The 57,671-nt window shown below is 42.0% G+C and carries 39 protein-coding genes and 2 pseudogenes (1 of these 41 running past the window's edge); 24 read left to right on the top strand and 17 right to left on the bottom strand.

Annotated features, from left to right (window positions below):
- A protein-coding gene (locus L1D46_RS03700; RefSeq protein WP_239976820.1) for a sugar O-acetyltransferase crosses the window boundary here: on the bottom strand, positions 1–310 show its 5' portion. It extends 218 nt beyond the left edge of the window; 310 of the gene's 528 nt are visible here — the first part of the coding sequence; the start codon lies at positions 308–310; the stop codon falls past the left edge of the window.
- Between the two features lie 154 nt (positions 311–464).
- On the opposite strand from L1D46_RS03700, the gene L1D46_RS03695 reads away from it, so the two are divergent.
- The 6 genes and pseudogenes from L1D46_RS03695 to L1D46_RS03670 all read left to right on the top strand — a co-directional run bounded on the left by L1D46_RS03695 (position 465) and on the right by L1D46_RS03670 (position 10,133).
- On the top strand, positions 465–1,235 hold the full coding sequence (locus L1D46_RS03695; protein ID WP_054552250.1) for a DeoR family transcriptional regulator: 771 nt from the start codon (positions 465–467) through the stop codon (positions 1,233–1,235).
- A 95-nt stretch (positions 1,236–1,330) separates the two neighbouring features.
- The gene (glmS, locus tag L1D46_RS03690) at positions 1,331–3,151 is read left to right on the top strand and encodes a glutamine--fructose-6-phosphate transaminase (isomerizing) (protein WP_130050154.1); all 1,821 of its coding nucleotides are present in this window, start codon (positions 1,331–1,333) and stop codon (positions 3,149–3,151) included.
- Between the two features lie 129 nt (positions 3,152–3,280).
- Entirely contained in the window at positions 3,281–4,867 is a 1,587-nt protein-coding gene (locus L1D46_RS03685; RefSeq protein WP_239976819.1) for a D-aminoacylase, read from the top strand.
- A gap of 169 nt (positions 4,868–5,036) precedes the next feature.
- Positions 5,037–6,160, top strand: a pseudogene (locus tag L1D46_RS03680) (alpha/beta hydrolase-fold protein).
- Between the two features lie 120 nt (positions 6,161–6,280).
- On the top strand, positions 6,281–7,240 hold the full coding sequence (locus L1D46_RS03675) for a FecR domain-containing protein (RefSeq protein ID WP_239976818.1): 960 nt from the start codon (positions 6,281–6,283) through the stop codon (positions 7,238–7,240).
- Between the two features lies 1 nt (position 7,241).
- Positions 7,242–10,133 (top strand): TonB-dependent receptor plug domain-containing protein, encoded by a 2,892-nt coding sequence (locus L1D46_RS03670; protein ID WP_239976817.1) that lies wholly within the window; start codon positions 7,242–7,244, stop codon positions 10,131–10,133.
- A gap of 26 nt (positions 10,134–10,159) precedes the next feature.
- On the opposite strand, the gene L1D46_RS03665 is transcribed toward L1D46_RS03670, so the two are convergent.
- Both L1D46_RS03665 and L1D46_RS03660 read right to left on the bottom strand, forming a co-directional pair.
- Positions 10,160–10,948, bottom strand: coding sequence for an NPP1 family protein (locus L1D46_RS03665; protein WP_239976816.1), 789 nt, complete (start codon positions 10,946–10,948; stop codon positions 10,160–10,162).
- Between the two features lie 99 nt (positions 10,949–11,047).
- Complete coding sequence (locus L1D46_RS03660; protein WP_239976815.1) at positions 11,048–11,527, bottom strand: sigma-70 family RNA polymerase sigma factor; 480 nt, start codon at positions 11,525–11,527, stop codon at positions 11,048–11,050.
- 185 nt (positions 11,528–11,712) lie between these two features.
- Between L1D46_RS03660 and L1D46_RS03655 the strand changes: the two genes are divergently transcribed.
- The 3 genes from L1D46_RS03655 to L1D46_RS03645 all read left to right on the top strand — a co-directional run bounded on the left by L1D46_RS03655 (position 11,713) and on the right by L1D46_RS03645 (position 17,152).
- Positions 11,713–12,813 carry a Ca2+-dependent phosphoinositide-specific phospholipase C gene (locus tag L1D46_RS03655; protein ID WP_239976813.1) on the top strand — a complete coding sequence of 367 codons (1,101 nt, stop codon included), beginning with the start codon at positions 11,713–11,715 and terminating at the stop codon, positions 12,811–12,813.
- Between the two features lie 19 nt (positions 12,814–12,832).
- Positions 12,833–15,541: a TonB-dependent receptor gene (locus L1D46_RS03650; protein WP_239976811.1), complete on the top strand. Its 2,709-nt coding sequence runs from the start codon at positions 12,833–12,835 to the stop codon at positions 15,539–15,541.
- A gap of 309 nt (positions 15,542–15,850) precedes the next feature.
- Positions 15,851–17,152 carry a DEAD/DEAH box helicase gene (locus L1D46_RS03645; protein ID WP_239976810.1) on the top strand — a complete coding sequence of 434 codons (1,302 nt, stop codon included), beginning with the start codon at positions 15,851–15,853 and terminating at the stop codon, positions 17,150–17,152.
- Between the two features lie 59 nt (positions 17,153–17,211).
- Here L1D46_RS03645 and L1D46_RS03640 read toward each other — a convergent pair whose 3' ends face one another.
- The 3 genes from L1D46_RS03640 to L1D46_RS03630 all read right to left on the bottom strand — a co-directional run bounded on the left by L1D46_RS03640 (position 17,212) and on the right by L1D46_RS03630 (position 24,425).
- Entirely contained in the window at positions 17,212–20,427 is a 3,216-nt protein-coding gene (locus tag L1D46_RS03640; protein WP_239976809.1) for a S41 family peptidase, read from the bottom strand.
- Between the two features lie 157 nt (positions 20,428–20,584).
- On the bottom strand, positions 20,585–21,976 hold the full coding sequence (locus tag L1D46_RS03635; protein ID WP_239976808.1) for a 5-methyltetrahydrofolate--homocysteine methyltransferase: 1,392 nt from the start codon (positions 21,974–21,976) through the stop codon (positions 20,585–20,587).
- A 28-nt stretch (positions 21,977–22,004) separates the two neighbouring features.
- Complete coding sequence (locus L1D46_RS03630; RefSeq protein ID WP_239976807.1) at positions 22,005–24,425, bottom strand: TonB-dependent receptor; 2,421 nt, start codon at positions 24,423–24,425, stop codon at positions 22,005–22,007.
- A 139-nt stretch (positions 24,426–24,564) separates the two neighbouring features.
- On the opposite strand from L1D46_RS03630, the gene L1D46_RS03625 reads away from it, so the two are divergent.
- Genes L1D46_RS03625 through L1D46_RS03615 form a run of 3 tightly spaced genes read left to right on the top strand, consistent with a single transcriptional unit; the run spans position 24,565 to position 25,979 of the window.
- Positions 24,565–25,068 (top strand): DUF2796 domain-containing protein, encoded by a 504-nt coding sequence (locus tag L1D46_RS03625; RefSeq protein ID WP_167658292.1) that lies wholly within the window; start codon positions 24,565–24,567, stop codon positions 25,066–25,068.
- A complete protein-coding gene (locus L1D46_RS03620; protein ID WP_239976806.1) occupies positions 25,065–25,532 on the top strand; it encodes a transcriptional repressor in 468 nt (155 codons plus the stop codon). The genes L1D46_RS03625 and L1D46_RS03620 overlap by 4 nt, the downstream gene beginning before the upstream one ends.
- A gap of 45 nt (positions 25,533–25,577) precedes the next feature.
- Entirely contained in the window at positions 25,578–25,979 is a 402-nt protein-coding gene (locus tag L1D46_RS03615; RefSeq protein ID WP_130050164.1) for a MerC domain-containing protein, read from the top strand.
- Between the two features lie 60 nt (positions 25,980–26,039).
- Here L1D46_RS03615 and L1D46_RS03610 read toward each other — a convergent pair whose 3' ends face one another.
- Both L1D46_RS03610 and L1D46_RS03605 read right to left on the bottom strand, forming a co-directional pair.
- Positions 26,040–26,285, bottom strand: coding sequence for a DUF3297 family protein (locus tag L1D46_RS03610; RefSeq protein WP_175580416.1), 246 nt, complete (start codon positions 26,283–26,285; stop codon positions 26,040–26,042).
- A gap of 85 nt (positions 26,286–26,370) precedes the next feature.
- Positions 26,371–26,835: an energy transducer TonB gene (locus tag L1D46_RS03605; RefSeq protein ID WP_130050166.1), complete on the bottom strand. Its 465-nt coding sequence runs from the start codon at positions 26,833–26,835 to the stop codon at positions 26,371–26,373.
- A gap of 181 nt (positions 26,836–27,016) precedes the next feature.
- On the opposite strand from L1D46_RS03605, the gene L1D46_RS03600 reads away from it, so the two are divergent.
- The 3 genes from L1D46_RS03600 (at position 27,017) to tkt (ending at position 32,355) form a co-directional block, all read left to right on the top strand.
- The gene (locus tag L1D46_RS03600; protein WP_239976805.1) at positions 27,017–29,101 is read left to right on the top strand and encodes a TonB-dependent siderophore receptor; all 2,085 of its coding nucleotides are present in this window, start codon (positions 27,017–27,019) and stop codon (positions 29,099–29,101) included.
- A complete protein-coding gene (locus tag L1D46_RS03595) occupies positions 29,091–30,236 on the top strand; it encodes a heparan-alpha-glucosaminide N-acetyltransferase domain-containing protein (protein ID WP_239976803.1) in 1,146 nt (381 codons plus the stop codon). The genes L1D46_RS03600 and L1D46_RS03595 overlap by 11 nt, the downstream gene beginning before the upstream one ends.
- Positions 30,237–30,354: 118 nt before the next feature.
- Positions 30,355–32,355: a transketolase gene (tkt, locus tag L1D46_RS03590; protein WP_239976802.1), complete on the top strand. Its 2,001-nt coding sequence runs from the start codon at positions 30,355–30,357 to the stop codon at positions 32,353–32,355.
- 121 nt (positions 32,356–32,476) lie between these two features.
- Here tkt and tal read toward each other — a convergent pair whose 3' ends face one another.
- A complete protein-coding gene (tal, locus tag L1D46_RS03585; RefSeq protein ID WP_239976801.1) occupies positions 32,477–33,430 on the bottom strand; it encodes a transaldolase in 954 nt (317 codons plus the stop codon).
- Positions 33,431–33,661: 231 nt separating this feature from the next.
- On the opposite strand from tal, the gene L1D46_RS03580 reads away from it, so the two are divergent.
- From L1D46_RS03580 to L1D46_RS03550, 7 genes are all read left to right on the top strand, one after another.
- Positions 33,662–35,314, top strand: coding sequence for a ribulokinase (locus L1D46_RS03580; protein ID WP_239976800.1), 1,653 nt, complete (start codon positions 33,662–33,664; stop codon positions 35,312–35,314).
- Positions 35,311–36,006: an L-ribulose-5-phosphate 4-epimerase gene (locus L1D46_RS03575; protein WP_054552270.1), complete on the top strand. Its 696-nt coding sequence runs from the start codon at positions 35,311–35,313 to the stop codon at positions 36,004–36,006. Before L1D46_RS03580 ends, L1D46_RS03575 begins: the two co-directional genes overlap by 4 nt.
- A 23-nt stretch (positions 36,007–36,029) precedes the next feature.
- Positions 36,030–37,529, top strand: coding sequence for an L-arabinose isomerase (gene araA / locus L1D46_RS03570; protein WP_239976799.1), 1,500 nt, complete (start codon positions 36,030–36,032; stop codon positions 37,527–37,529).
- Between the two features lie 136 nt (positions 37,530–37,665).
- Positions 37,666–38,250 carry a beta-phosphoglucomutase family hydrolase gene (locus L1D46_RS03565; protein ID WP_239976798.1) on the top strand — a complete coding sequence of 195 codons (585 nt, stop codon included), beginning with the start codon at positions 37,666–37,668 and terminating at the stop codon, positions 38,248–38,250.
- A gap of 215 nt (positions 38,251–38,465) precedes the next feature.
- Positions 38,466–39,533 carry an aldose epimerase family protein gene (locus L1D46_RS03560; protein ID WP_239976797.1) on the top strand — a complete coding sequence of 356 codons (1,068 nt, stop codon included), beginning with the start codon at positions 38,466–38,468 and terminating at the stop codon, positions 39,531–39,533.
- A 12-nt stretch (positions 39,534–39,545) separates the two neighbouring features.
- Positions 39,546–41,492, top strand: a complete 1,947-nt coding sequence (locus L1D46_RS03555) for a family 43 glycosylhydrolase (protein WP_239976796.1) — start codon at positions 39,546–39,548, stop codon at positions 41,490–41,492.
- 81 nt (positions 41,493–41,573) lie between these two features.
- A complete protein-coding gene (locus L1D46_RS03550; RefSeq protein WP_239976795.1) occupies positions 41,574–42,524 on the top strand; it encodes a glycoside hydrolase family 43 protein in 951 nt (316 codons plus the stop codon).
- Positions 42,525–43,311: 787 nt separating this feature from the next.
- Here the strand turns inward: L1D46_RS03550 and L1D46_RS03545 are convergent.
- The 3 genes and pseudogenes from L1D46_RS03545 to L1D46_RS03535 form a co-directional block, all read right to left on the bottom strand.
- Positions 43,312–43,649, bottom strand: a pseudogene (locus L1D46_RS03545) (integrase core domain-containing protein); the annotation flags it as partial.
- An 87-nt stretch (positions 43,650–43,736) separates the two neighbouring features.
- Entirely contained in the window at positions 43,737–44,132 is a 396-nt protein-coding gene (locus L1D46_RS03540; protein ID WP_239976794.1) for a DUF4019 domain-containing protein, read from the bottom strand.
- A gap of 174 nt (positions 44,133–44,306) precedes the next feature.
- A complete protein-coding gene (locus L1D46_RS03535) occupies positions 44,307–44,741 on the bottom strand; it encodes a DUF4019 domain-containing protein (protein WP_239976792.1) in 435 nt (144 codons plus the stop codon).
- A gap of 502 nt (positions 44,742–45,243) precedes the next feature.
- On the opposite strand from L1D46_RS03535, the gene L1D46_RS03530 reads away from it, so the two are divergent.
- On the top strand, positions 45,244–46,194 hold the full coding sequence (locus L1D46_RS03530) for a diguanylate cyclase (RefSeq protein WP_239976791.1): 951 nt from the start codon (positions 45,244–45,246) through the stop codon (positions 46,192–46,194).
- 4 nt (positions 46,195–46,198) lie between these two features.
- Here L1D46_RS03530 and L1D46_RS03525 read toward each other — a convergent pair whose 3' ends face one another.
- The 5 genes from L1D46_RS03525 to L1D46_RS03505 form a co-directional block, all read right to left on the bottom strand.
- The gene (locus L1D46_RS03525; protein WP_239976790.1) at positions 46,199–46,618 is read right to left on the bottom strand and encodes a hypothetical protein; all 420 of its coding nucleotides are present in this window, start codon (positions 46,616–46,618) and stop codon (positions 46,199–46,201) included.
- 181 nt (positions 46,619–46,799) lie between these two features.
- The gene (locus L1D46_RS03520) at positions 46,800–48,389 is read right to left on the bottom strand and encodes a carboxylesterase family protein (RefSeq protein WP_239976789.1); all 1,590 of its coding nucleotides are present in this window, start codon (positions 48,387–48,389) and stop codon (positions 46,800–46,802) included.
- Positions 48,390–48,401: 12 nt separating this feature from the next.
- Positions 48,402–49,262, bottom strand: coding sequence for an alpha/beta fold hydrolase (locus L1D46_RS03515; protein WP_239976788.1), 861 nt, complete (start codon positions 49,260–49,262; stop codon positions 48,402–48,404).
- A 144-nt stretch (positions 49,263–49,406) separates the two neighbouring features.
- Entirely contained in the window at positions 49,407–52,823 is a 3,417-nt protein-coding gene (locus tag L1D46_RS03510) for a LamG-like jellyroll fold domain-containing protein (protein WP_239976787.1), read from the bottom strand.
- A 353-nt stretch (positions 52,824–53,176) separates the two neighbouring features.
- A complete protein-coding gene (locus tag L1D46_RS03505) occupies positions 53,177–54,139 on the bottom strand; it encodes a glycoside hydrolase family 43 protein (protein WP_239976786.1) in 963 nt (320 codons plus the stop codon).
- 599 nt (positions 54,140–54,738) lie between these two features.
- On the opposite strand from L1D46_RS03505, the gene L1D46_RS03500 reads away from it, so the two are divergent.
- A complete protein-coding gene (locus L1D46_RS03500; RefSeq protein ID WP_239976785.1) occupies positions 54,739–57,555 on the top strand; it encodes a TonB-dependent receptor in 2,817 nt (938 codons plus the stop codon).
- The last annotated feature ends 116 nt before the right edge of the window (positions 57,556–57,671 follow it).

Raw genomic sequence — 57,671 nt, 5'->3', positions numbered from 1 at the left:
ATACCGCGAGTATTTGCACATTAGGGCCTATTAAGCAGTCATCGCCTATTGTAATTTGCGCATCAGATAGCGGCGCATCAAGCATTGTACAGTTAATATTTATGAAGGTGCGATCACCTATTTTAATACCACTGCCATAATCACAATGAAAACCAGCTTCAATAACAACCTGTTCGCCACAGTGAGCAAACATGCCTTTTAGTCGTTTTAAATTGCCTTTACTTGGGCTTTTGGCAAATAAACGGCAAATTTCATGGGCATTTTTTCGTTGTTCAAATAAGGGCTTATCGAGGCTATTAAACTCTTTCATGGGGCTGTTCATGGTTATATTTGTTAATAGCTTAGCTTGTTAGCGGTGAAGATCAAAATTAAACCTGTGTAGGTTAACGATCATTCACTTGCCATTTATATTGTTTCGTTTAAAATCTCACAACTTTCGAAACGAAACTTATGTGATCATATAAATGACAAAACGAAACACTCAACAACGTCGCCATACTATCTTAAGCCAAGTGAATGAACTTGGTGAAGTTGCTGTTGAAGCGTTAGCTGAGCAGTTTCAAACTTCTGAAGTGACCATTCGTAAAGATCTGACAGCACTTGAAAAAAGTGGCTTATTACTGCGCCGGTACGGTGGTGCTATTGCACTGCCGCAAGAAATCGTTGCAAATAGCAATGAGAAAAGCGACTCGCTTCGCAAAATGGCAATCGCACAGGCCGCTGCAAAGCTGATTAAAGATCATAACCGCATCATCATTGATAGCGGTCGCACTACCGCGGCGATGATCCCAGAGCTTGCGAGTAAACGCGGTTTAGTGGTGATGACCAATGCTATTAATGTCGCTAACCGACTACTTTCATTAGAAAATGAGCCAACATTATTGATGACTGGGGGAACCTGGGATCCGCATTCAGAATCGTTTCAAGGCCAAGTTGCGGAGAATGTTCTACGCTCTTACGACTTTGACCAACTCTTTATTGGTGCCGATGGCATTGATATTGATAGAGGTACCACAACCTTCAATGAATTAGTGGGGCTTAGCCAAGTGATGGCTGAAGCTGCCCGAGAGGTAGTGGTGCTGGTAGAGTCAGAAAAAATTGGCCGAAGAATACCTAATTTAGAACTGCCTTGGCAGCGTGTTACCACTGTTATCACAGACAACAATCTAAGCGCAGATAAGCGTGAGGCGATAACAGCATGTGGAGTACAGCTGATCTGTGCAGAAATTGAATAACCCGTAATAAGACCGACAACACTTTATTACATTAAATTTATGACAACACATACCGCCCAAAGTAAAACGCTTTGGCATGTGCAAAAGGAGAAATTATGTGTGGAATCGTTGGGGCTGTTGCAGAACGCCCAGTAAACAAAATACTTGTTGAAGGCCTAAAGCGTCTTGAATACCGTGGCTATGATTCGGCTGGTGTGGCTTTACTTAAAGGTACTGAGCTAAACACTGTAAAGTCAGTGGGTAAGGTTGCTAATCTTGAAGCGGCACTGAATGATGCAGCAGTAAATGGTACTACAGGTATCGCACATACACGCTGGGCAACTCATGGTGGCGTAACTGAAGCGAATGCTCACCCACATGTTTCGAACAGCGAAATTGCCCTAGTTCATAACGGTATTATCGAAAACCATGCCAGTCTACGTGATGCGCTTAAAGGCGACGGTTATGAGTTTTTATCAGAAACAGACACTGAAGTAATGGTGCACCTTATTCACCAACTTCGCCAACAGCACGATACGCTTTTAGCAGCAGTACAAGCTGCTGTGAAGCAGTTTGAAGGTGCATTTGGTACCGTTGTTTTTGATAAAGCGAACGACAACGAAATCATCGTAGCGCGCTCTGGTAGCCCATTGGTGATTGGTTTGGGTCTTGGCGAAAACTTTATTGCCTCTGACCAACTTGCTCTATTACCTGTTACACGTAGCTTTATTTACCTTGAAGAAGGCGATGTTGCTCGTATTACTCGCGACAGTGTTGAAATCTTTGATGCAAACGGCGATGCAGTAGAGCGCGAAGTGATTGAATCAAACATTACGCAAGATGCATCAGGTAAAGGCGAATATCGTCACTACATGCTGAAAGAAATTTACGAGCAGCCACTTGCTGTACGTAACACGCTTGATGGCCGCCTAGTTAATGATACTGTAGCGATTGATGCCTTCGGCGATAGTGCTCAGCAAATCTTTAAAGACGTAAAACACGTACAAATTATTGCCTGTGGTACATCATATCACTCGGGCATGGTTGCTCGTTACTGGCTTGAGCAGTTTGCAGGCGTAAGCTGTAATGTCGAGATTGCTTCTGAGTTCCGTTACCGTGAATCATTTGTACATGAAAACAGCTTACTTGTGACAATTTCACAGTCTGGTGAAACAGCCGATACGCTTGCTGCACTTCGTCTTGCAAAACAGCAAGGTTACATGGCTTCAATGACCATTTGTAACGTACCGGGTTCATCGTTAGTACGTGAATCTGATTTAGCCTTTATGACAAAAGCAGGTGCTGAAATTGGTGTTGCATCAACTAAAGCTTTCACCACACAACTTGTTGGCTTATTAATGCTAACGGCATCTATTGCCCAAGAAAAAGGCCTAGATCAAAGTGCGATTGTGAATGCAATTAAAACACTTCCTAACAAGTTAGAAGAAGCATTACTACTTGCTGAAGGGATTGAAGATTTAGCTGAAGAATTTGCTGACAAGCACCATTCATTGTTCTTAGGTCGTGGCTCACAATACCCAATCGCGATGGAAGGTGCGCTCAAGCTGAAAGAGATTTCATACATTCACGCCGAAGCATACGCAGCGGGTGAGCTTAAGCATGGTCCTCTTGCGTTGATTGATGCCGACATGCCAATCATTGTTGTGGCACCAAACAACGAATTACTTGAAAAGCTTAAATCAAACGTAGAAGAAGTACGTGCTCGTGGCGGTATTATTTATGTATTCGCAGACAAAGACTCAGCGTTCAATTCTGACGAAACGATGCGTGTAATCAACGTAAATCATGTGGATGACGTGATTGCACCAGTTGTATATACAATTCCGTTGCAGTTACTTTCTTACTACGTTGCGGTGATTAAAGGTACCGACGTAGACCAACCTCGAAACCTAGCAAAATCGGTTACGGTTGAGTAAGTTAAAGTATCGAGGCCGGCTAATTAGCCGGCTTTTTTGTGTCTGTAATTTGTTTAATTACTGTTCACTGATGCAATTTGTGTTGCAATTGATTAGGATGGTTAAACACTCAGGCTAAGGATCATAACAATGAAAAAGCGCAGTGTTTTAAACTCAATAGGATTGTTCGTATTAGTGCTCAGCTCGGGGATTTCTTATGGGCAATCTTTTGATCTCATCATCAAAAACGCTATGTTGCTCGATGGTCTTGGCGGCAAAGCGGTTCGCGCTGATGTTGGTATTGAAAGTGGCAAGATCACTAAAATTGGTGACATGACGGCTGACAAAGCTCAACAAGTTATAGATGCCAAAGGCAAGATTGTTGCCCCTGGCTTTATTGATTTACATTCCCATGCTGAGCGCTCAATTGCAGAGCTGCCTCGGCTCGATAACTTAGTACAGCAAGGCATTACCACTATTTTGGGCGGTAACTGTGGTTTTTCACCTGTCGACTTTAAGCAATTTTTTGCGCAAACCGAGCGTTCACCTCTAGGACCTAATTTAGCCTTATTAATTGGCCATAATGATGTTCGTAAAGCTGTAATGGGTGAAGAGCAGCGGCTTGCCAGCGCTGATGAGCTAAAAGCAATGCAAGTGCTGGTAGATAAAGCGATGCAGCAGGGGGCGTTTGGTTTATCGACTGGGCTTAAATATGTTCCTGGTGTGTACTCAAACTTTGCTGAGGTAAAGGTGCTTGCCGAAACCGCTCATGCTAAGCATGGATTTTTTGCCTCTCATATGCGCGATGAAGGCGCAGAGATTGTCACGGCGATGAATGAAGTGCTTGATGTCGCAAAAGACACGGGGATTCCTGTGCATATCTCTCACCATAAGCTGATTGGTCATCCAAATTGGGGTGAGAGTAAGCAAACTATTCAAATGATCCGTGATGCTCGCAAAGCGGGTTTAGATGTCACTCTCGATCAGTATCCTTACACGGCTTCTTCTACGCGGTTTGCTATTTTATTTCCGGCGTGGTCATTGGCTGGTGGCCAAGCTGAAGTTGAAAAGCGTCTACAAGATCCAGAACTAAGGCAAAAAATAAAACAAGGTTTGATCAAAAATATCCGTGAAGATAGAGGCGGTGGTGACCCCGCAAGGCTGCAAATAGCGCATTATGCGGCAAACCCTACATGGGATGGGCTAACCTTTGCTGAAGTATTAAAGCGTGAAGGGCGAGCGCAAAGTATTGATGAAGCCGCTGAACTTGCCATTGAAATTCAAGCAAATGGCGGTGCTCAGGGGATCTTCCACGCTATTAATGAAGATGATGTTAAGTACATTATGGCTTACCCAATTACCGCAATCGCCACCGATGCGGGTGGTTCAGAACTTGGTAAAGGCAACCCGCATCCAAGAGGATACGGCACCTTTCCTAGAGTACTAGGTCATTATGTGCGTGAACAAGGGGTGATTTCATTACCTGATGCAATACGTAAAATGACCAGTTTACCCGCAGCAAGAATGGGCCTAACTGACCGAGGAGTGATAGTACAAGGCTATGCTGCTGACATTGTCATACTCGACCCTGCGACGGTTGCTGATAAATCAACGTTTAGCGCACCTCATCAGTACGCAGAAGGAATTGAATACGTCATTATTAATGGCCAAGTCATTAAATCACCAGATGGCATGACAGGTAAAAGTGCTGGGCAAATATTGCGTCATACGCTTTAGTTAAAGTAATGACTTACATATACTTTTTTACGAAAAAGTTCATAAGTTATCTTTGTTTGTACCTGCAATTCTGTTAGCTTAAAAAATTACCAATATTTCTTAAGGATAAGTCGTGCGACTATTTAAGTTACTCTATATTAGTGGTTTTTTATTCTGTACTAGCCATGTTATGGCTCAACCAGCCGCTGATGAGGCGGTTACAAATTACAGCCAACATACGCATACTATCGAATCAAGTAATCTTAGTGAGCAGCGCACAGTCGTTGTGCAATTACCAAAAAGCTACCAAACAGATCCAAACAAAAGATATCCCGTTATTTACCGTTTAGATGGGGCCGGTAATTTACCATTGATTAATGCTGTGCTTGAACGCTTACAACAAAATGATCAAGCGCCAGAGATGATTGTAGTTGCGATTGAAAGCACTAATCGACTTAGAGATTTTTATCCCACAGTGAACAAAGAACCACAAGGGCCTGTTGGTGAAGGCGGTGGTGCAGCAAAGTTTTTAGCTTTCGTAGAGCAAGAACGGATGCCTTTGGTTAATAAACAGTATCGTACTCATGATTATAGAGTTATCGCAGGCGCCTCAGCTGCGGGTGTATTTGCTCTTTACGCAATGCAGGCTGACCCTGAGCTATTTCAAGCGCATATTGCTTACAGCCCTGCGGTATGGTGGAACTATGGCGCCCCGGCTAAGAGCCTAAAAACCTTTGTTACTAAAGCCAAAACTATTAACAGCTATGTATATATGAATATCGGCGAAGAAGCTGGCATTATGCGCGAAAGATACGATGATATGCAGCAAACAATGCAAAATAGTAAGGTGCAAAATCTGCGCTTTAAGAGCGATGCCTTTGCAGGCGTTTCGCATAACCTAACCTCAGCTGCTGGGGCATTTAATGCGTACCATGGCTTATTTTTATCTAAACATATGCCTCTGAGTGCATTGGGCGATGATGTTTCATCAATTGATGCTTATTATCAACGTTTATCTCAGCAATGGGGTGAAAAAATAGCGCCACCAGACCGCGCTGTTAGGCTACTGGGTTACAGCTTAACGGATAACCAGCAATTTGAGCGGTGTTTAAGTACAATATTAAAAACTACCCTAAATCAGCGTATGCACTGTCAGCATTGTCATATGGCTATGAAATGCAAGGTAATACTCGCCAAGCATTAGTTCAAATCGAGGCTGCAATCGCTGTTGCAGATGACTCGTATCCCTACCCAGATTACTTAAAAGAGACAAAAACGAGGTTACAAAAGCAATTAAATGATAAGTTTCTTTAGTTCATAACGACAGCGGTCTAGTTTTTAGATTGCCGTTTTTATAGTTAAGAGAAAATGGCTGTCGTTTAACTGTCATATTAAGTTGCTAAACTGCCTTGAACTTTATTCAATAAATCACACATGATAGATAGAATCGCCATTTTCGAGCAAGCGGCTAATTGGGCTGAGTTATCTCAAAGCTTGTCAGATGAACAACAGAAACAACTTAGAATCTGGCTAGATGAGGCGCCTGAACATCGTGATGCATACCAAAAATGCCTTAAAATATGGCATTCTGATGAACTTGAAAGCGTGCTTGAAAAAGAGGCAGAGCAACTCACGGTAAGCAGTAAAAAACCGATAAATAAATGGCTATGGGCAAGTGCATTTTGTGCAGTTTTTTTGCTAATTACTGTTAACTTTTTAGTTTTACAGTCGCCCACTAAACCTGAAAGTATTATTGCAAAAACAAGCACCTCACAATCACGCTATTTAGATTTACCAGATGGCTCAGCCATGAAGGTTGGTCCGCAAAGTACCCTTAATTATTTATTTACTGAACAGTTACGTAAAGTTGAGCTAAGCCAAGGTGAGTCACTTTTTTCTGTGCAACACCTGAGTGATAACCAACCATTTATTGTTGAAGCTGGAGATACACAGGTAACGGTAACGGGCACTGAGTTCTCGGTAGATAAAAGTGACTTTGGAACTCAAGTAATTGTCGTTCATGGCAGCGTTCATGTTGCAAATCAGGTGGATAGCACCACTGTTGAGTTAACCGCAGGACAAAGTGTTGAAATCATTGATGGAAAAATGGGAGAGGTAAAAAATTTGCCTAAGTCATTTAATCATTACTTAGATTTAGATAACCCACAATCACAATGGTTAGATGCTTATCAAATGAGTTTGGGCTCTGTGCTTGCAAAGCTTGATCGACAAATGAGTGAAAAAATTAGTTTAGAAGATAGCACCCTCAAAGCAATGCTTGTTACTGGTCGGTTTAATTTAAACACGCCAAAACAAACGCTACAAATGCTTGCCTTAGCCAATAAACTAAGAGTATCGCAATACTCGGGGCAAATTATTATTCGTAATAACTAACATGCAAAGAGTAAGCGCTTTATTGCTGTTACTCTGCCTCTGCAACAGCCAGCATAGCTTTAGTCAACAGGCTATAGATGCCCATAACTCTAATGAAAATTTAGTCTTCATTCAGGCTAATGATTTATTTAGTTGTTTAAAATTACTCTCAGAGCAAACTGGTGAGGCTGTTTTTTTTGCTGCTGATCTGGCCAATATATCTGCCGATTTTTATTATTCAGGTGACAATGATTTAACGCGCATCATTGAGCTGATAGCAACTCACTATGAAGTTAATATTGAGCAATTAGAAGGTTCTTTAATCGTGTCTGAGTTAATAACAGATACAGATAAAAATGATGAACTAATTAATACGCCAACTCCTCCCGCAAAAAAAGAGATGCCACTTGAAGAAGTGCTCATAAGGGCTTCGTCAGTGCAGACTAAGAGAGCTCGCAGATACTTTGTTGATACTGACATGAACCCTGATGAAGCTGTGCGAGTTGAATCAATATCATTAATGAATGCCGCGAGCTTTGCGACTAATAATTTAGCTGATTCATTACTTAATGTTGCAGGCATATCGGCTAATTACGACAGTGCTGAGGCAAGACAAATTGCAATGCGAGGGTTAAGTGGTGATTTTATCCATGTTGCATTAAACGATATGCAGACCCTTGCGATACATGGCTCTTCCCTTGATAGCAGAGAACAAAATGAACGTGCGCTCGCATTTGACTTTAATGTGTTACCAAGTGAGTTATTTGAAAAAGTAGATATTGTTAAAGAGTATAGTGTTGATCAGGATAGCGCAGGCATAGCGGGCAATATTAATCTATACACGAGCAATGCTGATCAGCTTATGGATGAAGAGTCGCAACTAAATGCCATGTTTGAATACAGCCAAACAGACTTTATAGATAAGCCAACAGATCGTGGTGCATTTTCTTGGCAATATAAACGCCGGCATTGGTTTTATATGCTCAGCGGCAGTGTAAATAATAAAGCAACGCAAGAACAGGGGTACAATACTTATCGGTGGCGACAGTTAGATATTGCAAGCACTGACATTAGCCAACTTAGTGCTGAGCTACAGAAAAAGCTACAAGCGCAAGAGGTTTACTTTCCACGTGGAAATCGATATTCAGTTTGGAATAATAATATTAAACAGCAAGGGGTTACTGCTGCTGTAAATTATTATGGTGATAACTTTAGCCATAAATTTGATTGGTTATACGCAGAACTTAAGAATCAAAAGCAAGAGTATCACCTAGCAACTCGAGGGATCGGCTCTTCACCACTCGCAGTCAGTAGCGACCAGCCGAGTAAAATTACGCAGCTTGAAATTGATGAATATGACTATGTACGCTTTGCAGAATTTGAAAATGCACAGATAGCGACTGAGAGTCGACAACTAAACAAAAAAACCCAATTTTCGCAGCTCACTTGGCGTGGTGATTATTGGCTTTCTCCTAAGCTTAAGTTGAATTGGTTGTTAGGGAGTTCGAAAAACGAGTTAGACGTGCCAAAAGATGAAAAAGTATTTTTAAAAGGGTTTAGTAATTTAACAATCGACTACTCCCCTCAACTGGTTTATCCGCATAATAGTTACAGTATGGATTTACAGGCGAATAAACAATGGCACTTGGATGAAATTGATATACAGGCTAATCATTCGTTAATTGAACAACAGCAGGGCAATATACGCTTTAGTTACCAGCATGACGCAACCCTTTGGCAATTTGGTGTTCAGTATAAACGCTTTGTAGATGAACGAGTGCAAAAACAGCAGGATGACCTTTATAAAATGGAATTTAATACAGGTCTTTTAGATAGCGAACTTGATAATGAATTAAGTAAGATTATTGACTATCACAAAAAAGTATCCTGGTTAGGTGTTAACAATAGCAAGGTGGCCACGCGTTACTTAACCGGTATTCGTCTCAATAATGGCAATATTTTAGATTCGCAAAGTTTTAGTCTAGAGCGAATTAACAGTGCCGCTTGGATGCAATATGGATATCAGCAGAAAGATTACAGTGTTGATTTGGGTATGCGCATTGAGCATGTTGATGAGCAAATCCACCAAGCCAAAAAACCAGAAGGCACAAGTAATAGTTATTCACAGCCGCTTTTTTCAGCTAATTTTAGATATGCACTCTCATCTAACTGGCAAACTCGTTTAAATATAAGTGAAAATCATACGCCGCTTCCCACCAAGTACTTTAACCCAACAAAGCAGCCGTTATCAGGTATTGCTGGTTATGAAGTGAGTAATACATCACTATCTGCTTATGAAAGTCAGCAAGTTACGGTGCAGTTGTTTGGACATATTGATTCACACACTCAACTGGTGAGTAGTGTGTATGCTAAAAAGTTGTCAGGGTTAATTAACTTTCAGCAGGTTGCTGATGAGAGTCGCTTATATCAGCGGGTGAACCAAGCAACGGCGTGGGTCAAAGGTATCGATATTGATTTAACCCACCAGTTTCACCCAAATATAACACTTAATGCAGCTTATAGTTACGCTGAAAGCGAACGAGATTACCGTTTTGCTAATATGTTTAAGTATACTGGGCAGTTAGAAGGGTTATCTAAACATGTGGCTAATTTTTCAGTAGATTACCAACAACCAACATGGGGCAGCCGACTACAGCTGAGTTATCGTAGTGGTTATATTAGTGAAATAAATTACCAGCAACTATGGGTTGATCAGTTCGAAACGGGTTTTTTACCGTTTAGGCGTATTAATTGGTCTTCTTATTTTGCTTTAAACGATGTACTTGAATTAAATGTTGGCGTGAATAACCTGAGTAATGAATATTACCGAGAGTATGCAGGCCAACATCATGCTATCTACAACACCACTCAAGCAGGAAGACAGTATTATCTACGCTTTATTTTGATGCTGTAACGGCGCAATTTTTAGATTTAACGTTATTAGAAACCTGGATAACCAGTAGGCAGTGATGAGTTAAGTTTGTTGATAAAGTTCCCATCGTTAAAAGGAGTGTTCGCTTTATCAAAGCTGGTGGTATTGAATAAATATTGTAAATCAGCATTGGTTGCTCCTACATCACCTTGCATTAACTGCCAAGATGCAAGAGTTGGCGTATGCCATGCCCCAGTCCCGTTTTCTGCCACTTCTTGCGCACCACCAGGCCTAAATACGTGAGTTGATGCACCATCTTTATGATACACAATGCGCACATGTTGCTGCTCTTCGTCGTCATAAGCGTAATCATTTTTGGTAGCCGTAATCGCACCTCGATGTTTAGAGTAACTGATATGAGTTAAATTATTATTGGTTAGCCATACAATTACGTATTCCCAGTCATGGCGATGACTGAAAACATCATCAAACCATGCGTTATCTATCGCCTGATCTTTCTCAAAATACAACGCATACATGTGTGCACAATATTGAATATCGCCGTTATTTACACAGGTACTACGATGATTAGTATTTGAGTTAATTAAATCAGAGTTATCCCTGCAATCCCCTCTAATACTGCCCGTTGGCTTTAATCCGCCATTAACTTGGCCATTACGACCAATTCCAACCGATGGGTAGCAGCCATCCGTATCATAATCAAAACGAGGGGCCCACTTTTTAGCATCGCTCGTTGTGAATTCTTCAATTTTTGGCGGTGGAGCAGCTTGTACTGCCTGACAGAAAAAGGATGCACTTAGAAAAGCGAAAGTATAGATAAAGAGTGGTTTTTTCATTTTACGTTTCCTTGAGTTTAGTTTGAAAGTCCTATTAAAGAGCAAACTAAAAATGCCAAGGAGACAAATTTTATTATGAAGCTTTCATTACCAAGCTGGTTATTGCGCATGCATAGCGAGTTGCGCAAGCGCTCGATTTATATGTTTTTTTACAGCATCCTCACTTAAATCTAACTCTTTGGCTATGTGCTCTCTGCTTTGGTTGTATAAACGGCGGCGAATAAAAACTTGTTGGCGCATCGGCGGCATGTTTTTTAATACAGTCTGTATTGCTGATATTTGTTGATGCTGTGAGTAGCGCTGCTCAATACATTCAGACTCTCGGGTATCAAGCGTTTCATCGTAAGGTTCGCTTTTTTTAGCTGATAGCTTCCATGCAAAATGACGCGCGACAGTCACTGCATAGGCCAGAGGGTTATCTATTTTTTTATGTTTATCTTGTTCGATCACAGTGGCAAATGTTTCTTGGAACACATCAGCTTCATCTTCAGGCACTTTGACCCATTTACGGATTGCGGCTTTCAATTTTTGCTCGTCTTTTAATAACTCAGTTGTAATTGAAAATTCGCGTTTACTCACGGCTATATTCTTATTTTTAATTTAAAAATCTACCCTATGCTGACAGACAAATGTGACAACCAAATTAACTTTTATCGCATTATGAATAATTAAAAAAATTAATTTTTTTTTGGCACCTTTTTTACTCTTACCTTCTCTTTACGTGCATTAAGAGCTCGCTTTTAAGTAAAAAATACAGGATCGATATGTTTAGTAAAGGGTTGCAAGTTATTAGCACTATCATTTTTTTATTTGCCGTCAGCTTACCAATAAAAGCTGCAGTAAGGCTTAATCAGTTACAGGTAATTGGTAGTCATAACAGTTATAAAACAGGGCTTGATGAACAGGTAGCCAATAAGCTTGATGAATTACAAACTGGTTTTGCTGATAAAGTTAGCTATGCGCACCCGACACTCAGTGAACAGCTGGACTTAGGGCTAAGACAGCTTGAAATTGACGTACTTGCAGACAGCCAAGGTGGTCGGTATGCAAACCCTCTAAGCCAAGCGTGGACTAAAAATCCGCTTTATAGCAACGTACAAAAGCAGCAGCTTGCAAAACCAGGATTTAAGGTGCTGCATATTCCTGATGTTGATGTGAGCAGCCATTGTGTTTTATTTGCTGAATGTTTAACGCAATTAAAGAACTGGTCAAATCAGCACCCTCATCATCTACCTATTTATATTTTATTTAATGTTAAAGAAACACGCTGGAAAAACATTGCTGGTGTTCAGCCTGAGCTTTTCTCGGTATCGCATTATCAAGCTCTGAGTAAAGAGATTGCTAAGGTGCTAGGGCAAGAGAAGTTACTCACCCCAGCAAATATTAAACAGCCCTATCAAGATTTAGCCGAATCGATAAAAAGTCAGGGGTGGCCAAAGTTAGAGAGCGTAAGAGGTAAGTTTGTATTTATTTTTGATGCAAATGAACGCCAGCTTCAGTGTTTTGAGCAAGTATCAAGCCCTAATATGTTTGCTGCGTGGCCGGCTTCTCATCCAAATGCTGCTTTTCTATTGTTTAACAATCCCCAGCAGCAACACGAATTAATAACGCAAGCTGTTGCACAAGGCTTTATCGTGCGTACTCGTGCAGATGAATTTAATGCTCAAAAATCACCGCACAATCGTGCAAAAAGTGCCATTACCTCAGGTGCACAAATCATCTCTAGTGACTTTTATTTAGGTGCAAAGCAAATACCGCTGAATGCCCCTTCTGTCAGTTTTAAATTAGTGAAAAAACAAAATATTAAGCAGCCTACAAACCCGTTTGTTCGCTGTTTGAGTTCTGTCACTGATTGCCCTCTTTAACCTTTAATCGGAGAAAACCATGAAACCGCAATTAACAAAACGTTATCTAACACTTGCTATTTTAGCGGGTATAGCTAATACCAGTCCGTCTATTTATGCAGCAGAGCAAGGCGAACAGGTGCAAGATATGGAGCAAATAGTCGTAAAAGGCTTTCGTCAAAGTTTATTAAAGAACCGTGATGTAAAGCGCGACTCTTTAATGGTACAAGACAGCATTGTTGCTGAAGATATTGCTGACTTTCCGGATCTAAATTTAGCTGAATCATTGCAACGTGTTCCGGGGGTAACGATTACCCGTGAAGGTGGCGAAGGACGACAAATATCGTTACGCGGCTTGGGTCCTGATTTTACTCGAGTAGAATTGAATGGTTTAGATGTGCTGGCAACAAGTGGCAGTAGCATGGATAGTAGAGGGCAGGCTAACCGTTCTCGTGGATTTGATTTTAATGTTTTTGCCTCTGAACTATTTAGTCAAATTGATGTAAAAAAGTCATTCTCGGCAAGCATGGAAGAAGGTGGCATAGGCGGTACAGTTGCGCTGCGCCCAAGTAAACCTTTTGATTACGATGGTCTTAAAGGAGCGATCTCTGCTCAAGTAGGATCTAACTCGATGGCGCATGGTACCAGTCCACGCTTAGCTGGGTTGATCTCAAATACGTGGGATAACTTTGGCGCCTTATTCTCATTAGCCTACTCTAAGCGCGATACAATGGAGCAAGGTACAAATACGTATCGTTGGCGTCCTCTTGATGGGGCAGGCTCTGACTTGAGTGCTTTAGATCAAGCAACACAAGATAAAGTAACCAATAAAGAACTGCGATTTGCGCGTGGTAATCGTTACTCAGCATGGGAAAATGAACAAGAGCGCTTGGGGATTACTTCCGCTTTTCAATATAAAGCCAGTGATAATTTATCTTTTGATTTAGATATTTTATATGCTGAACTTAACAATGATAAAAATGAGCACCATATAGCAACGCGTGGCGCAGGGTTAAGTGGTTTGGGGGGGTCTACAACCGCTGGTGGACAAACAGTTGGTGGTGCTGTGGTCAATGAACTGCGTTATAACGAGAACGGTGAAGCTGTTTACACGGATATTAGTAATGTCACGTTAGCAACAGAAAGCCGTGTACAACAAATGGATACCACCTTTAGCCAAGTATCATTTTTAACTCATTGGCAATTAAGTGAATCTACAGCGCTGAAGTTGCTACTAGGTCATTCTGAGAATGAATTTACCATTCCTGTCAGTGATAAAGTGTTTTATGAAGGTTTTGGCAGAATGACCTCTGATTATGTACAAGATCGGTTTTACGCTAAGCATACTTATGATTTTGATACAGCCTCAATCGATAATTGGAAAATGCACGAGTTTGATCTTGATGAAAGTGAGCAAAACTCTAGTTATGACACGATTAAACTCTCGTTCAATACGTTTGTTGGTGATACTGGCGAATTAAAGTATGGCGTATCAAATAAAAAATTTAGCTCTGACGGTAAAAGCTACCAAGTTAAAGATGCACTAAAAGGAGAGTTTGAGTCTGGTGCAATCGATAATACCTTAGATGCGAGCTTTTTCAGTGTTTATAGTGGTCATGACAAAGCAAGCTGGGCTGCTGCAAATGTAGGCAAAACACAAGACTATTTCGCTGTAAACCCTGCTCTAACGGAGCAAGATTTACAGATCAATAGCATCTACGATTTAACCGAAGAAACCCGAGCAGCATGGCTTGAGTATCAATGGCAAAATGATTTTTTTGGCGGTAATGTTGGCCTGCGTTATGTGAAAACAGAAGTTACTTCAACAGGTTATATATCAACAGGCAGTGACAACGTAGAAACTCAGGCTGAACAAGATTATGCTGAGTTGTTACCTTCATTGAACGTAGTTTGGTATGCCGCAGAGGGTGTTCAATTCAGGGGGAGTATTAGTAAAAATCTAACACGCCCATCTTTAGCCTCACTTGCTATTTCAGGGTCTGTTAACACCGATAAGCTAGAACTAAGTTCTGGTAATCCAGGGCTTTCACCTTATGAGTCAATAAACTACGACACTGCAATTGAATGGTATATCGATGATGCGGGTTTTGTCACAGCAGGTTTATTTTACAAAGATATTGATAATTTTGTAATTGGCAGTAGCACTAAAATGCCCTACGGTGAAACCGGTTTTTCAGAAGCATTATTAGCACCAGGACAAACCGCAGCCACGGAGTTTACTTATTACACTAGCGTAAATGGTGAAAAAACAAGTATTCAAGGTTTAGAGTTAGGCGGTCAATTAGACTTTACCTTCTTACCTGCGCCATTTAACAATATGGGGGTGATCGCAAACTACACTTTTGCTGATGGCGATATGGATTACTACGATAGTGATGAATACTTTGCTACTAAAGCGTTCCCCGGTTTATCTGAGCATTCAGCAAATGCTACGTTATATTACGAAACAGATTTGTGGGGGATGAGGGTATCGTCATCATATCGTAGTGAGTACTTAACAGAAATTGCGTCGCCATCGGATTCAGACCAAGACGAAGCTGGTTTTCATGGTACGACGTATGTGGATTTTTCAGCGTTTTATAATATAAATGAAAAGTTAAAAGTCACTTTTGAAGCAGTTAACTTAACTAATCAACGTGAAGAGCAATATAGTGACTCAGACGATCGTTTGTATAACACCACTGAGTTTGGCTCCACTTATTACTTAGGGATAAACTACCAGTTGTAGTTAATATTATGACAAGCCGGCTATTTAGTCGGCTTTGTTATTAAACATTATAACGTGTTGTTAAATATGAATTTTTATATTGGCAATATAGTAATAAAGCAAAGGTTGTTGATTGAGGGTACAATGTGGGTACTTCTATAATAAGAAACATTACATAAAGCCGGTGCCTATCCAGTACTTTTTACAATTCTTCCTTCAGGACACCGTGTTTTTCTTGTTTAAGTACATTTAAAATCACTAATCCCTACTTAACGGCCAATAAATACGCTAAAATCGCAGGCTATTTTTAGTATTGAGCCTACACCTTTTATGACCTCAACCGCAAACTCTAGCAATTTCAACGAACTTGGCCTTATTCCAGAGCTACTTGCTCGATTGGCGGATCTTGAATATACCCAGCCAACACCTATTCAAGCAAAAGCAATTCCAAGCATTTTAGCGGGTAGTGACTTAATTGCAGGAGCAAATACAGGTTCAGGTAAAACAGCGACATTTGCTCTGCCTATGCTGCAAAAGTGCTTTTTAGATAAGGGACTTAAAAAAGCACAAGGCAAAGGTAACTTTGTATCAGGGCTTATTTTAGTGCCAACCCGAGAACTCGCGGTGCAAGTGGCCGATAGCGTTAAATCGTACTCTGCAAATTTTAATGGTGCGATTAAAACTGTCGCGGTATTCGGTGGTGTGTCGGTGAATGCGCAAATGCAAGCATTGCGAGGCGGTGCCGATATTATTGTGGCAACCCCAGGGCGTTTACTTGATTTGATTTCAAGCAATGCTATTAAGCTTGATAACGTAAACACCTTAGTGCTTGATGAAGCAGATCGCATGTTGAGTCTTGGTTTTACCGAAGAACTTGCTGAGCTATTAGCACTTATGCCCGCTAAAAAACAAACAATGCTGTTTTCAGCGACGTTCCCAGATCAAGTTAAGCTATTAACCCAAAAGCTGTTAAATGACCCTGTAGAAATACAAGTTCAAAGCAAACAGGAGAGTACTCTAGTACAGCGTGTATTTACCGTAAATAAAGGTGAGAAGACCACTGTTTTAGCGCAATTAATAAAAAACCATAAATGGCGCCAAGTGTTGATTTTTGTGAATGCAAAGAAAGATTGTGTGCACTTGGCGAGTAAGCTTGAAAAGCGTGGTATTAATGCGCAGGTATTTCATGGTGATAAGGGCCAAAGTGAACGTACTCGCGTAATCGAAAAGTTTAAAAATGGCGAAATTGAGGTGTTAATTGCCACTGATATTGCTGCTCGTGGTTTAGATATTGTTAAATTGCCTGTAGTGATTAATTTTAATTTACCGCGCAGCCCTGCCGATTACATGCACCGTATTGGCCGAAGTGGCCGCGCCGGTGAAATTGGGTTAGCGTTATCACTGATTGATTACGAAGACTTTCATCATTTTAAAATTATCGAAAAGAAAAATAAATTACGTTTAGAGCGTGAAGAAGTGGCAGGTTTTACCGTAAACCAAGCAAACCTCGATGCCGCTAAAGCACTTAAAAATGATAAGCCCGTAGCAAAACCTGCGGGAACAGGTAAGAAAAAGAAAAAAAATAAAGCCAACCAAGAAGACGATGTTTGGAGTGGCTGGAAGAAACATTAAAAACCCTAAAAAACCCCGCATCTTTGCGGGGTTTTTACTTTTTAACAACCAGTTAAGAATTAAAAGTCAGTCGGTGCTGGTGGCACGGTGAGAGGCTTTTTCGGATTGTCTTTTAGCTCTTTTAAAAGCTCTTCTACGGCACGTTCAATCGATGGATCTTTACCTTGGTAGATTAGCTCTGGGCGGTCAACTACCTTGATATCAGGGGTGACACCTTCGTTTTCGATGATCCAGTTGCCATCGTTATCTAAAATGCGGAATGTTGCCGCGATAACTTGGCCGCCGTCGACAAGACTTGGGTTACCCGAAATACCAATTAAACCACCCCAAGTACGGGTACCAATGAGCTTACCTAACCCAGCTTGACGGAAGTAGTAAGGAATAGCATCACCGCCAGAACTTGAGTAACCATTGATCAGCATGGCTTTTGGACCATCATGAGCAAATTGTGGGGTTTTAGTTGGCTCAACTCCACGGCGTTTCCAATAGTTAAGCGGTTTACGGGCAAGCCAAGTGATCATGTGTTCAGGAATAAAGCCGCCGCCATTGTATCGGTCATCAATAATCATGGCGTCTTTGGTGGTTTGCGGCATGTAGTTTTTAAACATGGCGCGGTTACCTTCGTAGGCTGTATTTGGTAAGTGAACATATCCAATACGACCATTTGATAGCTTATCAACGTAGGCTGCACGAGAGTTAACCCAGTCTAAATAGCGCAAGCCTTGCTCGCTAGCTACAGGCTTAACGGTAACTTGCCATGCACCTTTGCTGCGCGGCTTGCTGTTAAGGACTAGCTCAACTTGCTCGCCTTGCGTGTTCTCTAGTAATTCGTAGAAGTTAGCTACGTCTTTTACTGAGCGGCCATTTACGGCAATGATGAAGTCGCCGTTATGCGCTTTTACCCCTGTTGTGCCAAGTGGTGAGCGGAAGTCTTCATGCCAGTTTTCACCTTGGAAGATTTGCTCAATTTTTACGTATCCTGATGGATCGCTGGCAAGTTTTGCACCCAATAAGCCGTGCTTTTTACGCTCTGCTTTAGGCATATCACCCGACTGCACATAAATGTGGCCTGAGTTTATTTCACCTGCGATTTCACTGAGAATGTAATCTAGGTCACTACGGTGTGAGATAGCATCAGCCATAGGTTGATACTTGGCTAAAATTGCGTCCCAATCTTGGCCGTGATGGTTTTCATCGTAGAACCAATCACGCAATGTACGCCAGCCTTCAACATACATTTGTTGCCATTCAATCTGTGGCTCAATTTTTAAGGTTATCTTACTAAGATCTAGCTTATTTGCTGCTAGGTCTTGTTTTGCTTTTGGCTCAATTAAGCTGTAATCGTTACCCGCATGCACAAGCAGGTGTTCACCGTTGCTTGAAATAGTGTAGCTGCTTACCCCTTTAGCCACAGTTTCAAGCTCGCTGTCGTGAGCTGTGCCTATTAATTGTAGGCCGCCATTAGCCAGTGTTAGCACGCCATCTTTGACTGCCGTTAAACTGCGATAATCCCCTGCTGGTGCATTTAAAGCGGTTACACGTTGCATAAAGTCGCTGCTTTGCAGGGTATTTTTCGCTTTCTTGTCTTCATTTTTTTGTTTATCGCTGACGATCGCTGTTTCGTCACTTTGTAGCGCGATAAGCGGTTTGATACTGTCATTTACGGCAGCGGCATAAATACGCGTTGCACGATTAAACATGTAGTCAAACTCATAGCTGCTGAAGGCTAAGTTAAAGTCGCGCTCAGAACTAAAATACAGGTATTGGCCATCAGGAGAGAAAGTTGGGTTTTGCTCATTGGTCATTTCATCCGTTAAGCGAGTCACTTTCTTTTTATCAATATTGTAGTGCCACAGTGAGGCATAGCGGTTTTCATTGTTTTTCACAAACACAATGTCTTCGCTATTTGGCGACCAAGTATATTGGCGAATGCCTTCTTCATCGTAGATGCTGGTATCAATTTTGTGTTGTTTACCCGATTTTGCGTCTATCCACCAGAGTGTGTGGTTCTTATCTGCAAATAACAGCTTTGAGCTATCTGGTGACCAAATTGGCGTAAAGCGCCAAATAGTTCCATTGCTGGTTAGCTGCTTGGTGGCATTATTTTTACTGCGATCTTTTAAGTAAATTTCGTATTCGCCACTTTCATCGCTCATATAAGCAATATAACGACCATTTGGCGACCAACTTGCGTCAATTTCGCGGCCTTTTGCTGTGTAAGATAAGTTACGCGTTGGGCCCTGTTTAACTGGTACGCTAAATAGCTCACCGCGGGCAGTAAAGAGCGCACGTTTACCGTCATGAGAAATCGACATTGAGTCGATAAAGTCGCTGACATTTTTTGTGTACGGCATGGCATATTGACGCACACCAGCAATGTTAATGCTCAGCTTAGTGCTTTTTTGAGTTTCTGGGTCAAAGCGATAAAGGTAGCCACCATTTTCATAGACAACAGCATTAGGGCCAGCTGATGGCCACAGTACGTCAAAGTCTTTATGGTTGGTTAGTTTTTTCGGCTCAGCGCCTTTTTGGTATTGATATAGGTTAAGGGTGTAATCACGATCAGATACAAAGTAAATGTTATCGCCAACCCAGGTTGGTTGCTGATCGGTAGCGCGGTTACTGGTTAGCTGCTCTGAGGTATTGCTTTTTAAATCGTAAACCCAGACATCTTGTGCACGACCGCCACGGGTGCGCTTCCAAGTACGAAATTCACGGTCAATTGGCGTGTAAACATATTTACTCCCATCTGGCGAAAGCATACCGCCGCCCGTTTCTGGAATAGCTAGAGGCTGTTCAAGGCCACCGTCAGCAGGCACCATGTATGGACGACCCATACGCTTACCCCACGGTGTGCGATTAGCACGAAATACCACATTTTTGCCATCTGGTGTCCAATCGAGAACACGATAATCAAAACCGCCGCGTGGTGGCATTGGGCCAACATCGTTGTAGTAAGTCAGTTGTTTTAAGCCTGAGCCATCGCTGTTAATGACATAAATTTGGCGGCTGCCATTGTACTCAGCCGCAAAGGCAATGCGTTTACCGTCAGGTGAAAACTTAGGGAAGGTTTCAAAGCCAATATGGTCAGTTAAGCGTTTGCTCTCGCCTGTTTGCGTATTAGCAATGTAAATATCGCCACCGTAAACAAAGGTAACATTTTGATTATGAATATCTGGAAAACGCAGTAAGCGCGTGTCTTTAGTTTCGTAAGCTGATGCCCAAGGTGCCAGTGTCGCAGCCATGGCCAGTGCCAACGTTGTTAGTTTTTTCATGGGATTACATCCTATATTGGGAACTGTTACATCATAACCATTAAGGCTTAAATAGCGATGCAGTTGCGATGAAAGGTCTGTTACAAAATATGAATAAAAAAGGTTGGCAGTAAATGCCAACCTTTGCGAGCTATGTCATACCATAAAACATAACTTCTTAGTGGTCGTGATCATCACTTTCTTCTGCGATACCTAACCAAGTGATGGCGCTAGGTGCAAAGGTCAATTCAAGATCACCTTCAATTTCAAGGTCTTCGATATGTACTTTTAGTACGTGCTGAGCAATCGGATCAGCAACGTAAGCAAACTCACTATTTTGTGACACAGTCATGCTGAAGCTTATGCCTTCTGGCATCGTTGTTACATCTTCTTCAGTAATATCTACTTTACCTGCAAGCTCCCAGTGCATGTGGCCGTCGTGCTCATGGGCTGCAAGCACGTTTAAAAAGCCTAAGCTATCAAGAACCAAAAAGTGCTCACCGCTTCCTGAGAATGAGTAAGAAACAGCGCTTGCGCCTTCATCAAGTTGCCACTCTAGGGCTTCCATTTCAGCTTCGCTCGGATTGATGCTCACAAAAACTGCGGCTCCGCCACCATGACCAGATGCAACACCAATAAAGCTGTTGCTTGATTCATGACCATATAAAGTACCGATTCTTAAATCGCCAACCGCTTCAATATTTGCGATTTTTTCTGCATGGTATCCATCGTCATGCTGGTGTGCTACCAGAACACCGTCGCCACAACCAAATGCTACATAATCATGGTTTTGCGCTGCACCGTGTAAATCAGGGCAGGTAACTTCAATTGTTTGTTCAAGCTCATATTCACCATCATGTAGATGGAAAACACCAATTTGATCCGGCAGGATTTTCGCATTAGAAGTGCTTTCGCTATTAGCGCGTCGCAAGGTTGCAATTAGGTGCTCGCCACGTGGCTCTGCAACACCATGCATATTGATGTCGTACTGAATACCAGTAAGTGTTGTTGTTTCGTTTGCAATGTCGTTATCGGTTAATACTTCTACTGAGGCAACGGTACCTGTATCGGCATTACCATCGTAAAACACGGCCATTTGGCCATCATGTTTAACGATGTGAGTAGGGCGACTGCCGGTTGTTAGCTCATAGTTACTAAATGCTGGGCCTTGTTTATAGTCATGTAAATGGTCGCCATGATTTTCGCGCCATAAACCGCTATCAATAAAGCCTAAGTAATCTTGGCTGCGGTTAGCAATAACTGCATAACGGTAGTTTGGTGAAACATTTAGTGAGCTTGAATCATGGATAAGCGAAAACGTTTCTAGTAATGAGTCGTCATCTAAATCAAAGATATTCGCTTCGTTGCTTTCAGCTGCTAAAACCGCTAAACGGCCCATTGAGTCAATGGTATAACCGTCATCATGATCGTGATCATGGTCATCACCACTGTCGTCAGGAACCTCGATAGGGTCTTTCTCAACAATATTTGTTTCTGCGTCACCACATGCGGTGATCAGGGTGCTACTAATTGCCAGTGCCAATAGTTTTAATCTAAATAAGTGTGTCATGTAGGTTTCCTTTATTTGTAATTTTGTTTTAGAAGTAGCCGCGAACACCAAGCGCAAAACTGCGCCCAGGACGTGGTGCAATATTTTTTAAGAATGAGCTATGAACGCGGGCTTCTGTGTCCGTTAAATTTGTGCCTTTTAAATAAAACGATAGGTCTTGGTTCAATACCGATAAGTCATAAGAAATGCTGGCATCAACAAGGGTATAGCCGCCTGTTGTGGTTTCCTCTTGTGCTATGCGGTCTTGTTCTAGGTAGCGCGTAACGTGAATATTTGCCGTTAGGTTTTCGGTTTGATAGCTAAACTCAGTACCAAAACGCAGTGGTGGAGTACGTGGTAAATCTCCGCCGTCTTTTAGGCGCGCGCGTACATAATCAGAGAATAAGTCGACTTTAAATTCGTCGGTTAGCTGCCAAGCAACTTGCGCTTCAAAACCATGCAAAATCACATCGTCTGTTTTAAATAAATAAACCGGTAGTTCAGATGAATGATCGTGCTCTTCTTCGTGATTATGTTCGTCGCCATGGTCGTGATCATGACCGCTTTCAGCGTATAGGCCTGTGTTGATCTGGTAATAATAGTTATCTACTTGGTTGTAAAATGCATTGAAGATAAAACCAACATCACCCTCGGTTTTACGAAATGTAAGGTCGATATTATTTGCAGTTTCTAAATCAATAGCTTCTTGTGAAAGCTCAAAATGACCGTCATGAGTATCGAAAAGCGCACCGACTTCATAGGTTGCTGTGCCTATGTGTGGGCCGAAAGATAATAGCTCAGAAGCAGACGGAGCTCGCTCAGAACGCGATACCGATAAACCAAGGTTATAACCAGCAGTAAAATCCCATACCACCCCTGTTGATAAACTCACCGGTGTGAACTCTTGGGCAACATCAAATACACGTGTGTAGTTTGATTCTTCATGTTCGTGGTCATGGTCGTGCTCATCGCCTTCTTCATCATGAGCATGGGCGTCAATTTCTGGTAACAGCACATTGCTAGCATCAATAGTGACTCGCTCAACACGGCCACCTAATTGCACTAAAAAATCACCCAAATGCTTTTCTTCCATAATTGCAAAGGCAATACTTTCAGTAACAGAAGGGGGGGTGAAGGCTTCAGAGCCTTGTGCTTCAACATCACTTTTTTTGTAATGAAAGCTAACGCCACCATTCCACTCATCAAATTGGCTATGCAGAATGTCAACGCGAAGCTCATTGGTTTCGTTTTTGAAGGTTGTGCCTACTGCACCGTGTTCGATTTCAGCGTGTTCGTAGTCTGTGTGGCCAGCACGTAAGTTAATTTTGCTTAGCCATTCACTGTCGATATTGTATTCACCAAGTAGCTGGATTTTGGTTTGCTCGAGGTCTGCAAAAACGGCTTCTTCTTCGCTGTGCACCTCTTCGTGGTCATGTTCTTCATGCTCTTCTTCACCATGTGTATGGCCAGGAATACCGTATTGGCGGTTAAACTGCTCAACCGCAACGCCAACGTAACCTTGCTCAAATAAGTAGCTAGTGCCTACAGTAAAGCCATCTGAGTCTTCATTACTGTTTTCTACTACGTACTTTGAGCTGCGCTCGGTGTCGTCAATATCGGCAGCTACAGGTACTTCGTAATCGTCTGATTCACGCCAGAATGCATCAGCATAAAAGGCAAACGACTCTGTTCCTGTAGTAGCATTAAACGAAGCAATTTTTTGCTCATCTACAGAGTTATGTTCTAGGTTCCACTCGCCACGTGTAGTGCTGTCAGTTGGCACTCGGCTATCAACCACGTTGACGACACCACCAATTGCGCCGCTGCCATAAAAAAGAGTTGCTGGGCCACGTAAAACTTCAATTTGCTGCGCCGTTGATGCTTCAGATGCAACTGAGTGATCAGGACCAACACGTGACACATCACTCACATCTAGGCCATTTTGCGTTATTAAAACACGTGGGCCGCTTAAACCACGGATCACAGGGGTACTGGCAACCTTGGCATGGAAGTTTGTGTTAACGCCGGGTAGTTTTTCAAGGCTATCACCAAGCGTTGATGCTTGTTGGCGTCTTAATTGCTCGCCAGATAACACACTAACTGGTGAAGCAGATTCCATTGCCGACATATGAATCGGTGTTGCTTCAATATCAATAACTTCAATGGGTGAACGTTTTAGATTAAAAGTTGTAGTGTGGTCATGGTCATTGGCAAGTGTGATATCTCGGTGCAAGTGAGCATAACCTGGCGCTGAAATATGTAGCTCTTTTAAGCCGTTATTTAAGCCGCTGATTTCAAACTCACCTTTGTCATTAGTTGTTACTTTTTGATCTGAGCCTTCAAGGTCAACTGTGGCATTAGCAACTGCTTTACCTTGGTTATTTAAAACAACGCCTTTGATTGATTGCGCCAAGACACTGGCTGGTAATAACGCTGCTATGACGACAGCGACTCTTGAGATGTTATTCATTATGCATCACTCTTTGGTATGTTATAATGTATCAATTGTGCTTTAATTGTTATAATGTATCAAGTATGAATCGACGAATGAGTTTTATTCTTTTTTGTAACAGTATGCTTAAAGAGAGGTAAATGGAGTGATTGTGGTTATGAAAGCAGCAAAATTGGTAGTGATATGCTTGATGGTTGGATGTATTTTTTCAGCTCAAGGGCATCAACACCATCATCATTCACATGGTGAGGGAGTGCTTTTTGTGGTTCATGACCAAGGTAAGTGGCAAGTTAAGTTCATTTTGCCGGCTGGAGATATTTTTGGCTTTGAGCATCAGCCTGAAACCGCTGAGCAAAAGCAAATTATCAAACAAACATTAGCCCAGTTAGCAAATTCAGAGCAGTTAGTGACATTTAACGGCGAATGTAAGCTTATTCATGCAAATTTTGAAAACCCATTTGAGCATCACTCTCATCATTCACATCAAGACCTTGAAGTTGAATACTCGTTTAGTTGTGATAAACCGGTCTCTAAAGTCACTGTTACTTTGTTTGCATGGGCTGAAGCGATATCTGTTATTGAAGCGCAGTGGATTACAGAGCAAGCGCAAGGGATAGCCGAGCTTACAGCAACAAAACCTTATATTGAGTGGCCGCTATGAATAAACAGCGATTAACCAGCACACTTAATAAAGCAAAGCAGGTTTGCCTTGAACATGGCAGAAAATTCACCATTCAGCGCAAGCAAATACTGCAAATATTACTAACCACAGACGTACCGCTATCGGCCTACGAGTTGGCCAGTTGTTATAAGCTGCGCACAAGCTCGAGTGTATCTGTCATGTCTGTTTATCGAATCTTGAGCTTTTTAGAATCGGTAAACCTTGTTCGCAGGCTTAATAGTGCTAACAAATATATCGCTGACGGTACCGACAGTGAGGTTTTTAAGCGTGAGATTTCTTTGTTTTTGATTTGCCGTCATTGCCAAAAAGTAGAGACTTTAGCGGTTTCACAGAGTGATGTTGCAAAGCTTTTCCCTCATTTTGATGATGCAGGTTTTACCTCACAAACAAAGCAATTTGAAATGATGGGTGTATGCAATGAGTGCCAAGCAAAAATTGCTTGATGCGTTTTTAATAATTCATGTGTTCAATTTTATAGGAATTATTCAGTGAAATTACAAGAAAAGATGGACAAATTTGCCATAGGGTTATCAGCTATGTGTGCTATTCACTGCTTAGCTGTGCCTGTGTTATTGGTTTTATTACCAAGTGCTGCAGCATTGGGTTTAGGTAACGAACAGTTTCATTTTTGGATGTTGGTTGCGGTACTGCCAAGTAGCTTATTAGCACTGTTTTTAGGCTGTAAAAAACATAAGCGTTACCGATTATTGATGCTAGGCGGTGCAGGGCTGGTGTTGTTGTCTGCGGCAGTGCTGCTTGGCGAAAATATTATTGGTGAGGCGGGCGAAAAAATACTTACTTTATTGGGCTCGCTATTTGTCGTCATTGGGCATTGGTTTAACTTTCGCTTGTGCGGAAAAAAACGAGGGAATGAGTGCCTTAGTTCGTAGAGATATAAACTTGTTGGCCAAGCATTGATTGGCCAACAAGCTCATTCAGTAATAACTGAATTACTTGTAGAAGACTTCTACAGAGCCTTTTACTTTTAATAGTAAAGGTTGGCCACGGCGATCAAGCGCTTTTGGAGAAGCGACTTTGATCCAGCCTTCGCTGATATTATATTCTTCAACGTCAAAACGCTCTTTGCCGTTAAGTTTTACACCAATTTCATGTTCGAAAACTTCTTCCACATAAAATTTACTACGTGGGTTGATAGAAAGTTGGTTTGGTAATTCTGGTTTTTGTGTATCAGTCATAGTTGCGATCTGCATTGAATAAATTGTGCGCCATTGTAGGCAATAGCTGGCATTGGCTCAAGTATCTGCATGGCAAATTTATTGTTTACTCGCAGGCTTGTTCTGAATGTTCGACGCACATGGCAACGGCTTCACTCTTTTTGTCGAAGTCGTGTGTTAAGCAGTAGTCAAAACGCATGGTTAACTCAATCACTTGTTCGCCCTTACGCTCTGGCCAATGCCAGTCTCTCACTATTTGTCTTGCTGCCTTTCTAACATCTTTACTAAAGCGCTTAGGTGCTGAATTTTCTATATTTAGATTTTTCACATCGCCTTGTGGTGTTACCTGAAAGTTGACAATTGCGCAGCCACTGCCTTGTCGATTCAACAGCCCTGTCGGGTATTGTACATGAGACATTGGTGGGAGTCGTTGCCAGCTAGGCTTATCCGTAGTGGTATCGAGTACCTGTGCTTGAATATCAACAAATGGAAATTTACGTGATAAGTCAGGGTTTGCGAATGAGCTGATTGATGCGCATGTAAGCGTTAATGCTAAAAGTGATTTATACATAGTTTTCCTTAACTTGTTTGTTTTTTGGTCATTTATTAATACTAATGATGAACTTGTATTATGTAAACAATAAAAAGATAGTAAAAATTCGGTACTAAATGATTTGTTATACTATATCAGTTTGGTTATTTGTGTTATTTTATAACAAAATGTTTTTCCTTAATTTCTACAATTAGACCTTATGAAGTACTCAACTCTTAGTTTAGCCTTAGCTGCGGCATTTGCAGCAAATACACATGCAGCTGATAACAGCGATATGGAAACGATCACTATCGAGCATAAACAAGCGTTTCGTGGTGATATTCCAACAAAAGATTTACCGCAATCGATCACCACATTAAGTAAAGACATGATAACTGATAACGGTATCACTAAGTTTCGCGATGCACTCGATTTTTCTGCCAGTATTAGTCGTAAAAATAATGGCGGTGCGTTATGGGACAGCTACTCTATTCGTGGCTTGTCGGGTAACGAAAATATGCCATCTGGCTATTTAGTTAACGGCTTTAGTGGTGGTCGCGGTTTTGCAGGTCCGCGTGATGTATCAAACATTGAATATATTGAAGTGTTAAAAGGACCGGGCTCAGCACTCTATGGTCGCTCAGAGCCGGGTGGTACAATTAACATCATTACTAAAAAACCGCAGTTTTATCAGCAAGGCCAACTTCAAGCCGAGTTTGGCAGTGATGACCACAAGCGTATTCAAGGTGATTACACCAATGGCCTGACCGATGATTTAGCATTTAGAATCAATGGTGCATGGCAAGATAGCGATAGCTTTAGAGACTATGTACATCACGACAAATTCGTCATTACGCCTTCTCTTTATTACCAGATTAACGACAAGTCATCGCTTACTTATGAATTTGAATATGTTGACCAACAGCAAATGTATGATCGCGGTATTGTGGTACTTAATGATGATTTTGATACCGTTCCTGAGTCACGCTTTTTAGGTAACCCAAATGATGCGCCAACTAAAGTTCACTCTAGAGGCCATCAGATTAATTATAATTATGATTTTAATAGTCAGTGGTCATTACTAGCAGGGGCTAACTATCGTTCAGCAACCCTAACAGGAGAATCATCTGATGCTGAACTATCGCCATCTCGCCAATCTTTGTTTGATGATGGTAGAACGTTAACTCGTCAACATCGTTACCGTGATTATGAGTCTGAAGATACCTCTGTACGCTTTGAATTAAGTGGTCATTTTGATTTTGCAGGTATTACGAACCATGTACTCGTTGGTGCTGATGCGTATGATTATGAATTACGCACGGGGTTATATCGCTATCGTGGTGGTAATGGTACCTACACTATTGATATCTATGAGCCAGATTACAGCACTGGCAAAGGCCCTGAAATGGGCATGCAATACGAGAATAAAGAAGAGCAAAATGCTTATGGTATCTATTTGCAAGACCAGCTTGATTTAACCGATAACCTAAAAGTGATGCTAGGTCTGCGTTTTGATGAAATTGAGCAAGACATCTTTGAAACTAAGTCAGGTGTTGCTTCTAACAGTAAAGAAAACCGCATTAGTCCACGTTTTGGTGTGGTTTACGCACTTAATGACGACATTAACCTTTACTCAAGCTATTCAGAAGGCTTTTTACCACTGAGCGGCACTGATGCTGAAGGTAATCCATTCGGTTTTGAAGAAAGTGACTCGTTTGAAGTGGGTGTTAAATTTAGCTACGCCAATATCAGCGGCACGCTTGCTTATTTTGATGCGAGCAAGAGCAACATGCTGGTGGCAGATCCAGTAAATGTGGGTTATTCAACACCTGTAGGTAAAGCAAATAGCACAGGTTTTGAGTTAGATTTAACAGGTTCATTAGGTGACAATACCGAGTACACCCTATCTTATGCCTATGTGGATGCCGAGACTGCAACAGACAGTCTAAATGTTGATTGGTTAGTGCCAATTCCTAAGGGCAGTCCACTTGTGAACGTACCAAAGAATAACCTTTCGATTGGCTTAAACCATGACCTAAATCTATTCGCACAAGAAATAAAGATAGGTGGTCATTATCAATATGTGTCTGACCGTTTGGGCGACCCAGCTGATTTAACCTTCCGATTACCTAGCTATAAAACCGTTGGTTTATTTGCTAAATGGCGAGCGACTGAACGTACAACGGTGTCACTGAATGTTGATAACGTGTTTGATGAGCAGTATATCGCCAGCTCTTACAATGCATTATGGGCCTACCCTGGTGCGCCTACGCAATTTAAACTTGGCGTAAGTTATGACTTCTGAGCAAGTTAAAAGCCGTATTCACAGTATCGACATCATGCGTGGTGTCGTTATTCTGCTGATGCTACTTGATCATGTGCGAGAGCGATTTTTCTTGCACATGCAGGTGGCCGATCCCATGGTGGTTGATACCACTTCGCCGGGGCTTTTTTGGAGCCGCTTTGCTGCACACTTTTGTGCGCCGACCTTTATCTTTTTAACCGGTTTATCGGCGTGGCTTTATAGTCACCCAGCAAGTGGTGTAGCGCGCTCTGCACGAAGTTTTTTAATAAAGCGAGGGCTATTTTTAATCGCGCTAGAAGTAACCCTCATTTGTTTTTCGTGGATGGGTTACTACCACACCATTTGGCTACAAGTGATGTGGGCGATTGGCCTTTGTATGCTGGTGTTAGCATTATTGATTAAGCTGCCACGTAATCTATTGCTGGTACTTGGCTTAGTTATTGTATTTGGTCATAACTTACTGACCCCAATCAGCTTTACCCCTGATGAGTTTGGATATTCGCTATGGACGATTTTGCATGACCGAGGCTATCTATCTCAAGGTGGTTTAATCGACGTAAAAATTAGCTACCCAGTGCTGCCTTGGATTGGCGTTATTTTATTGGGTTACTGTGCAGGTCCTTTATATGCGCACACTCAAACGGCGGATTCGCGTAAACGAGCATTGCTGCTGTTAGCGCTGTTATGTGTGGGATTATTTGCTGTGCTGCGTGGTTTTAATATTTATGGTGAAACCCTGCCTTGGCAAATATTTAGCACCACAACAGAAACTATGATGTCGGTGTTTAACGTGACTAAGTACCCTCCATCACTAAGCTTCTTGCTTATCACTTTAGCAGGCATGTTTGTTGGTTTATGGTTCTTTGAAAGGCCGCTTAATCGCTTTACCAATGCACTACGTGTATATGGATCTGTGCCTATGTTCTTTTATATTTTACACCTCTATGTGCTTTTAATTATGTATCAAATTGGTATGTTGATATGGGGTGCAAATCAAGGACAGTATTTGGGAGTAAGTGATATATCCGGTATTTGGTTTATTACTTTACTGTTGGCAATAGGGCTTTATTGGCCAACCAAGAAGTTTAGTGAATATAAACGTAAGGCTAATAAGCCTTGGTTGAAGTATTTATAACTAACAATAAATAGACAGCTAGCTCTCCTAGTACGGGGGCTGGCGGTTTATTAAGTTGCTATTTGGGTGAGTTTTTGCGATATTAATTATATTATAATATTAACAGGAAGCTAATTAGATGACTCTGCCTAGTTCTCAATCTGCAAATGCTATTCGCATACTTGCTGTCGATGCCGTTCAACAAGCTAACTCTGGCCACCCAGGTGCGCCTATGGGTATGGCTGATATTGCAGCTGTATTGTGGCAAAACTTTCACCGTCATAATCCACTAAATCCAGACTGGTCTAACCGTGACCGCTTTGTGTTATCAAATGGCCATGGTTCAATGCTTCAATATGCATTGTTACACCTAAGCGGTTACGACGTAAGCATCGAAGATATTAAGCAATTCCGTCAGCTTCATTCTAAAACACCGGGTCACCCAGAATATGGTTACACTCCGGGTGTTGAAACAACTACAGGTCCATTAGGTTCAGGTATTGCTAACGCGGTTGGTATGGCCATCGCTGAAAAAACCTTAGCAGCGCAATTTAATAAGCCACAGTTTGATATTGTTGATCACTTCACTTACTGCTTTATGGGTGATGGTTGTTTAATGGAAGGTATCTCGCACGAAGTATGTTCGCTGGCAGGTACTTTAGGTCTAGGCAAGCTAATCGCATTCTGGGATGACAATGGCATCTCTATCGATGGTGAAGTAGAAGGTTGGTTCACCGACGATACACCTGCACGTTTTGGATCTTACGGTTGGCAAGTTATTCGTGATGTTGATGGCCACGATATGCATGCGATTGCTGATGCAATCGAAGCGGCACAAAGCAACACCACGCAACCAACACTAATCTGTTGTAAAACAGTGATTGGTTTTGGCTCGCCAAATAAATCAGGTAGCCACGACTGTCACGGCGCACCACTTGGTCACGACGAAATTGCCGCAGTACGTGAACAGCTAAACTGGCCACACCCAGCATTTGAAGTTCCACAAGAGGTTTATAACGAGTGGAATAATCAAGCGAAAGGACAAGAGCTTGAAGGTGCATGGCAGCAAAAGTTTGCAGCTTATAGCAAAGCACATCCTGAACTTGCAAAAGAATATACTCGTCGTGTCTTGGAAAAAGCATTACCAGCTAACTTTGCTGAATTAGCTGATGAGTACATTGCTAAATGCCAAGCTGACATGCAAAACATTGCGACACGTAAAGCATCACAAAATGCGATCACTTTCTTTGCTAACCAGCTTCCTGAACTAATGGGTGGCTCTGCTGACCTTGCAGGTTCTAACTTGACCTTATGGCCAGAAGCAAAAGGCTTACAAGATGCAGCTGATGGTAACTACGTATTCTATGGCGTACGTGAGTTTGGTATGAGCGCAATCATGAATGGTATTGCATTACATGGTGGCTTTATCCCATTTGGCGCAACCTTCTTAATGTTTATGGAATACGCACGTAATGCAGTACGCATGGCAGCATTAATGAAAGCACAGAGCATTTTTGTGTATACCCATGACTCAATTGGTCAAGGTGAAGATGGTCCAACTCACCAACCAATCGAGCAAATCGCTAACCTTCGCATGACACCAAATATGACTGCATGGCGTCCATGTGATGAAACTGAAACAGCGGTAGCTTGGCGCCAAGCGTTATTAAAAGAAACCGGCCCAAGTTCACTGATCTTCAGCCGTCAGGGTACAAAAGCAATGGCTCGTGATGCACAGCAAGTTGCTGACATTGCAAAAGGGGGTTATGTACTTGTTGATAGCGAACAAGCTGCAGAGCTTATTCTTATTGCAACGGGTTCTGAGGTTGAACTTGCTGTGAATGCCGCTGCTGAATTAACAGCACAAGGCAAGCAAGTTCGCGTTGTATCTATGCCATCAACGAATCAGTTTGACAGCCAAGACAAAGCATACCGTCAAAGCGTGCTACCAACTGGTACACCAAAGATTGCTGTTGAAGCTGCGCACCGTGACTTCTGGTTTAAGTATGTTGGCCAAGATGGTGATGTACTAGGCATGGATACATTTGGTGAGTCAGCGCCTGGCGCAGTATTGCTTGAGCACTTTGGTTTCACAGTGGCAAACCTAGTTGCAAAAGCAAACGCATTACTTGCTGAATAATGGGGCTTGCGAAAAATTATCGTAATCGCAACACGATAAGCCTGCATTTGTAATGATGTGCAGGTAATAAAAAAGCCCGCAAACCTAGGTTTGCGGGCTTTTTTCTATTCAAATCGTCTGTTTAAACTAATTCGCTTAAGATTGACTCTAGTTTCTCTTGGTCAATTGCGAACTGACGAATACCTTGGCTTAGTTTTTCAGTTGCCATGGCATCTTCATTCATTTCCCAGCGGAAAGCCTGCTCAGTCATTGCTGCTGGCGCTTCTGCTTTTTCTGTTGCTGGTAATAGTTTTTGAGTTAATGGTGCGTCAGTTGCAGCTAGTTCAGCAAGTAGCTTAGGGCTGATAGTTAAACGGTCACAACCTGCTAATTGTTGGATTTCACCGATGTTACGGAAACTCGCGCCCATTACAATCGTGTCATAGCCGTGCTTTTTGAAGTAGTTGTAGATATGCGTGACTGACTTAACGCCCGGATCGTTAGCACCGTCGAAATCAGCGCTTGCATCTTGTGCTTTGTACCAATCAAGAATACGGCCAACGAATGGTGAAATTAGGTAAGCGTCCACCTCGGCACAAGCACGTGCTTGAGCAAATGCAAATACCAGCGTTAGGTTACAACGAATACCTTTTGCTTCAAGTACTTTAGCCGCTTGAATACCTTCCCATGTTGAAGCAATTTTAATTAACACGCGCGATGTGTCGATGCCTTGCTCTTTATATAGAGCAACAAGCTCAAGTGCTTTATCAATGGTTGCCTGAGTATCAAATGATAAACGCGCATCAACTTCTGTTGAAACTAAACCTGGCACTTGCTCCATTAATTTAGAGCCAATTAATACCGCTAGTTTGTCAGCTGCTTTTGTTACAACTTCAGCTGCGTCACTGCTTTGTGCTTTTGCCCATGATACGGCTTCTGCAGCGAGTGGGCGATATTTCTCAATTTGAATCGCGTTTAAGATGAGTGATGGGTTTGTTGTTGCATCTTGCGGTTTATATTCGTTGATTGCTTCAAAATCACCCGTGTCAGCAACAACGGTTGTCACTGCTTTAAGTTGTTCTAATTGACTAGACATAGTTATCCCATTCTTATCATACAAAAGTTAATGTAGTGGCTTTAACCTATTATTTGTGCTGAAAAAACAAGCTAATCTTCCAGAGAAACTGCGCAAAAAATCGCCCGTCAGCAGCAAATAATCCTGTTAATAATATTTTTATAATACCTTTACAATCTGGTATTGTTGATATTATCATACAAATAAAGATAATGACTAACAATGTTAGTAAGCAATTAGTGAAAGGTAATTATGTCTCGTTATACGTTGGGATTAGACTACGGGTCGGACTCGGTAAGAGCATTACTCGTTGATGTTGCGACTGGTGAAGAACTTGCCAGCCATTTAGTAAACTACCCGCGCTGGGCACAAGGTTTATATTGTGACCCAAGTAAAGATCAGTTTCGTCAGCATCCACAAGACTATATCGATAGCCTTGTAGAAGTAGTAAATGGTCTTTGGTCACAAGTTCCAGCAGGTACTGCAGACAAAGTAGTGGGTATGAGCTTTGATACGACTGGCTCAACACCTGTAGCAATTAATAGCCAAGGTACACCACTGGCATTAACTGAAGAATTTGCAGAAAACCCAAATGCAATGTTCATTTTGTGGAAAGACCATACGTCTATTAAAGAAGCAAATGAAATCACTGCAGCTGCAACTAACAACGATGTGAACTACCTTTCACACATGGGCGGTATCTACTCTTCTGAGTGGTACTGGGCCAAAGCATTACATATTTTCCGCGTTGATAGCAGTGTTAAAGCAGCCACTTATTCATGGGTTGAGCACTGCGATTGGATGACCGCGCTAATGTGCGGTACAACACACCCTGAAGCATTAAAGTTAGGTCGTTGTGCAACTGGCCACAAACAAATGTGGAACGAGCAATGGGGCGGTTTCCCACCAAACAGTTTCTTCAGCAATATCGATCCACTATTAGATGGTGTTGTTGATACGTTAAATACAACTACAGAGCCAAGCGACCAAGTTGCTGGCAACTTAACTGCTGAGTGGGCCGAGAAGCTTGGTTTACCACAAGGTATCGTTGTTGGTTACGGTGCATTTGATTGTCACATGGGGGCAGTAGCAGCCAATGTTCGCCCTGGTGTGCTAACCAAAGTAATGGGTACCTCAACGTGTGACATCACAGTAACGTCTCAAGAGCAGCTAGGTGATACTTGCGTTAAGGGTATTTGTGGTCAAGTTGATGGCTCGGTGATCCCAGGGTTAATTGGCTTAGAAGCTGGTCAATCTGCATTTGGTGATTTATACGCATGGTTCAAGAACTTAGTACTTTGGCCAACCCGCCAACTTACAAATCTATCTGACGCTGAGCAAGCGTTAGTTAACAAGCTAGAAGACTCAATCTTAGTTGATTTATCAAAAGCGGCGGCAGCACTGCCTGTATCAAGCAGCGACGTAACTGCGCTTGATTGGGTAAATGGTCGTCGTACGCCAGATGCTGACCAAAGCGTTGCCATGGCATTAACAGGCTTAAAAATGGGCACTGATGCACCTAAATTCTTCAAAGCGCTTGTTGAAGCAACAGCCTTTGGCGCACGTGCTATCACTGAGCGCTTTCGTAGCGAGGGCGTGCCAATCGAGTCAGTAGTTGTTATCGGCGGTATTTCTAAAAAATCAGACTACGTAATGCAAACCTGTGCTGATGTTTGGAACTGCCCAATCGACGTTTTAGAAAGTGAGCAAAGTTGTGCATTAGGTGCGGCAATTATGGCTGCGGTTGCTGCGGGTGAGCACGCAACAGTGGCAGATGCTCAAAAAGTGATGGCGTCGTCAGTATGTCATCAGTACTTACCAAACCCTGAGCGCGTTGCTGTGTATGACGAGCTTTATGCTAACTACCAAGCACTTGCAAGCTATGTAAACGGAGACAAGGCATGAGTTTTACTGAACTAAAACGTGAAGTCTATGAAGCGAACATGGAGCTGCAACGTCGTGGCTTAGTAATTTATACCTTTGGTAACGTATCGCAAATCGACCGAGACAAAGGCGTGATTGCGATTAAACCAAGTGGTGTATCGTACGACCAAATGAAGGCCGACGACATGGTGATCGTCGACCTTGAAAACAACATTGTTGAAGGGTCTATGCGTCCGTCTTCTGACACAAAAACACATGTTCATTTATATCGTCACTTCGATGCAATTGGCGGTGTAACACACACCCATTCGACCTATGCAACTGCATGGGCGCAAGCAAAACAAAGCATTCCTTGCCTTGGCACAACTCACGCTGACTATGTACACGGTGACATCACCTGTACTCGTGAGCTAACCGATGAGCAAGTGAATGGCGATTATGAATTAGAAACCGGTATTCAAATTACTGATGCGTATCAAGACCGCGATCCGAAAGCTGCACCTATGGTGATTGTTGCGGGTCATGCGCCTTTTACGTGGGGTAAAGATGCCGCTCAGTCTGTATACCATGCCGCGCTACTCGAAGAGATTGCACGCATGGCGTATTTAACACGCACTTTAGATCCACACGCAGCTGAACTTAAAAAAGCAGTGATGGATAAACATTATCTACGTAAGCACGGTAAAAACGCGTATTACGGTCAGAGCAAATAGCAAGAATTTAGAGGATTATTAACATGACGACGATGACGAAAGAAGTCTGGTTTGTTACCGGCTCACAACATCTTTATGGTCCTAAGGTGTTAGAAACGGTTGCCAAAGACAGCGACGCAATTGTAGCGGGCTTAAACAGCGAAGCGAATCTACCGGTAAACTTGGTATGTAAGCCTACAGTTAAGTCACCTGAAGAAATTCATGCTGTTTGCCAGGCGGCAAATACGGATCCTAACTGTGTTGGTTTAGTATTATGGATGCACACTTTCTCGCCTGCGAAAATGTGGATTGCTGGCCTAAGCGAATTACGTAAGCCTTGGTTACACCTTCATACTCAGTTCAATGCAGCCCTTCCTTGGTCTGACATCAACATGAATTACATGAATACGCACCAAAGTGCACACGGTGACCGTGAGTTCGGTTTCATCGGTACTGTCATGCGTAAAGAGCGTAAAGTTGTTGCGGGTCACTGGCAACGTGCTGATGTACAACAGCAGTTAGATGACTGGTGTCGTGCGGCAAAAGGTTGGGCAGAAAGCCAAACACTTAAAGTTGCGCGTTTTGGCGACAACATGCGTCAAGTTGCGGTGACTGAAGGTAACAAAGTTTCAGCACAAATTACATTTGGTTATGAAGTACACGCGTTTGGTGTCGCTGAGCTTGTAAAAGTGGTTGATACCATCACTGAAGAAGAAGTTGATGCGCAGTTAGAGCTTTATAAGCAAGACTACGTAATTGCTGACGAAACGCTACAAGACGATTACGCAGTGAAAATGCTACGCAACGAAGCACGTTTAGAGCTTGGTATGGAGCGCTTCTTAGAGAAAGGCGGCTTTAAAGCATTCACAAACTGTTTTGAAGACTTATCAGGTCTTTCTGGTCTTCCGGGTCTTGCTACACAGCGCCTAATGTCGAAAGGCTATGGTTACGGTGGTGAGGGTGACTGGAAAACAGCTGCTATGGTTCGCATCATGAAAGTAATGGGTGAAGGCCGTGATGGCGGTTGTTCATTCATGGAAGATTACACTTACAACATGGGTGAGACTGACCAAGTGCTTGGCGCGCACATGTTAGAAGTGTGTCCTTCAATTGCAGCGCAAAAACCACGTCTTGAAGTTCACCAACACACGATCGGTGTGAAATGTGATGTAGGTCGTTTATTGTTTACTGCAAAACCGGGTGCTGCAATCAACGTATCACCAATTGATATGGGTAACCGTTTCCGTATTCTAATTAACGAAGTAGATACAGTGGCTCCGCCAGCTGATTTACCTCACTTACCGGTTGCTTCAGCGCTTTGGGAACCAAAACCAAATCTATCTGTAGCATCAGCTGCATGGATCCACGCCGGTGGTGCACACCACACTGCATACAGCCAAGCAGTAACAACCGATATGATTGTCGATTTTGCTGAAATGGCTGGCGTTGAAACGATGATCATCGATAACGATACGACGATCCGTGGTTTCAAAACAGAGCTTCGTCATAACGCAGCTTACTACATGCTAAAACGTGGCCTGTAAGAATTAGTACTTTATGTACTAGAGCGTGCTGTGTGTGAGCACGTTCACCCCAAATTTTGTTGTCGATTAAGCCAGTGATGAGCCACGCTCTTCGCTGGCTTATGCTATTGTGAAGCGAAACTTTTTAGGAGTAGATATGATCGATTTAAGCGCCTACCAAGGCATTATTTTTGATATGGATGGCACCTTAATTGACTCAATGGGCAGTCACTTACAGGCATGGCAGAAAGCTTGCGAAGCCTATGGCTATCCATTCGATTACGACTACATGTACAGCTTAGGTGGCATTCCGACCGTTAAAACAATTGAAATGCTTAATGAAAAATTTGGCTTAGATCATGACCCTCTAGTTGTGGCAAAAGATAAACACCAATTTTGGGTTGATTTACAGCACCAACCGCTAGTGATTGACGAAACCGTCGCAGTACTTGAAAAGTACCATGGTGTATTACCGATGGGTGTGGGCACAGGTGCTGACCGCGAACATGCAATTGATCATTTAACTGATACAAATTTAATAGATAAAATTGGAGCGTTAGTGACTGCCAGTGATGTAAGTAAAGGCAAGCCAAACCCTGAAACATTCTTAAAAGTGGCAGAGCAATTAGGTGTTGAGCCAAGCCTGTGTGTGGTGTTTGAAGACACGCAAATTGGCTATCAAGCTGCCAAAAGTGCGGGAATGGATTGCATCATGGTGAAAGACGGAAAAATCCAACTTTAGCGATTAAATTTGCAATGGCACCCTTATTTGTATTATAAAACTATAAATACAATTACAAAAAGGTTATTCATATGTCATTGCAATGTGTTTTCCAAGGTTTAAAAACAACTCATCAAACAGCCAGTTCGAACACGAAAAAGTCGCGCGGGCTTTATGCATTGTTGGTGACATGTGGGATTGCCCTTACACCAGCTTGTGCTCATCAAGGAGACAATATGACTACTTCCCCTTCAGCATCAATGACGGCCTATGGCGTACTCGCTGATCAAACGCCAGTTAATCAAGTAACGCTGACTAACAGCAATGGTATTAGTGTTGATGTAATCAACTACGGCGGCATTATCACGCGTATTGAAACACCTGATGCAAAAGGTGAAATGGGTAATATTGTTCTCGGTTTAGATAACCTAGAAGCGTACACAAAAGCGACAACTTACTACGGTGCAATCATCGGTCGTTTTGGTAACCGTATCGCAAACGGTAAATTCACGTTAAATGGCACTGAATACCAATTAGCAACCAACGATGGTGACAACCATTTACACGGTGGTGTGCAAGGTTTCGATAAAAAAGTGTGGAACATGACACCGTTCACGAGGCAAAACAGCGCAGGTGTTACCTTAAGCTTAGTGAGCCCTGATGGTGACCAAGGCTACCCGGGTGAAGTGACGACAGAAGTGACTTACACGCTAACGAACAACAACACGCTAGATATGCAGTTTATTGCTACAACAAGCAAGCCTACTATCATCAATATGACACAGCACAGCTACTTCAACCTAGCGGGTAAAGGCGACATTCTTGATCACCAAATGCAAATTAACGCAAAAGCAATTACGCCTGTGGATGGCGGCTTGATCCCAACTGGTGAGGTGATGGATGTGGCTGGCACACCGTTTGACTTCCGTACAGCTAAAGCAATCGGTCAAGATATCAAAGCAAGCAACGAACAACTGAAACTTGGTAAAGGTTATGACCATAACTTTGTGCTTAAAGACACGCCAAGCAATGAGCTTATTGAAGCTGCTACGGTTTACGAAGCAAACTCTGGCCGTACGTTAACAGTTTACACAGAAGAGCCTGCAGTACAGTTTTATTCAGGTAACTTCTTAGACGGTAGTACTGTGCAAGCGTCTGGCTTAGTGCATAATTTCAGAAGTGGTTTTTGTTTAGAGCCACAGCATTTCCCTGATGCACCAAATCAGCCAACGTTCCCAAGCACAACATTATTACCGGGTGACGTGTATTCAACACGCATCGTGTACGAATTTGGTACAAAATAAAGGAACACAATCGTGAAAACAACAAAGCTTAAAAGCGCAATGCAAAAGGCTGGTTTAGCTAGCCTATTTGCCTTGTCGTTTGGTGCTCTGACGGGCTGTCAGACTACGGCTGAAGACAACACAGCCAAAGCAGATGTCGCAGCCGCAGCAAAAGCACCAATCCAAGATAATGGTATTTTTACCAATCCACTTTTTCCAAATGGCGCCGATCCATGGCTTGAGTACTGGGATGGTAACTATTACCTGACCACAACAACATGGACATCTGAGTTAGTGATGCGTAAATCACCAACACTAGCTGGCCTTGCTGATGCAACCCCTGTCAATGTTTGGTCTGATTCAAACCCTGAGCGCTGTTGTAACTTTTGGGCGTTTGAGTTCCACCGCCTAAAAGGACCAAACGGCTACCGTTGGTACATGATGTACACAGCTGGTACTGATGGCACTTTAGATAACCAACACTTAAATGTATTAGAAAGTGCTGGTGATGATCCTATGGGCCCATACGAATACAAGGGCGCATTAATGCCTAACGTATGGAACATCGACGGTAACTACCTAACGTATAAAGACAAGCTATATGTGATCTACTCACAATGGCAAGGCGATCAGCAATTAAACATTATTGCTGAAATGGAAAACCCATGGACACTGAAAGAGAATTCACCGCATACGGTGATCACGCGTCCTGAGCTAGATTGGGAAATCAGTGGTCGTAAAGTAACTGAAGGCGCTGAAATTTTACAGCACAATGGCCGTACGTTTATGACGTACTCAGCAAGCTTCTGTAATACGCCAGATTACAAACTAGGCATGCTTGAACTTGTTGGTGACGATCCGCTTAAAGCGAGCAGCTGGAAAAAATACGACAAGCCAGTATTTGAGCGTACAGAAGAAGTGTTTGGCCCTGGCCACAACGGCTTTTTCACATCGCCAGACGGCACAGAAGATTGGTTAGTTTATCACGGTAATGATTCGGTAGAGCACGGTTGTAGTGCGACTCGCTCATTACGCGCACAAAAATTTACTTGGAATGACGATGGCACGCCAAGCTTTGGTAAACCATTAACACCAGGCGTTGAAGTAGCACCGCCATCAGGTGAATACGGTCCACTGATAACACGAGTGCAAGGTCAGCGCTACCAATTAGTGAATGCAACAAGCGGCTTATGTTTAGATATTGCAGCTGATCCACAAGATGCACGTGCTGTGCAACGTCAGTGTGCGAGCACCAATGGTCAATGGGTTATTGATGCAACAACAGATGGTTTTGTTCGTTTAGCTAACCGTGAAGATAGCAAGTTTTTAGAGCTTGAAAACTGTAATGATGCCGATAACGCTAAAGTGCAATCTGCAGCATGGCGCAATAACTTCTGCCAGCAATGGAAAGTAGCACCAAGCACAGATGGTAATGTATCTATTACTAACCGTTACACAGGCAAGCCATTAGCGGTTGCGGGCTGTTCTGCTGCACAAAACCAAGCAGTTTTACAGCAAAGCGACGCAACAGCGTGTGGCGACTGGCAATTACGCCCTATGGGTAGTGTTGTAGTATTAAGCCAACAAAGCGGTAAAGCACTTAGCGTGGCCGGTACGGTTAAAGTGGGTACCAATGTTGAGCAACAAGCCTATACGCATAAAGATGCACAACAGTGGTTCTTCACACCAACAGATACAGGTTATGTGAGCCTTAAACAAAGCGCTGACAGCGAGTTCTGCGCTGCAGTAGCTGATAACGCCTTAGTACCAGGTGCCAACGTAGAAATGGCCTCTTGTGCAGCGAAAACAGCACAGTGGCGCATTGCTCCAGTAGAAGGTGGTGGCGTGATGCTACTCAACCGCTACACAAAACAAGCGCTTGGTTTAAGTAACTGTGGTTTAGCTGAAAACACTAACTTCGCACAACAACCTGATTTAGGTAACAAGTGCCAAGTGTTCCATCTGCGTGAACCAAATTAAGTTATAAGTAAAAAATCGACTCAACCAAAGCCACTGTCTTACCGGTGGCTTTTTTCAACACAATACAAAAAGGGAAAAACCATGATAAAAAATGCCTTATTTATTGTAGCGGCAGTTTATGCATTCTCTACCATAGCAGCTAATCCTGCTATCACTGACACATTTACTGCAGACCCTGCGCCAATAGTGCATAACGACACAGTCTACGTGTATGTAGGTAGAGACGAAGCTAAGCCTGATGAAGGCTATACGATGCATGAATGGTTAGTTTACTCTTCAACTGACATGGTCAATTGGACTGCTCATGGTTCGCCATTAAAGCCGACCGACTTTAGCTGGTCTTCAGGTTCGGCATGGGCAGGGCATGTTATTGAAAAAGGTGGAAAATTTTATTGGTATACGACCAGCGATCATAAAACCATACACGGTAAAGCGATTGGTGTTGCGGTAAGCGATTCACCGACAGGTCCATTTAAAGATGCACGTGGCTCTGCACTTGTCACCAACGACATGACCAAAGCGACTGATATTAGTTGGGATGATATCGATCCCGCTGCTTACATTGATGACGACGGTCAAGCATGGTTATTTTGGGGGAATCAAAAAGCTTATTACGCGAAGTTAAAACCAAACATGACAGAGCTAGATGGTGAGATCCATGTGATTGCGGATGAGCAAGTAAAAAACTTTACTGAAGCACCATGGATCCATAAGCGTGGTGATACTTACTACTTAACATACGCAGCTGGCTTTCCTGAAAGAACAGCCTACTCAACGTCAAAAAGCATAGAAGGGCCGTGGACTTATGGTGGTATCATTGCTGAAGGTGCGGCAAATAGCAATACCATTCACCAAGGTATAATTGATTACAAAGGCAGTACTTACTTTTTTTATCACAATGGTATGATGCAGCACCCTAACACAGGCAGCAGCTACCGCCGTTCTATGGCGATTGATTACCTTTATTACAATAAAGATGGGTCAATTAAACGGGTGTTACAAACACCTGAAGGTGTAAAAGCAGTAAAGTAATGTGTTTCTAGCTGTTAGAGAACGGCTCGACTTTGAACTCATTATTAACAAGGGCTAGTTTCTTTTCAGTAGAGAGGAGCATCCCTTGTTAACGCCATACAACAGCTCCATTTTTCCAACGAATTGAACCAATGTATCAAGCGGCTAAACTCACTTTTTGTTGTAGTCATAACAGCGTACCTCAAGCTAAATTTTAAGAAAGAGCTAATCAAAGCCCCAAAAATTAAAGAGTTAGATTTTCATTCTTTAGTTTTAAATCAAACCTTGAAACTGAATAAAAGCCTTTCTTAACAACGATTAATGTTTTTAATTAGTCGAGTTTTAGCTCTAAACTTGCCCTATATTAAATTATGTATTGAACGTTATAAGCTCAAACAAACTACCTTTCTATCAATATTAATTTATCAGGTGTATGTCTATGATAATGGAGCTACTCAAAGTCTATAGGTTAACTTTCTTCATTTATTGGGTGGATTTATATCGTTTGTAATGGTTGAGCGAATATTCTAAAGTTCAGTTGTCGGCAACATTGACGACTAACTGAATATGATTATGAACAAGCTAAAACGATTTGCACTAAAACAATTGGGCTTTTACAAAAAGGCAGTAAAACATAACTTAGCCTACATGAACTTGCAGCACAAACTTTAATGGGTGATGCTAAATAGGCAAACATGTTTAGAGTTTGCTCTACAGGACATATGGGCTAAAAATATTTGTTGGAGGGAATGGATGATATTAACGTTATTTTTTAGCGGATGTCTCGTCCTAAAATACGTTGACGGTTTTAATTGAAGGCCAGTAGCTTTTGATCCTGGTCTTTTTTATGCACTTGGTTTGGGGTTTCCATTCCTAAACTCAAATGCGGCCTCATTTCATTGTATATTAATATTGATTCTTCGACGAGTTCACGTAGCTCTTTCAGATTTTGGCATTTATAGAGTAAGAATTCTTGCTTCAATATGCCATTAATGCGCTCCGTCAATGCATTTTGATAGCAATCATAGCCATCGGTCATCGATGGAGTAATGCCATTTCCACTAAGCTTTACTTGATTTGATATACCCGTGAACAATACTGTAACCCTCTATCTGAATGGTGAATCGTACTGCATTGATACTGACGCCTACTACATCACTTGTTCTGCTCATTCTTCGGGTTGGTTTGAGCGAAGCGAAACCCAACATAATCCATCTAAACCACTGCAAACCCCTAATTAATAAAATAACCTATAGGTTGCCACTGGCCACTATTTTTACTGAGGCTAATTGTTTCAATGGTGTGCTCTTTATTTATAAACTGGCTTTGAAACTGAATGATCACGTATTCGCCATCAGGTGTTCCGGGTAAAGAATCGTACTTCATCAGGCTTAAATTCTTACGTAAAATCACTTTGCCAAGTGGGACACGAACTTGTTTTAACACGTTACTCCAGTTACTTTGCGGCATTGCTCGTTTAAACAATGAGTCTGTTTGCTGCCAGCTTTGCTGATACTGACCATTATCAATTAATACGAGCCAGCTTTTAGCGCGATTTATAACCTCGAGTTCTTCAGCGTTTACACAAAAGCAGCTTAAAAAAGTGATCAATAAGAGCGTTTTTCTCATAGCAATTCCATTTACTTGTTGTTTATTGAATTCGTCTTGAAGTGTTTTTATGTTACGGCGACGAACAATAAATACTATTCATCAATTGTGCGGTTTATTTTCCCGCAGATAAGCATTTTGACTGCCGATAAATCTTACAGCACAAAACTCAAGGGCGCTTTGCGCTGCTCTAAACTAATCGATCAGATAACCTAATGGATGCCAGCCATCGGCGGCTTTGCTTAGGCTGAGCGTTTCAACTACTGCCTCTTTATTCATAAACTCGGTTTGAAACTTGACCACTAAATACTCACCATTTGGCAGACCGGGTAATGAGTCATATTTTGCTGTGCCAAAATAGGTGCGAGACATAACTCGGCCTAAAGGAACGCGTATTTGATTTAAGGCCGTTTGCCAGCGAGCTTTGGGCGTGGTGCTTTGAAAGACCTGATCGGCTTGTTTCCAGCTCTCGTGGTATTCTCCAGAATCAACCAAGGTTAACCATGCTCTCGCTGTTGAGATAGGGCTTGTTTCTTCAGCTGAGGTGAAAAAACACACCAATAACGATGTCAGTAAAAACAGTTTTTGTAGCGTAAATCCATTTACAGAAAGTAATAAAATTTGACGCATAAGACGCCCTCACTTCGTTCATAGGGTGAATTCATAATACGAATGAGTTGGTTAATTTCTATACTGACAAAGTGCTAGGTAGGGCTTTTTGGTGGGATTTAAGTGTTGTTTTTTATTTGAGCGGTCTTTGCAATTGAGTTCGCAAAGTGGCTATGTAGGTTAAGTGGTTAAGTTTATGTTGTTGATTTATTGAACAAAGTAAGTCGTTTTAACAGCTATTAAATGTAACTACAATGACCCTAAATAACACTTATTTTTGCTGCTAAGGAAGTTTCGTATTTGCGTGCTCGATAATTCAGAGCCCGCATATTTACTGGATTTTGGACCCTTTTTGGGTTTTATGAGATAAGTTAGAAAGCGGAAAATTGGCTATAGCCGGGAAGGCACAGTCCAAACCTAAAAGTCATTATTCACAGGTTGGAAGCCTTGCTATCTGTCGTAACTTGAAAATCCCGATAATGCAAACTACCCTCAACGGTGAACCAATAGGGGTAAACTTTATATGGATAGTTCGCTTAATAAGTTACGAAAAAAAGCAGAAAAAGATCTGAATAAAGCAACACTTGAAAGTAATGTTGTTTTGGTGGAAGACAGTGATCTTGATTTTACAATTATCAACAAAGTGCTATCACCTAAATACAATGTCAGGCGCTTCTCAAATGCTGAGGAATTGTTAGAGCAATTAGGTGATTTAAAAGTATCACTTTTTTTATTTGATTACCGATTGCCCGGTATGGATGGTATTGATCTTTGCCAGAGTATTCGCAGCGTTCCTGCGTTTGAGCATACACCCATAATCATGTTAACGGGCGAAAATTATACAAGCTTTGAATATAAGTTTTGGGACGCAGGGTGCAATGATTTTATTGCTAAGCCATACAGTGCTATAACGCTGCAAAAGCGTGTAGAAAAAGAACTAAAATACAGTGCCTTGCTTGAGCAGCATAAAGAAGCCTCAATGATTGACTCGCTCACTAAAGTTTTTAATCGACGCTATTTAGAAGTGGTGATGAATCAACTGAGTGCAAGACATGAGTCACCCGAAGTATCAGTATTACTGCTGGATATTGATTATTTTAAAAAATATAACGACCGTTATGGTCACTTGGCTGGTGATGCAGCACTTGTATCAGTTACTAACACCGTCAAAAGGGCATTAGCACGCGATACAGATTTTATTTCACGCTGGGGTGGTGAGGAGTTTGCCATAGTTCTTCCGCATACTAATCATGATGGTTGTCAGTTGGTGGCAAAACGAATAATAGACCTATTGCACGAAGAGCATATACCCCATGAAGACTCACCGAGTGGTTATTTAACTATCTCAATTGGTGGGGTGACTGTTCCGGAATCTCCAAGAGATTGGAAGAGACTTTTCTTAAAGGCTGACGAAAACCTGTATGAAGCCAAAGAGAACGGGCGTAATCAATACTGTTTAAAGCCTAAATTCTAAAGTTTTATACCAAAACACTCATTAGCAGTCCAGGGTCGCTGATACCTGCTTCTTTAAGCGCGTCGCTAATTGATTGGCTAAGAGTCATTATTTGCGTTTGGATTTCCATAACCATCTTGGTCTGCGTTTCAACTTGCACTTTTACAGCTTCATCTTCTTGGTTTTTGAGCGCTTGCAGTTTGGCTAATTGCTCTTTGGCAAGTTCGAGTTGCTCTTTGAGCTTTTCTAGTTGCTCAACCATTTTGCGAATATGCGCGGGGAGTTCTCTGGTTATTTCATCTTTTTTAGTGGGCTCTACTTCACGACCAGAGAGTGTATTCATCTCTTGGCTGCTGAGTTTGTAGTCTACTTTTGAACTGGTATTACTGCTTGCTGTATCTGCGTTTGAGATAGTTAACGCATTTGCTAATGAGTTAATAGCCATAATGAGAGCGATGAAAGGTAAAGGTAGCTATGTATCGGCAAGGGGTACTAAAGCTTTAGAAAATATATTATCTAGATTACAACCCTGATACCTGAAATGTCATGTAGTTTTCTGCAGAAGCTTCCTGGGTCACTGATGTGTCGGTTTAAAATTTAAAACCGCACATCAGTAAGGTGGATATTTAATTGGCTACATTATTTGCCCATTTCTCGCCTGCTGGGGTACGACGCCATTTAAAGTAACTATCAAGTACATTGAGCAAGTCTTTGTCGGGTACAGGTCCGACTTTTGGCTGTTCTTGAAAGTACATGGTAGTGGATTTTCCATTATCAAAAGCAGGCCAGTTAGGTAATGTATCATTATTAGGGTGGCCGTTTTTTGCAAAGTTAGTCCAATATGTTGCCATTGCTTCTGACATTTTTAAGTCATCTTGCGTGATATTTGGATCAGACTTGTTCAAGTTCTTAAACATGTACGCAATTTCATGACCGTGAGCGGAACCATGGTCTTCATCTTTTTCACCTTGCTTTCGTTTAGGGTGATGATCAAAGTAGTACAGGTACACTGGCGCATTACCGTATTGTGTTTGTAACTTTGCCCAGCTCCAAGTATGCCAGCCAAAAGCTACATCACGAACGAGGTTACGAGCACTACGAGGTATACTGTTTTTGGCAACAGGGTAGGCGTCCAATAATCTTTCAGCAAAAGGGCCGTAGCGCTTTTTGATTCCATTTACAAACTTATTCACATCAGGATCCCATACAAAGCTTAATCCTTCATCAGAGTTATAACCAATAAGTGCGGGCACATCATTGAATAGTCCTTGTTGATAAAGTTTATATTGATCGCCTTTAATGACATAACCATCAACAATTGGCCACCCGCCAGGTAATGACCAGCCTTTAGGGATAAACTTATTGGCATCCATTTTTCGAAGCTCTGCAATTGATGATGCGCCAAATTGTTTAACATAGTCGACTCCTTCAGCTTGTGCCTGCTGAAGTGTTGACATGTTTTCTCCAGGGTAATTGGTGGTGCGAGTTGGGCCAAATGAGCCACCGCTTTGTGAAATCACCTTATTGATTAAACCATCTGCTAAAGGAGATGCTGCAAGCATACTGACCGAAATTCCACCAGCTGATTCACCAGCAATGGTCAGATTATTTGCATCTCCGCCAAAGGCACTAATATTTTTTTTCAGCCATTTTAAAGCCGCAATTTGATCAAGTAGGCCATAGTTACCAGAAACCCCCGCTTTACTTTCTTTATTTAAATCTGGGTGTGCTAAAAAGCCTAATTGGCCTACTCGATACGCGATTGAAACGACAATGACACCTTTATTCGCTAGTTGAGTGCCATCAAAAATAGGATCTGATGAGCTGCCAAAGCTAAATCCCCCACCATAAATCCATACAAACACAGGGAGTTGCTCGTTTGCTGATTTAGCGGGTGTCCAAATATTCAAATACAAGCTATCTTCGCTGATCCCCGAAACTGGGTTACCTGCCTGTATGGGGGCGGGTGCATACTTTTTGGCTTCGCGGACTCCTTGCCAGCTTGTAGGAGGCTGTGGCGCTTTCCAGCGCAGTTCACCTATGGGAGGCTTGGCAAAGGGCACGCCTTTAAAAACTGTTAAATTAGCTTCAATAGCACCTTCCAGCGTACCTTGTTCAACATTGACTTGCTCCAGTGGTGATGCATGTGTGTTATGAGTTAATAATGTGAAAAATACTAACGTTATCAATTTTTTTATTCGTGCTGGTGTGTTCATGATATTCCTTTTCTAAAATTGTTTAGCCTTGATATCCCAGTGCGGAAACGAGGTATCTTGTGAACTCAAAAAAAGTGATGCATTGCTGTCGTTCTTTTTTAGCTGCCAATCGAGCCACTTTATAGCCAAGGTTGAAAATGAGCCCCCATAAGGTTGTTCAAACGTGCCTGAATGACCTGCGGTTTGATGATTTGCAAAAATAATGGGCACATGGTTAATACGTTGATAGTCAAGTTTCGCATTGTCCGTTGCAATATCAGTTGGCCCACCTACAAGATAAATTATCGGCGCATGCAGGTTTTTTAGTGATTGTTCATTTGCATCGGCCATAGTCATATCGGCAATGCCCGAATTAAACATTAAATAACTACTTACTCTTCTATCTGTAGCTGTGGCAAGAAGTTGCGCCCCACCACACGACTGACCAGCGATGGCTATTTTATTTAAGTCGAGTTTTTGGAAAAACTCACTAAGAGGGTTGGCTGTTTGAGCGGTTGCCCAGTCAATAGCTTTGGGGATCATCGCATTGCTGGCCTTATTGAGTTGTCTATCATCTAGGCTGTATTGCATCTTACCCAGTGCGATAACTAGATAACCATGCGAAGCAATATTGCTAAGCATATTCTGAAAAGGATATGAGGTGTCCATACAACCACCATTTGCAAACACAACAACGGGAAGTTTTGAAGAGCTATTGACTGTAGTTAAAAGGTTTTTGGGGCGGTAAATAACATAGTTTTCAAGTGATGAATCGCTGGTTACAACAGCATTAAATGGGCCGTTTCCACCGTTATCAAGTACTTTTGAATCAATTATTTTTGCCGAGCATAGATAGGGCATTATGCACAGTGTCGCAATGAAAATACGCAGCATAATTAACACTCCTTATTTGTAGTATAAATATTACAATACAATGTGATTCGGTTTTTTAAAAGTATTCAATGTATAAAAAAGCCAGACTGAGTCTGGCTTTTTATGACAACAAACTATTAGGTAAGGCAGCTTACCTTTAATAGTTTACTCCTGTGCAGAAGCTGCATCGTAGAGTGCTTTTATTTCTTCAGCGCTAATCGCACCGTTGAAAATTTTCAGTTCATCGATAGCACCGTTATAAGGTGTATCCCAATAGTTAACACCGAGTGCAAACTCATTTGTTTCACCAGGAACCGTGAATACACGCGGGAAGCCATCGGTTTCTAGCTGTAGTTCACCGTTAACATACATCTTCAACACATCACCATTGGTACCATCAACCGTGAATGCAACATGTGTCCATTCTTTTGCAGGAATACGGCTATCTAGTTCTGCATTATCGAAGAAGGCACCGTTATTTGCCCACAAACGAGTTAAGCCGTTATCCATTTCTGGCACAAAGCTCAACCAAGTGTCTGCACTTGCACCTGCGAAGAACGCAGTAGTGTAGCCAGTGAAGGTTTCAGGTTTTAACCACATAGATACTGAGTAGTCATTGGTAGTGATTAGGTTATCTGGTAAACGAACACCTGAACCTTCAAGGAATACTGCTTGACCAATAACACCGTCAACAAAAGTTACGTTACCACCGGTATTGTTAATGAAACCACCGGTTGGTTTACCCGCGGCATATGCACCGTTTAATGCACTTAGGTCACCTTCGAAGCTGTATTCAGCAGGCGCAAGTGATTTTAAGGTTACATCGAATGACTTAGTATCAGTAAAGTCTTTGTACTTGATGGTTGCAGTTAATGTTACAACTTGGTCGCCAGCAGAGGCACTTGGTTGTGTCACAACAGCTGTGCCATTAACCAGTTTTAAGTACTCTTCGTTATTTGACGTCCAGCTAATACCTGACACAAATGGACCGACACGTGGTAACTCAAAGCTTTCACGTACTGCCGATACATCACCTAAATCAAGCGCATCAGTAATGAAGCTCTCGAATTTAGTCGGATCTGTCAGGTTATTGATAGCCGCACCATTAATGTCTAGACCGTTTAGCGCGTAATCATAGACGATGAATTCATCAATTTGACCTTGGAAAGGTAAGTCCCAGCCGTAGTTCACGCCAAGGGCAAAGTTACCTGTTTGTTCGCTAAAGAAATCAGGGCGAGGCATCGAACCTGCACGCACACCATCACGATAAAGTGTTGCTGTGCCATTAGCGTAAGTGATTGCAATATGATTCCAATCCATTACCGCTGGTGAGTCAGAGATGATTTGGTTCCACATATCTGTGCCATCATCAGCTAAGTAACGGCTCCAAAGCATCGGTGTTGATGTAAAGTGCGTATTGCCCGGAATTAAACTCATCCAGCGTGCATCTGATGCTGCAGCAAAAAATGTTGGAGAGAAATCTGTTAGCACTGTTGGCTTAAACCAATACGAAATGGTGTACTCATCGCCTGTTACTATCTCATCAGGTAAACGAACACCCGTTGCACCGTCAAAGTTAAAGGCTTTACCAGTTTGGCCTTCGACATATGCCGCTGTACCAGCGCCCACATTTGATAGGTTGTTATCTGTTACACCCGCATCATCAAGGTTACCTAAGCCATCACTAAGTGAATCTTCAAATGCATAGTGCGCAATTGCATTTTTAAATTCTGGGCGGGCTTTTAGGTTGACATTGAATGTTTTAGTAGTGCTCTGGCCGTTTAAAGAGATATTAGCAGTTAAAGTAACCGCTTTATCACCGCGGTCTGGTGTTGGAATGAATACAGAGCCTTCACTGGTGATGTAGTATTCATCACTACTTTCCCAGTTAATTGAGGCACCATCTTTACCTATAGTTGGTAGTGAGTAGCCTTCGTCAGCAATTGATAATTCAGTTTTGATATCTAGTGCTTTTTGAACAGTACCCAGTACGTTTTCAGTATCCGTAATTTCATCACGCTTAGTTGCCCAAATGGTTGCACCTTCGCTTGATGTTGCTGATACAGTGACGGCCATCGCTTTAGTTGCATCATCCCATTGCCATTTTGCGACTCCGTAATAAGTGCCTGAATCAAGCTCAAGCTTGATACTTGAGTCATCAATCATGTACCAGATACCTGGATCATCACCCGTTACTGAGTGATCTTCGTTAAGTGCAATATGTGTTGAACGAATAGCATCTGTATTTACATCATTGCCATGGTTGATAAATTTGTAATAACCGTAAAGCTCATCTGCCACAACCATGTTGTTGCCTTCAAGCGGCACATAGCGTTGCGGTGAAGCCATTGGCCAACCTAATGAGTTAATGAACATTTCATGTACACGCACTTGGTGTGCTTCTGATGCAGCAGGAAACTCAGTAGACGTTTGTGGGAAGCGTGTATGCGTTATTAACAAGTGACGACCAGTTGCTTCATCATAGTAAGCAGAGTTATGTCCTGGTGATTGGTAGCCCCATGCTGGCGCTGTTTCGCCAAGTTCTTGCGTGTACTCAAAGCCGCCCATTAGTTTTTCGCCGACTTCTAGGCCGCCTATAGCTGCAATGTCATTACCTGCGTTATCTAAGTAAGGGCCATCAGGTGTTTTAGAGCGAGCAACACGGATGTTGTAGCCACCATTAAGATCAAAACCAGCTACTGAGTAGAATAAGTAGTAGTATTCACTTTCTGGGCTGTACATGACAAATGCACCTTCCATTGCACGGAAGTCGCCGCCTACTAGCTTTTTACCATAGCCTTGACCTGCTTCTGGCATACCTGTTTCTTCGTCCATTGCTAGCACGAAAATACCGCCAGAGTATGAGCCGTAAACCATCCAAAGTTTGCCATCAGCATCATAGAAGGCTGCAGGGTCAATGGCGTTAGGATCAACGGCACCATTCCATGTTGTTTGGCCATTATCAAGTGGGTAAGCTGCAAACTCAGCTTCTGTACGATAACCGCTGCGTAAGAAAATACCTTTGTTTGTATAAGGACCTTCGATATTGTCAGCTTCAGCTAAACCAAGATAAGAGCGGTTCCAGCATACTTCATCAACAACATCTGGTGTATCTGGGTTATCTTGTGCACAGTGGTTATAGTAAAACCAAAACTTACCATTTGGCGCTTTGATTACATCGGCAGCCCAGTTTCCTGTAAAACCGTCTGTCCATTCAATACCTTCGGCAATTTCAGCTGTGTAGTTGTAATCAAATAATGGGCTTTCATTAACGGCTGCGTTAGCTGAAAGGCTCGAAATCATTTCCCAGTTCAAGAGATCAGTTGATTTAGCGGCAGCAAGGTGTGAACCAAAAATATAATAAGTGTCGTCAACTTTAACGACAGAAGGGTCGTGCACGCTTACATTGGTAACCATTACTCTACCTGATTCAGTGTATTCAACACTGCTGCTTACTGTCGGTTTTGCACTTTGTGGGTCGGCAACCGCTGGTGCTGTGTCAAACTTAGTACCATCTTCTTTGCCACAACCTGTAACAGCCAAAGAGCAGGCTATGACCATGGCTAATTTATTTAATTTCATTTTATGTGTCCTCTTGAAACTGGGATTCATTTTTTATTCGATTGTTGTCAATAAAGTTGCCGCGTGCCTATATCAAACTAATAAGAACGTAGTATTGTAATTTTATAGTACGATTCAAAATGTGCAAATACTTTTGCAAAGGTAATTAATATGTGAACATTAAGTGTCAGTGTTTACAATGTGTGCAGCGGGATTTTAATTTTTTCAAGCTGTCAATTTTGGCGTTTTTTCGCTGTTTTTGCTCTTTTCGGAGAAGTTTTTTGCTTAGCTTAAGGTGAGGGTTTTCAGATAAATATGTTTATTTGTATTACATTTGACCACTAAAAAGGGCTCTTAAAGAGCCCTTTTTGAGATTAGTTGTCTTGTTTACTTAGACCTTCAGTGGTCATGATAATACGTTTAAGTGTGCCATCTTCATTGTAATATAGCGGCTCAATCGCCACGGAACGACGAAAACGCCCGCCACTTGGTTTGCCATCAATCGGTGGTACAGCGCCAGTATGGTAAATAAAGTAGTCTTTACCTTTGTATTCGATGATTGATTGGTGGTTGGTTTCGCTGTTACCTGCGATCTCATTCAAGATACCTTTATATTCCCATGGCCCATGAATGCTTTTACTCATGGCATAACAGATCTTTTCAGGAAACTCACATGCGTAAGATACATAGTAGTTGTCGTTTTTCTTATGAACCCATAATGCTTCGGTAAAGTTAGGCAAGTCTAGCGTTTTAATTTCACCATCTAGAGACAGTAAGTCGTCGCTTAACTTTACGTATTTTGGCATTAAGTTACCAAAGAACATGTAAGTATCACCGTTTTCTTCAGTGAAAATAGCTGGGTCAATGTCGTCCCAATCATTTGGTGTGTGCTTGGTCATGTCATCAGTAACCAGTGCATGACCAATCGCGTCTTTAAATGGACCCGTTGGTGATTTAGAGGTAGCAACACCAATTGCAAAACCTGGTTTTGTATCGTTGTGGCGAACAGTTGTAAAGAAGTAGAAAGTGCCATCACGCTCAATCATATGTGAAGCCCATGCTTCACCTTTTGCCCATTTAAAGTCTGTTGCTTTCATGATTGGACCGTGTTTTTTCCAGTTAACCATATCTGTTGATGAAAAGGCTAACCAGTCATGCATTTCAAAAAATACGTCATTATTAGGTGCTTCATCATGACCTGTATAAAGGTATACGGTGTCGTTATGAACAAGTGCTGCAGGATCTGCAGTAAATACATCGGTGAATAATGGGTTTTGTGCAACGGCTAAGCTGCTCGAAAAAAGCAATGGCAGCGCTAACGCTTTCAATTTCTTCATGAGTGTCCTCTGTGATTAATAATTGTTGTTCGAACTTCTGCTTTTGTACTTAAGGCTCGCTCTAAGTGACCAGATAATACACAGTGTACGCCTGATTATACTGAGTAACTGATTGTTTACATCAAAACAAATCAGCAAAAGTGCAGCAAAAAATAGCTCTATATTGTACTATTGTATTTTAATCATAGTAGCACCAAAATACGCCGAGTAAATAACTTGTTAGCCCTTTTTTGTTGCTCTAGATGAGTGAAAGACAAATTAAATAAGCATACCAGTAAACGCTAAGTCGCTGATAATAATGGGCCCTTAATAAATTCCCAAAACAAAAACGCAGCACGCTTTGAGTTTGTAACATGTTATAATTGCAACGTTTTTTGTAAACATAATGACAGTTATTTTAATTTAGCTTTTTGAGTTGACTGTTAAATAGTCATACAATATGATTAAAGTTCAGACAGCAATGTATTAACATAAAAAATATAGACACACTCGCGCACCGTTTTGACAACACACGATGCACAATGCAGTGGTCACTCTTCGGTAACTGAATGGGGAAAGTTCAGCGGACCGATATAACTATAATTTGGAGAACACCGCTTATGTTTAAAAGAACACACATAGCCAGTGCTGTAGTTATGGCATTTACCTGTCAATTTGCTTTTGCACAGGAGGAAGCACCAAACACTCCTGAGAATAACGTCGATGAGATGGAAGTCATTCAAGTATCAGGTATTCGCGGCAGTTTAAACAAAGCGTTAGATGAAAAACGTGCAAGTGTTCAAATTGTGGATGCAATTGTTGCTGAAGATATTGGTAAATTCCCTGATAACAACGTAGTTGAAGCTCTACAACGTGTAACAGGTGTACAAACAACGGGTCGTGGGGCTGGTGAAATAAGCGCAGTTTCAATCCGTGGCCTTTCTGATGTTAATACCACAGTGAATGGCCGTGCTATCTTTACGGGAGCGGGTCGTGATGTGGCGCTGCAAGACATTCCTGCAAGTTTGCTTTCAGGCGTAACCGTTTATAAAACCCGTTCGGCGGATCAAATCGAACGTGGTATCGCAGGGGCGATTGATATTAAAACTCACCGCCCTTTCAACTTCGAAGGTGAAAAAGTTGTTTTAGCGGCACGTGCGATTTACTCAGACCAACCCGATGAAGTTGATCCAAATATCAGTGCATTACTCTCTAACCGTTGGGAAATCGACGGTGCTGGTGAGTTTGGTGCGTTAGTTAATATTTCATACGCTGAAACACATTACCGCGATGACTCTATGACTGCGGGCGCTGCATTTCCATTCTTTACTGATAAACCGCAGGCTAATTATTCGCCGTATTCACGTATACCGAATGAATTTTGGACTCAAGGTACAGAGTTAGGTCTACCTACTGCATCAGGTTCTACTTTAGATGTAAATGGTGAGCCAACTGAATATTTACTAGCGCGTGATGCAATTTTTGGTGCTTCATACACAGGTCTTCGTAAACGTCCTGCGGCGTCTGTATCTTTACAGTGGGCACCAGATGAAACCCTCGAAATTACAGCAGAAGGTTTCTATACAGGTTACGAAAACGAATCGCAAAATGCGATGTGGTTCTCAAATACCTTTGAAAACGGCAACGGTTTTATTGAAACGCCAACCGTATTTGATGGCACTAACGTAATTAAAGAAAAGCAAGCAATTGGTGCAGGTGGCTTCCAAAGTGGCGATTTTTCATATGGTAAAACAGATAGCTACTTATATGCTCTAGGGGCCGAGTGGCAAGCAAGCGATTATCTTACCATCAACACTGAGGTTGTTTACCAAGACAGTGAATACGAAACAGATTTCTTTGCAATGCGCTTTGATCGTAGAGCTTATGGCTTAGACGTTGACTTTAACGATAAAGACGGTGTACCAGGTATCGCGTTTTGGGATAACCCAAATACAGCGGTAAACGAAGCCGATATGGCTGCCATTGAAAACTGGAATGCCGGCACTATTTATGACAATGGCGGCGGTAATGCCGGTGACGCATTAACCTTCACGTTTGATGCTGAATACCTAATTGGTGGCGCTATCTTCGATAAAGTGAAGTTTGGTGGTCGTTACGAAAAACGTACAGCGCAAGAATACACACGTGGTCAAGATGCTGGCATTGCTAATACCTCTGTGGCTAGCTTAATTGAGCAATTAGCTGCTGCTGGGGCATCTGGCGATGGTTCTGGTATTGTGTTCCAAGTTGATGATTATTTCGATGGCCGTGCTGATGTATTCGACAGCTTTGTAACTGCTGACGGTGGCTACATGCTAGATAACGGCGATGCTGTTCGTAGCGTATATGGCCTTGAAGCTGAAGACGTATACAAAACATTTGATATCGAAGAAAACTCATACGCGCTTTATGCAACAACTAACTTTTTCTTAACGGAAGATATCAGCGGTGAGTTTGGCTTACGTTATGTCAGCTATGAGCAAGATATGGACTTTGTTGCTGAATCTGGCGGCATGAATTCAAATGTATTTGAAGAAAGTTCAGCGAATGCTGATTCAGATGCTGTACTGCCAAGCTTAGTACTTAACTGGAATATTACTGATGATGTCGTTGGTCGTGTTGCGTACACAGAAACATTACGTATGCCTAACTTTGCTGACTTAAACGCACTGCAATACTGGTACGATCCTCTAACAGAAGGTGTTGAATACGGTACAGGAAACGGTGGTAACCCAGAGCTTAAACCTACAGAATCAAAGAACTACGACGTATCACTTGAGTGGTACTTTGCAGATACAAGCTCACTTTATGCTGCCTATTTTAAACGTGAAATTGAAGGCTTAGTTGTTGCGGGTCGCAAGCAAGTTGTGCGCGAAGGCGATGACGGCGTGACACGTCCGTATGTATTAAGCGCACCTGTAAATGCTACCAATGGTGAGCTCTCTGGATTAGAGGTTGGTTTAGTTTACTTCCCTGAAAATTTACCAGATTACTTAAACGGTTTTGGTGTGCAAGCAAGTTATACTATGCTTGATTCATCACAGGATACGCCAGAGTTTAATGATTTAGGTGAAATTACTGGCTATGTAGATTCGCAAATGGCCGGTGTTTCTGATGAATCGTACAGCATCGTAGGTATCTACGAGCGTGATTCGTTCGACATGCGTTTATCTTATGTATGGCGTTCTGAGTTTTACACAGGTAATGAAGCTGCAACATTTGCTAACCCAATTCAGTTTTGGAGTCGTCCTGAGCAAAGCTTAGACTTCCAATTAAGCTATAATGTAAACGAAGATTTTGTTGTGACATTTGATGCAACAAACATTCTTGATGATGTATATCAAAGCCATTACGGTGAAGGTAACGACACATTATTTAACTTTGGTAACGGTATCTACTCACGTACATTTGCACTTGGCGCACGTTATTCTTTCTAAATTTCTAAAATAGACTCAAAAGCCCCGATTTAGATCGGGGTTTTTTATTGCTCTCCTACCTGGTTCGGATCAACAAAACTCACACAGCAGAATATATATTGATATTAATATAGTAT

Origin of the sequence: Pseudoalteromonas sp. Isolate3 (assembly GCF_022398505.1) — a bacterium.
GTDB classification, from domain to species: Bacteria; Pseudomonadota; Gammaproteobacteria; order Enterobacterales; family Alteromonadaceae; genus Pseudoalteromonas; species Pseudoalteromonas apostichopi.
This window is presented reverse-complemented; position numbering and strand designations above follow the sequence as displayed.

Bases quoted from the DNA above. Each gene is read 5' to 3' on its own strand.
- L1D46_RS03580 (WP_239976800.1), top strand. From the start codon at position 33,662: ATGTCTCGTTATACGTTGGGATTAGACTACGGGTCGGACTCGGTAAGA.
- L1D46_RS03595 (WP_239976803.1), top strand. From the start codon at position 29,091: ATGACTTCTGAGCAAGTTAAAAGCCGTATTCACAGTATCGACATCATG.
- L1D46_RS03515 (WP_239976788.1), bottom strand. From the start codon at position 49,262: ATGCTGCGTATTTTCATTGCGACACTGTGCATAATGCCCTATCTATGC.
- L1D46_RS03605 (WP_130050166.1), bottom strand. From the start codon at position 26,835: ATGTATAAATCACTTTTAGCATTAACGCTTACATGCGCATCAATCAGC.
- L1D46_RS03650 (WP_239976811.1), top strand. From the start codon at position 12,833: ATGAAACCGCAATTAACAAAACGTTATCTAACACTTGCTATTTTAGCG.
- glmS (WP_130050154.1), top strand. From the start codon at position 1,331: ATGTGTGGAATCGTTGGGGCTGTTGCAGAACGCCCAGTAAACAAAATA.
- L1D46_RS03630 (WP_239976807.1), bottom strand. From the start codon at position 24,425: ATGAATAACATCTCAAGAGTCGCTGTCGTCATAGCAGCGTTATTACCA.
- L1D46_RS03625 (WP_167658292.1), top strand. From the start codon at position 24,565: ATGAAAGCAGCAAAATTGGTAGTGATATGCTTGATGGTTGGATGTATT.
- L1D46_RS03600 (WP_239976805.1), top strand. From the start codon at position 27,017: ATGAAGTACTCAACTCTTAGTTTAGCCTTAGCTGCGGCATTTGCAGCA.
- L1D46_RS03670 (WP_239976817.1), top strand. From the start codon at position 7,242: ATGCAAAGAGTAAGCGCTTTATTGCTGTTACTCTGCCTCTGCAACAGC.
- L1D46_RS03665 (WP_239976816.1), bottom strand. From the start codon at position 10,948: ATGAAAAAACCACTCTTTATCTATACTTTCGCTTTTCTAAGTGCATCC.
- L1D46_RS03685 (WP_239976819.1), top strand. From the start codon at position 3,281: ATGAAAAAGCGCAGTGTTTTAAACTCAATAGGATTGTTCGTATTAGTG.
- L1D46_RS03540 (WP_239976794.1), bottom strand. From the start codon at position 44,132: ATGAGAAAAACGCTCTTATTGATCACTTTTTTAAGCTGCTTTTGTGTA.
- L1D46_RS03505 (WP_239976786.1), bottom strand. From the start codon at position 54,139: ATGAAGAAATTGAAAGCGTTAGCGCTGCCATTGCTTTTTTCGAGCAGC.
- L1D46_RS03655 (WP_239976813.1), top strand. From the start codon at position 11,713: ATGTTTAGTAAAGGGTTGCAAGTTATTAGCACTATCATTTTTTTATTT.
- L1D46_RS03640 (WP_239976809.1), bottom strand. From the start codon at position 20,427: ATGAAAAAACTAACAACGTTGGCACTGGCCATGGCTGCGACACTGGCA.
- L1D46_RS03510 (WP_239976787.1), bottom strand. From the start codon at position 52,823: ATGAAATTAAATAAATTAGCCATGGTCATAGCCTGCTCTTTGGCTGTT.
- L1D46_RS03500 (WP_239976785.1), top strand. From the start codon at position 54,739: ATGTTTAAAAGAACACACATAGCCAGTGCTGTAGTTATGGCATTTACC.
- L1D46_RS03530 (WP_239976791.1), top strand. From the start codon at position 45,244: ATGGATAGTTCGCTTAATAAGTTACGAAAAAAAGCAGAAAAAGATCTG.
- L1D46_RS03535 (WP_239976792.1), bottom strand. From the start codon at position 44,741: ATGCGTCAAATTTTATTACTTTCTGTAAATGGATTTACGCTACAAAAA.
- L1D46_RS03675 (WP_239976818.1), top strand. From the start codon at position 6,281: ATGATAGATAGAATCGCCATTTTCGAGCAAGCGGCTAATTGGGCTGAG.
- L1D46_RS03620 (WP_239976806.1), top strand. From the start codon at position 25,065: ATGAATAAACAGCGATTAACCAGCACACTTAATAAAGCAAAGCAGGTT.
- L1D46_RS03635 (WP_239976808.1), bottom strand. From the start codon at position 21,976: ATGACACACTTATTTAGATTAAAACTATTGGCACTGGCAATTAGTAGC.
- L1D46_RS03525 (WP_239976790.1), bottom strand. From the start codon at position 46,618: ATGGCTATTAACTCATTAGCAAATGCGTTAACTATCTCAAACGCAGAT.
- tal (WP_239976801.1), bottom strand. From the start codon at position 33,430: ATGTCTAGTCAATTAGAACAACTTAAAGCAGTGACAACCGTTGTTGCT.
- L1D46_RS03610 (WP_175580416.1), bottom strand. From the start codon at position 26,285: ATGACTGATACACAAAAACCAGAATTACCAAACCAACTTTCTATCAAC.
- L1D46_RS03645 (WP_239976810.1), top strand. From the start codon at position 15,851: ATGACCTCAACCGCAAACTCTAGCAATTTCAACGAACTTGGCCTTATT.
- L1D46_RS03560 (WP_239976797.1), top strand. From the start codon at position 38,466: ATGACTACTTCCCCTTCAGCATCAATGACGGCCTATGGCGTACTCGCT.
- tkt (WP_239976802.1), top strand. From the start codon at position 30,355: ATGACTCTGCCTAGTTCTCAATCTGCAAATGCTATTCGCATACTTGCT.
- L1D46_RS03565 (WP_239976798.1), top strand. From the start codon at position 37,666: ATGATCGATTTAAGCGCCTACCAAGGCATTATTTTTGATATGGATGGC.
- L1D46_RS03520 (WP_239976789.1), bottom strand. From the start codon at position 48,389: ATGAACACACCAGCACGAATAAAAAAATTGATAACGTTAGTATTTTTC.
- araA (WP_239976799.1), top strand. From the start codon at position 36,030: ATGACGACGATGACGAAAGAAGTCTGGTTTGTTACCGGCTCACAACAT.
- L1D46_RS03695 (WP_054552250.1), top strand. From the start codon at position 465: ATGACAAAACGAAACACTCAACAACGTCGCCATACTATCTTAAGCCAA.
- L1D46_RS03550 (WP_239976795.1), top strand. From the start codon at position 41,574: ATGATAAAAAATGCCTTATTTATTGTAGCGGCAGTTTATGCATTCTCT.
- L1D46_RS03575 (WP_054552270.1), top strand. From the start codon at position 35,311: ATGAGTTTTACTGAACTAAAACGTGAAGTCTATGAAGCGAACATGGAG.